Genomic DNA, 57,671 nt, shown 5'->3' on the forward strand with positions numbered 1-57,671 from the left:
GAGCAGTATGTAAGCCAAAGGGCAAGTTTATCTATTTGTCTGCTACACCACCGCATGCTTTACAGAAAGAGGCTGCACGCGGTTTACTGCCACACGCCAAGGTTCCCGTTCGTTTTCATCGTCATCCCCTACCTGTCCCATTTCGCCTGGGGACTGCTTCAGTGCAACATTGGCTGCAAAAAGGTCGGCTTCCCGCATCCTTTATTCAACGCCTACGCGTATCCATACAACGTGGAGCACAGGTTTTCCTGTTTGTGACACGAATCTCACATATTCAGGGACTTGTGGAGCTGCTGATTAAACAATTGCCTGATGTAACTATTGCTGGAACCTCCTCACAGGATGAAGAAAGGACCGCTAAAGTGCGCTTATTTCGAGCTACTGAAATACGAGTTCTGGTCACAACGACTATTTTGGAGCGAGGGGTGACTGTTCCACGGAGTGATGTGTATGTGTTAGACGCGGACAGCAGTCTTTTTGATGAAGCCTCTCTTGTCCAAATGGCTGGTCGCGCGGGAAGGTCCAAGGATGATCCGTGTGGAGGTGTTATTTTTACATCGCCCCAATGGACTCGAGGCCAAAAGAGAGCGATTAGACAAATTAAACGAATGAATGCACTGGCTCGGAAAAAAGGATACCTGAAGGAGTTGAAGCACTAAATGTATTAAATAAAAAAAGTTTTTTTGGAAATGTGAAACCTGAAACAATGTCAGTACGTAAACTACCAAGAAAGGTGCATTCTGGTATGGGGATGATTCCAAGAACCCGTCTATTTTTGAATTGGTTATTCCAACGTCAGTCCCAAACATGTATCGCTTGCGGCACTTTCACAGGACGTTTTTCTGAATTCTCTGGGATATGTACTTCTTGTTCGCTTCAAATTCCTTGGGTTTACAACATTCGTTGTGTTCATTGCGGACGTCCGACGTTTTGCCCGGATTGCGTAAAATTTGACCGATTAGAACGTTACTTTGTATGCAATCGGAGTGCAACCAGCTATACGCCGATGATGAGAGAATGGATTGGACAGTTCAAATATCGCGGGAATGAAAAGTATGGTTCCTTGCTGGGTGAGATCATGAATCGAGCCTATCAGGCGATGAGGTGTGAGTTTGCAAGTCTTAAACATTCTCGTTTCAAGCGATCTTTGTGGAGTGTGGATGTAGTGACCTGTGTCCCAGTAAGTGAGAAAAGGCTGACAGAGCGAGGCTTCAATCAGGCTCGGATATTGGCAGAAGAGATCGCTAGGCGGAATAAGCTCCCCTTCCTATCATTACTTTCTCGTCCACAAGATACAGGCAAACAAAGCTTTAAATCAAAAAAGGAACGCATGAACACAATGAATAATGCGTTTTCTGTCGACCCCAACATGACAAATTTGATGAAGTCTTTTATTTTAAAAGCTGAATCTCAATGTGTTACGAAGGGTAAGCTTTTCGTTACCGTTTTGCTTGTAGATGATATTTATACAACGGGGAGCACATTGCAGGCGTGTGCACGTGTATTGAGAGAAAAGGCATTAGAGCAAGGAATACATTTGACTATTTTTTGCCTGACTTTAGCCAGATCATAAGTCCAATCTCCAGTATTTCTCATGATTATTTTGCTTGAAACTATGAAAAAAGGGTATAATCCCCTTAATGGAAGAATTAGATGATAGAGCAGAAGCCATTTAAACCATACAATCAGCAGGATTTGACAACGAGCTAGAGAGAGGTATATAATAAAAATATAGAGACAAACAAAAAGTAAGGAAGTGAGGGATGAAAACAGAATATTTCAATTTAGAGGTTGATTTTTTTGGAAAATAGGAGTACAATTTCTATCTGTTGATAGCTAACATGATTGGTAATAAGTGATTAGCTAATGACTAAAGAGCGGACATTGGGAGTGTCTCGCTCAGTAGTAAAGCAGTTAATTAAAATTTAAAGCTAAAAAGAGGAGAGAAAAAATCATGAAAAACGTAATGAAAAAAGTAGCAGTATCTAGCATGTTGGCAGTTAGTTTAGGTGCAGTATCTTTGTTGAGTCCACTTGCAACAGGTCAAGTAATGGCAAAATCGAACACAGAAAGCAACAGAGACCAAGCTGAAGAACAACTGATCATTCAACAACAAGAAGCAGCACAAAAAGCATTTGAAGCAAAACTTTTTGGAACTGAAACTACTGAAAATGCAGCAACTACAACACCAGCTCAACCAGCTACTGAGAACAACAATCAAGCAACAACCACAAAACCAGCAACGACTACAACTGAAACACCAGCAACTGTAAATACAATCACTGTAAATGTTCAAGAGGGCGACACATTGGCTTCTATTGCTGAAAAATACGGTGTAACTGTTGAAGAACTGGTTAAAATCAACAACCTGGTTAAAGCAGGTCAAGAATTGCAAGTACCGCAAGCAAACACAAATAAATAATTATCATTATAAATGAATAATGAAGTGTGTTTTTTAAACCAAGCGTTTGACTATAGTATACGGGAAGGCCTCTATTAAAACAATGCTTTTTTGAATAATTATTTGTGAAATAGCTTGTTTTTTTGGGCTGCAAATTTCCGTTGGTGCATCTAGCTTGATTTCAGATAGGTTATAAGTTGAGATGATGTTAGGTCCATGAGATTTATGAATACCCACACTCCATGTGCGGAGCATTCGTATGGGCGCCGTTCCCCCGGATTTACAGGCTTTCTTGATGTCATTCGGGGCACAGGTGAACATGAATTCTTCTGAGGATTGTTTCGCCCGGTTTTTCCCTCATCTTGATATTTAATTTCTACATTTACTCATATTCATATATAGCTATTTTAATTATATAATGAAGCGCTATTCCCGAAAATAACTGGAATGGCGCTTATTTTATTTCTATTCTAAAGTATGGAGCAATGTTTGACGATAAATAGACACATGCAATAGGCTGAGCTATTAGCTTTCATAGGCTTTCTTTATTTTTATGTCATTGCATATTGATGTATATAGATGTAGAGAAACTTTTGCTGATGGATCATTCTCTCTTATTCTTTTACTATGATAACTTTTAAGATGTGCAATTGTGTAAAATCCGAAAATCTTTTTTGAAATATTTGCTAGACGAGGCTCTTCATTATAAGTTAATGTAAGGATAAAAGTAATTAAAGATCGGAAATTGGAAAGGGGCGCTACAGAGGATGAACTTGGATAACTGTCCTCGCTGTGGAAAGCTGTTTATTAAGAACGTCAGGGGAATCTGTCAGAACTGTATTAAAGAAATTGAATTTGAATACGAACGCTGTGTCAAACATATACGTGAAAATAAGGGCATTCATATGCATGAGCTTTCAGAGGCTACTGAGGTATCCGTAAAGCAAATCACGACATTTATACGTGAGGGACGTATTTCCATTGCTAATGCGCCCAATATGACGTATCCTTGCGAGGTATGCGGGATACCGATTCGTGAAGGGCATATGTGCGATTCTTGTCGAACACGTCTGACTAAAGACCTGCATCAGGCTGTACGCGAAAGTAGTAATCAGGATCAAAGTAATAATATGGGCTCAGGTACCTACAGCGCGATTGATAAACTTCGTGGAAAGTAGTACAGGGGAATTAAAAACGCATTCAGCTATTCAAAAAGTTTCAAATACCGCCGATAATCTTTATAGAGCTTATCGGTTTTTTTATTTTTAGCAACCATGCACAAAATAAAGAAGTAAGGCATAATACGAACCATGTTCGACGCTATGTCGTCTGATACATTCTGACCATATCAAATAACTAAGGAAGGTGGAAGTTATGAAAATTAACGAGACCAACCGCATCGGAGCTATTAATCCATATCAACGCAATATTGAAACAGGACGTCAAGAGGAGCTTAAGAAGTCCCGCCGTAAGGACGAGGTTTCGATTTCTCCAGAAGCAATGGAAATGCTGAACCGCAGCAGTGATGCAGACCGTGTTAAGAAAATTCAGGAGCTTAAGCAGCAAGTAGCTTCTGGTACCTATCGTGTGGATGCCGATAAAATTGCAGAGAAGCTGTTACCTTACTTCAAGCAGTCTTCTGAAAGCTAGGTGAAGGAATATGCCTTTAGATCGATTGATTGATGTGCTAGAGCAACTTAGAGAGGCTCACGAGCAGTTGATTGCATTAGGAAATCAAAAAAAAGAAGCACTGATATCAAATAAGGTAGATCAGCTCATTCTAGTCATGAACCAGGAATCGAAGATGTCCAGACACATTGAACAGCTGGATGAGCGACGCCTGCAGGCAGCATATGAATTTTTGCAGGAACGTGGTATTAAGTCCAAGTTGAATCTCAATATTACGGAGTTGTCTCGTCTTGTGTTTGATGTAGAAGACAAGCAGCGCCTCCTTCAAATTCAAAAAAATCTAGCGGATACGCTTGTAGAATTGAAAAAATTAAATGAGTTGAATCAACAGCTTATACAACAGGCGCTTTCCTATATTGATTTTTCTATTGAGAGTATGTCATATTATGCGGAATCTGAAGCGGTTTATCAGCGTCCAGCTGACAAAAGCACCTCTACTGTACGAGCGGGACTATTTGATACACGCGCCTAATTGAAGGAGGAAAACATGGTCTCAACATTTCATGGTATAGAAACTGCGAAAAGAAGCTTAAACACACAAACGGCGGCACTTAATACAACCGGACACAATATCTCAAATGCCAACACAGCGGGTTACTCCAGACAAGTGGTTAGTATGAAGGCCTCGGACTCTATGGAAGCCTACGGTTTGAATCGTTCCGTTGTACGAGGTCAAATGGGTACAGGGGTTGAATTCACTGCTATTGAGCGCGTCCGTCAGACGTTTCTGGACGATCAGTATCGTAATGAAAGTTCTTCTCAAGGTGGATGGGACATTCGCTATGACACACTGAACAAGCTGGAGACCATTATGAATGAACCTTCGGATACAGGTATCCGTAAGGTCATGGATAATTTCTGGGATGCATGGTCCGATCTGAGCCAAGATCCTCAGGATGTCACGAATCGCAAAATTGTAAAAGAGACTACACTTGCTCTGACAGATGCAATGAACCAGGCTAGCAAGCAATTGGATGCACTCAGTTCTGATTTGACTAATAACGTTACATTAAAAACAAGCGAGATGAATTCGTTATTGCAGTCTGTAGCGGACTTGAATGGTAATATTTACAAGTTAGAACAACTTGGGGATAATCCGAATGACTTGCGTGATCAGCGGGATTATGCAGTTGATAAGTTGTCCAAGCTTGCGAATGTGCAGGTAACTCAGCTGGATAACGGTTATCAGGTAACGGTGGCAGGACAGATAGCTGTAGCAGGCACAGAGGTAACTGCTATTACGGCGGCTGGCCTTGAGGCTGCATATCAAGGTGGAGCGTTAACTGGTGGCGAAGTGTACGGTATGATTTTATCTAGAGATAAATATGTAGCAGATTACAAAACCCAAATGGACCAGTTAGCTAATACTTTGGCAAATGGTGATATTGAAATTACTTTACCCGCAGGTACAGTTCTACCTGAGGGAACGGTACTGAATTCAGGTGTCAACAATGCAGCAGTGACTTACTCGAATGCGAATAACAACAGAACCTTGACCGCGGATTTGAAAGTAACCGTACAAGGAATTAATGGACTCCATCAATTGGGATACACACTCAGTGGCACAACTCCAGAAAAGGGAGGAGTGTTTTTCACCTCGAAAGATGGAGCTGCTATTACAGCCGGTAACATTACGCTGAATAAGGATATTCAAGATGATCCCAATAAAATTGCCAGTTCTTTGCGTGTAGATGGAACGGGAACAGCTAATGAAAAGGTAACTGTAGGTAACAATGCTTTGGCATTGTCTATGGCGAGCCTGAAAAATGTGAAGTTTGGTTTTAATACAACTCAAGCGCAAACTACCACTGTAGATGACTTCTTCAGTGCAATTGTTGGGCAATTAGGTGTCCAAACTCAGGAAGCAGAGCGACAATCGCAGAATGCGCAGCTGTTGACTGAGCAAGTGGACTTGAACCGCCAATCCGTCAGCGGGGTGTCACTGGATGAAGAAATGTCGAACATGATCAAGTTTCAACATGCTTACAGTGCAGCTTCCCGGTTCATGACAACTTTTGATCAACTGTTGGACAAACTGATTAATGGTACAGGCCGCGTAGGTCTCTAGTATAATGAGAAGGTGGAGTAAGCCATGCCAATTCGAGTGACTTCAGGGATGACCAGTATGCAACTGCTCAGTAACCTGAATCGAAATAATAATAATATGGGTAAAATGGAGAATCAGATTTCGACTGGTCGTAAGTTGAATAAACCTTCAGATGATCCAGTAGGGGTAACTTATGCGCTACGTTACAGAGCTGAGTTAGCTTCTAATGAACAATACAAGACAAACTCAGATGCGGCTGTTAGCTGGTTAGATTTCACTGATACAACCATGCAACAAGCCAGTGATGTAATGAAGCGTCTTAAAGAGCTGACAGTACAGGCTTCAAGTGAAACACTACCTCAATCCGGCTTGGATTCGATTAAGCTAGAAGTTGATCAGCTAAAAGAACAAATGATGAATATTGGTAACAGCCAGCTTCGTGGGAAGTATGTTTTTAATGGACAAAATTATGATCAGGCGCCGTATCAGCTTTCTGCTACAGTAACAAGTTATGATCAGATCAATCCGGATCAAGCCGCTGTCAGCTATGCAGTTGGAGACCAAGATGCATTTCGGGTAAATACATCCGGTAGCGATTTTTTTGGGAAATCGACAGATGCTGATAATGTTTTTAAGGTCATGGATGCTATATCTTCTGCACTAAGCAGCGGAAATAGTACAGCAATATCGAGTCAGCTTTCAAGTATTGAATCCCGCTTTACTAAAATGCAGACCAGTTTGTCTGAAGTGGGCGCACGTACGAATCGGGTTGAACTGATACAATCCCGTTTGGAAGAGCGGAATTTGAATTTGACGACACTTCAAGCTAAAACGGAAGATGCGGATGTTGCTAGTCTGATGATTCAAGCTACCTCTGCCCAAACCATTTATGAAGCCGCCCTGAAATCATCAGCTAAAATCATGCAGCCATCCCTGATGGACTTTATGAGCTGATTTTTATCTTTGACATTTATAATTTGAAGCTATGGACGAGTGGTCCGTAGCTTTTTTGTTACTATATATAGGAGGGATTACTTATGACCCCAGAACAGAAATTAGATGAAGAGAACCAAGATAAAAATACTAGTCTTTATGTGTTTCCGAAAGGAATACCAGGATTTGAACAACTTCGGGAATTTCAGCTACAGGAGCATAATGAATTATTTAGTCTTTTCAGTGCAGTAGAGCAGCCAGCTACTATTTTTATTACTGTAAATCCATTTGATTTCTTTAAAGATTATGAATTTGAGTTATCTGATGATGCTCTAGAGGATATTGGGATTACAAGTCAGGAACAGATATCAGTACGATGTATTTGTACATGGAACAGTGATCAATCCAAAACAACAGTTAATTTGCTTGCGCCTTTAATTTTTAACATTGAACAGCAGACGGGAAAACAAATTGTTTTGCAAAATACGAACTATACAATTAAGCATCCCTTGTGGAATGAAATAGAGTCCAGCAAAGGCGGTGAGTCCTAATGCTGGTATTAACACGTAAAAAGGGTGAATCCATTGTAATTCAGAATGATATCGTCATAACAGTTCTTTCTGTTGAAGGAGATACTGTGAAAATCGGTATTTCTGCCCCTAAGGATATCGATATTTACCGAAAAGAAGTCTTTGATGCTATTCAGCAAAATAATCAAATTGCTGTTATGGATTCGAATGCTATTCAAAATGCAATGTTGGAAATGGATAAGAGAAAGTCTGATTAAACAATAATAGTAGTACACTTTCATAAATAAAGGCCGACACGAGTAAAGTGTCGGCCTTTATTTATGTTTATTCATCTGGGTGATTGTTTGATGGCTCAAGTCAGGTGTGGACAGGTCGGATTTGGGCAAGGTCATCATTATAGAGATTTTGACTTTTAATCGAAATAACCGAGTCGTAGACTTCTAAGAAAATATTTTTTTAAAAAAATCTGGAATGCTATAAACAATTATAGCTTAAGGGTCGATATATAGTTTAGAGCGGTAATTCTTCAGGGCGGCCGACCTGTGAAGACGCTTATACCACAAGGATGTGGGAATCAAACCATTTCAGGGAGGAAATTTAAAATGATTATCAATCACAACTTACCTGCAGTAAATACACACCGTAACATGCAATTGAACAACACGGCAGCAAGCAAAAACATGGAAAAACTGTCTTCGGGTCTGCGCATCAACCGTGCTGCTGACGATGCTGCTGGTCTCTCCATCTCCGAGAAAATGCGCGGTCAAATCCGTGGTCTGGAACAAGCACAACGTAACGTTCAAGATGGTATCTCTTTCGCACAAACAGCTGAAGGTGCAATGAACGAAGTATCCTCTATGTTGACTCGTATGAAAGAACTGACTGTTCAAGGATCTAATGATACTTACAGTGCTGGCGATAAATCCAACATCAAAGCAGAGCTTGGTCAATTGGGTAGTCAAATTGACGCAATTCTGTCCAACACTAAATTCAACGGTATTGCAATTTCCGGCGGAGCAGGTGTGAAAATTCAAGCTGACGATGACAAATTTACCATTACTATTAAAGGTATTAGCTCCACTGGTTTCAGAGGTCTTACATCGGCCGTAACACTTAAAAGTGCAACTACAGCAATTGAAGCAGTTGCTAAGCAACGTGCGAACCTGGGTGCTATGCAAAACCGTCTGGAATACACTTCCAATAACTTGGGCACAACTGTAGAAAACCTGACAGCTTCCGAATCTCGTATTCGTGATACTGACATGGCAAAAGAAATGGTTGCTCTGTCCAAAAACAACATTTTGCTGCAAGCTTCGCAATCTATGTTGTCACAAGCGAACTCCGCGCCACAAGGCGTACTGTCGTTGCTTCGTTAATTTTAAACGACAGCCGTTACAAAAAAAAGATCCTGCTTCTCGCAGGATCTTTTTTTGTTTTTATTTTAGTTTTTTCATAAATATTTGCACTCATTTACCGATATATAATGTATTAGTATTTCAAATACAGAACGGTTTTATTGTGTCTAAGAACTATTAATGGAGGTTATTCTATGGACTCGATGATATCCCCTGGTAGTGGAAATCTGTTGCCGATTCAGCCATCAGCAGGAATAAAACGTGAAGCCCCTTCGGATGCCGAAACCAATTATGCTGATACACAAGATGGCGTCCAAACAACCAATAGAGTTGGTAATGCGCAGAAACAGCCGACACATGAGGAAGCAGTTTTGGAGCTTCAGAAAGTAATTGATGCTATTCAAGGCCCACAGAAGACATTCGAGATCTCTGTGCATGAAAAGACACATGCAATCATGATAAAAGTGATGAATAAGGAAACTGGCGATCTGATTCGTGAGGTACCTCCCGAGAAAATTCTGGATATAGCGGCTAGAATGATGGAAATTGCAGGAATCATTATCGATAAAAAAGTATAGGGGGATATACAATTATGGTAACTAGAATAAGTGGCCTAGCTTCAGGTATGGATATTGATTCAATGGTCAAAAAGCTGATGACAGCTGAGCGTGTACCGCTCGACAAAATGAATCAGCAAAAACAATTGATGGAATGGAAAAGGGAAAATTATCGCGAAAGCAGCACTAAGATAGTTTCATTTCAAGATAAAATGACTACATTAAGCCGCACCGCTGCAATAAATCCGCAGAAAGTTACAGTAACTGGTAATAGTGATGCGCTATCTGCAACGGCTTCTTCGTTGGCTAGTGGAGTGTTGGATATTTCGGTGACGAGCTTGGCCACTGCGGCAAGATCAGTCTCGAACAGTACATGGACTGAAAAGGCCAGTACTGAATTGGCATTCGCAGATGGGGCAGCTCGCACGGTCCAGGTTGGTAGTTCTACCATTAATGTGGATGCGAATGAAACCATTGAATCGTTTGTCAAAAAGATCAACGATAACAGTAAGACAGGAGTAACTGCCCTATATGATGCTAAATCCGGTTTGTCATTAACAAGTAAGACCACCGGTTCGCAAACATTCAATATTGATTCTCAAATTAGTAGTGAATTTAAACTATCTTCAACGAACGGAACCGATGCTGTATTAAAGGTAAATGGGTTAGACGTAACAAAGTCTTCCAATAACTTTACAATAAATGGTGTTGATATTACACTTAAGACAGCAGGCGGTGCTGCAACACGAATAGAAGCTACCAAAGATACGGATAAGATCGTCGAAAATATTCAAAGCTTTGTCGATGCGTATAATGATGTTCTTGCCACACTCAATAGCAAGGTTAGTGAGGAGAGATATAAAAAATACGCTCCGCTTACAACGGAACAAAAAGCGGATATGAGTGATGATGAAGTCAAGCTATGGACAACGAAAGCCAAGAGCGGCATGCTTAGAAACGATCCTATCCTGCAGGATACATTATCTGAAATGCGTAATGCTATGATCCAAGGTGTAGATATCGGTAGAGTTGACGCGGATGGTAAGAATAAGCCCTTAATGATGTCTGAGCTAGGAATCACTACGGGTACGTATGATACCAAGGGCAAGCTTATTCTAGATGCAGACAAATTGCGCGCAGCAGTAGAAAAAGACCCAGATGTTATCTCGAATTTTTTTGGGAAACAGGATCCAAGCACGGCGTTAACTAATAAATATACACAACAAGACGGTATTCTTGCTAAACTAAAGAAAATTTCGAATGCATCACTTCAAAGGATGGCGGATACTGCGGGTACATCCAAGGTTAGCTCTGATCTAACCGCTTCATTTCTTTCTACGAGCTCAATGGGAGAGCAATTATTGAGCCTAGACCGCCGGATCAGTGACATGACAAGTCGTCTAACGATGATTGAAACCAATTATTTTAAAAAATTTACCGCGATGGAAACATCCATTAACAGATATAATAGCACATCTTCCAGTCTTACAAGTATGTTGTCATAAAGGAGGTTTTATAATTGATCAATACACCCTATCAGAAATACCGGCAGACACAAGCGCAAACTGCATCCAAGCCTAAACTGCTGATTATGTTATACGATGGGGCTATTCGTTTCGTTCGTGCGGGGATTGAGGGAATAGAGAATAAGGATAACGAGAAAGCAAATAATAATTTGTGTAAAGCGCAAGCGATTGTACACGAGCTGATATCTGCGTTAAATTTTGAGTATCCAATATCCCATGACTTATTGCGAGTGTATGAATATATGCTGCATGAGCTGATCGAGGCGAATGTCCACAAAATAGCCTCTCCGGCACAAGAGGTGCTGGAACATTTGACTGACCTACGGGAAGCTTGGTTGGAAGCCATGAAAATGCCTGGTGTAGTTGGTAGTGTGTGATGGCAGATCCTAATATACAAGTACTCCTTGAAGAGTTGCAACATAGGACAGAAGCAGTATTATCTAACCTTCTAAATTTAAGTGAAGAAGAATTCGAACAGTTTGCTGATCAAAGACAGCGCATTGTAGAACAGATGCAGCCCTATCAGCCATCGTTAACGGAAAATGATAAACAGAAAATTCGTGGCATACTAAGTAATGATTCTGTAATTTTGCAGCGTATGCATGTACTAAAGGATGAGGCTGGCCACTGGATGGAGAAACGCGGAGCCATTCGTGTGCAGCAGCATGCATACCAGCAGGCTTATTCTGTAGACAGTTTGTTTATTGATCATCGCAAATAAAAAATGCTTTATGGAGCGTACCCCCTATTCGATTTGAATGGGGGTATTTTTGTAAAAAGGTTCATTCCATTAAGAGTAAATCCGATATACTAATTAACAAATATTAATGTGAAACGGTGGTATTACCTTGTCTCAACTACAAATAAACCATACAATTCTAGAGCAAAGGTTTCCTCATGTTGCAACCAAAATAAATAGTTTGCCGAATGATGACTTATCTATACCTTTGTTTACTGAGTCCTTTGAAAGGGATATCGCTTGGCTCAATGCTGTTGATGGAGCTATTGGAAATGGAAAGATCATTTTTGTATATGGGTTTGAAAGGGGGCTCAGTATTGCTGATCTCCTCGAATTGTATCCGAATCATTGGTTGTTTGTGTACGAGCCGGATGAGCAGCTGTTTCGAAAAGCTGTGACAGAGTATGATCTCAGTCTTTTGTTGGGACATCCCAATTTGTATTGGCTATCCGTTGGTGATTCTCAGCTCAATATGATGTTTCATATGTTAAGTAGTTATATGATAGAAGATTTGGTGTTTATCGCACTGCGTAAGTATTTATCAGACGATATGGATATGTTACGTGAAGTAAAAAAGAAATTTCAGGATTATCATCAGACCTTTTTGGTAGATAAATATACAGAGAATCGTTTTCGAGAAGAATGGACTCGGAATTTTCTATATCATCTATCTGATGTACTATACACTCCTTCCATTGAGCGGCTTTTTTATGCTCTTGAGGGTGCAACGGTGGTGGTTGTATCATCGGGACCATCGTTACAGGAGGATATCGAATGGCTGAAAAAATTGCGTCCTCATGTACTGATTATTTCAGCAGGCTCCAGCATTCAGGCTTTAGTAAAGCATGGAGTACGGCCTCACCTTGCTGTCATTATGGATGGACATCCAGTCAATAAGAAGATCTTTGCTTCTTCTGTAACAAGGGAACAACCTTTATTGTTTACCTCTTCATCTTATTATGAGATTTCCGATCAGAACTGCGCAGAAAAAATTCATAGTATTATGAAAAGTGATGATGTATCCCAGTATTTCTTTGGACTCAGTCAAGAGGAACTCTTTATCTCCCCTACAGAAACAGTTGCAGGAACGGCTATTCAAGCAGCAGCCTGTCTGGGGGCCAAACGGATCATCCTTGCAGGCCAGGATTTGTCGTTCCCTGATAACAAATTTTACGCAGATGGAATTGAACATTTTGCAACTGAAACTACAGATAAGAAAGTACAGGAGGCACCTAAAAAAGTGCTAAATGTAAAGGGGACGTACAACACTACAGACGGAAGTTTCTCCCTGATGAAGGATGGACTCGAAAATCTCATTACGGCACTTCCGAAAATCGAATTCGTCAATTCAAGCCGCAATGGTGCAGTGATTGAGGGTGCTCCTTTCAAGCCCATGGAAGAGATCTTTGAATGGTTGGCTTCAGAAACTGTTGCCCCTGATGCAATTGCCGATTTGATAAATGAAAAAAATATTGCTGTTGATATGAATAAGGTGCAGGATGTCAGAGACAAGCTGATAGCGACGCGTGAGGATCTTTCCAATGTACGCTCTGAGATTGCAGCTATTCACAAGCTTATGAATAAGCTACGCGAGTTTAGCCGGACTAAACCAGCAAAGGCTCAAAATATGATGGAATCCATAGAGCAGATGTGGGGGCTAATAGCTAACAGAACATGGTTCTCACCTATATTTGAGTCTATCATGCCTATCGAAGTTGCTCGTTTTGATCAGGTGCTTCCTGTCATTGTGACAGAACATCAGTTGACTCGTAAGTCTGATTTAATCTACGAGCACGTTAGTAAGATTTTAAAGGATATTACAACACAAATTCCGATACTCGAAGAAATGTTTTCGGAATCGGTTCGCCGTTTAGATAAAAAAATAGATAGCGATGCAGTGATCGATAAAGATATATAAATTAATCGTTTTACACTCCGGAGGTCATTATGTTTACCAACAAGATTGTACTGGTTACGGGCGGCACAGGTTCGATTGGAAGCGAAATTGTACGTAATATTTTATCGTATAACCCTAAAGCCTTACGGATTTTTAGCAGGGATGAGAGCAAGCAGTTTGATCTGCAGCAGGAATTAAAAGAATATACGAATATCCGTTATCTGATCGGTGATATCAGGGACAAGCAAAGATTGAGTTATGCTATGGAGGATGTGGATTATATTTTTCATGCTGCTGCTCTCAAACATGTGCCAGCATGCGAGTATAACCCTATGGAAGCAGTGAAAACGAATGTTATTGGTGTACAAAATCTGATAGAGACGGCTATTGAGCATAATGTAGAAAAAGTAGTAGCCATCAGCACAGATAAAGTGGTAAATCCAACGAATACGATGGGAGCTACGAAGCTGCTATCAGAACGTTTAATTTCTGCCGCCAACTTGTATAAAGGGAGCAAACGTACCATCTTTTCTTGTGTCCGCTTTGGAAATGTTATGGGATCCAGGGGCTCTGTTATTCCTTTATTCCGTGATCAGATTGCTAAAGGGACACCGGTGACGGTTACACATGCAGAGATGACTCGGTTTATGATGTCTATTCCTCAAGCCGCTCAATTGGTCATAGATGCGGCGCACTATTCGCAAGGCGGAGAAGTATTTGTACTGAAAATGCCGATTCTCAAGATTACGGACTTGGCCCAATGCTTGGTTGATTCGTATGAAGAGGCAGTTGGTAAGCCCTATCGTGGAGAAATCATTGAGACCGGAATCAGGCCGGGTGAGAAGCTATATGAGGAATTAATGACGCTTGAGGAATCGGAAAGAGCGTTGGAGAATGGACAAATGTATATCATTCCTTCGTTATTTCATACAGCAGAGCAAGAATATGAAGGTTTTCAAAGGGCAATTCGTCAAGAATATTCTTCGATGACTGCACCACAGATTTTCCCGAAAGCCATTCGGGAGCTTATTGAACAGAACGGATTGGGCTTCACAAAAGGTATTGTATGATGAGCAATCACCAATGTTTGGCTATTATTCCTGCGCGGGGTGGATCAAAAGGTTTACCCGGTAAAAACATAAGATTGTTACATGATAAACCGCTCATTCAATATAGCATTGAAGCTGCACTAAATAGTGGTTGTGTGGACGAAGTTATAGTTTCAACGGATTGTAAAGAGATTGCTCGTGTGTCGGGCCAAGCCGGAGCGGCTGTTCCGTTTATAAGGCCCGATGAACTAGCTACCGATGAGGCCAAAAGCATTGATGTATTGAAGCATGCAGTTGAATTTTATGAGCAGACGCAAAATCAATTTTTTGATGTTATTATGCTGCTGCAGCCCACATCTCCACTGCGAAATGCTATGGACATTAAAGAAGCATATAAAATATTTTTAGATCATCAGGCTGATTCACTTCAAAGTGTCACTTTGTCTGGAGTGCAACCCTATCTACTAAGGGAAATGGATAACGGTCGGCTTACGCCCTACCTGAAAGGTGAACGGGAGCATTTGAGGAGACAAGACCTGAAAGAACTACATGCTCTAAACGGAGCCATCTATATCGTAAAAAGAGATCTGTTGATGAATAGTGACACTCTGGTTGGTCCTAATAATTGTGGCTACATTATGCCTAAAGAACGATCTATTGACATAGATGACGAGTTTGATTTAAAAATGGCAGAGTATTTTTGGAGAGAATCCAATCACAAGGAATCCTTGCAGTAGGAGTGAGGAATATAACATGCAAAACTTCTTATCAAATAATGAAAACCACCCTATCTATATTATCGCGGAGGTAGGAGTCAATCATAACGGATCATTGGAGCTTGCATTCGAGTGTATTGATCAAGCGATTTTAAGTGGTGCCGATGCAGTGAAATTCCAAACCTTTAAAAGCGAAAAGCTGGTAACCAAGTACGCCCAGAAGGCTAATTATCAGACAGAAAATACCAATTCAGCTGAAAGCCAATTAGATATGTTAAAACAGTTGGAATTGAGCTTTGAGGATTTTGTTCTTTTGAAAAGGTACTGTGAGGATAAAGGGATAGGGTTCCTTTCCACACCCTTTGATGAAGAAAGTGCTGAGTTTCTGAATTCAATTCATATTGACGCATTCAAGGTTGGGTCAGGAGATATGAACAATATCCCCTTTCTTCAGAAACTTGATAGCTATGGGCGTCCGATTATTCTATCAACCGGGATGTCTAATTTAGATGAAATTGGAGAATCGTTACAAGCATTTAAAAAGAGTGAAGTACTATTACTACACTGTACTTCTGACTATCCGGCGCCTTTAGAAGATGTGAATCTGCTAGCTATGAAGACAATATCTACAGCCTTTAATAAGGTCACAGGTTACTCAGATCATACGGCTGGAATTGAGATCGCTGTAGCTGCTTCAGCACTGGGAGCTAGAATTATTGAAAAGCATTTTACATTGGATCGAAATCTTCCAGGTCCTGACCATAAGGCTTCACTGGAGCCTGCTGATTTCTCAAAAATGGTTCTCGCGATTCGTAATGTGGAGCAGGCCCTAGGGGATGGTGTTAAAAGGTGTATGCCTTCCGAGGAAAGTACCAGAGCCGTTGCAAGAAAAAGTATTGTGATGGCAACACCTAAAAAAACAGGCCAGTTGCTAACACTAGAAGATCTAGTTATCAAGCGTCCGGGTACTGGAATAGAGCCTAAATATATTGATGACTTGGTTGGTAAGCAGCTTTTAAAGAATGTACATGAAGATTATTTGTTATCATGGGATGATGTGCAATGAAAAAAGTATTGGTGATTACCGGAACACGAGCTGATTATGGGATATATTACCCGGTTTTGCGGGCTCTTGAGGAAGAACATGCTCTGGAGCTCCACCTGTTGGTTACAGGAATGCATTTATCTCCACAGCATGGGTATACATTGGACGCTATCCAAAAGGACGGATTTCGTGTATCTGCTAAGGTAGACTGTCTGCTGCAAGGATCTACTCATGCTAATATGTCTCGCTCTATTGGAATAGCAATCATGGGCATGACACAAGCCGTAGAGGCTTTGGAACCAGATTTCGTTGTTGTATTAGGAGATCGGGGAGAAATGCTTGCAGCTGCGATTGTGTCCTCTCACATGAACATTCCGCTTGTTCATTTGCATGGTGGAGAAGTCTCCGGCACGATTGATGAGTCTGTACGGCATGCGATTAGTAAGTTGGCCCACATTCACTTTGTGGCTACAAATGGAAGCAGAGAGCGCCTAATTAGGCTTGGCGAAGAACCTTGGAGAATTCATGTAGTCGGTGCTCCGAGAATTGAAACCATGATGAACACTTCCCTGCCTGAGCTAGAGAGGACGAAACGTAAATACGATCTGAATATAGATAACGATTATGTGCTGTTTGCTTATCATCCTGTCACCACGGAAGAAGCGGATATGCACATCCTTGGTAAGATGATGGAAGTTCTCTTGGCTGGTGAGAATGAGGTAATTTGTGTGATGCCCAATTCGGATGCTGGAGCTGATGCGATCGTTGATGTATATAATCGTTTTGCTGCAAGAAAAGGGATGCACCTTGTAACTAGTTTTGAGCAACTTGATTATCTGACGATGTTGAAAAATGCAAAGATTTTAATTGGAAATTCTTCATCGGGGATTATTGAGGCTGCTTCCTTTCATGTTCCAGTCATTAATATCGGAACTCGCCAGACAGGCAGAGAGCGTTCTGTGAACACAATAGATATTGCAGATGACGAGCTCGAATTGACTTCTGCAATGGAGTACGCAATGTCTGAGCCTTTCCAACAAATTGTTAAAGCAGCCGACAATATTTACAGTAGAGATAACACAAGCTCTCGTATCGTAGATATATTGAACCGAACATCCAAGTCAGAGCAGCTTATTCAAAAGACCATTACCTATTAAGGAGGATCGGCCTTGAGCTATATTGTTTTTGGAGCAGGAGGACATGCCAAGGTTATTGTGGATATTTTACGGTCCTGTGGTGAAGAAATCATTGGTATTCTGGATGACCATTGTAAAGAAATAGCATGGAACGGATTGCCGATCTTGGGGGGCCGTAATCAGATTGCTCAACTATTATCTCTGTATCCAGAGGCGCTGTTCGTTGTGGCAATCGGAGATAATACAACCAGAAGGAAGATTGTAAGTCAATTAAAAGTTGCTTCAGTCCAATTTGGTACTGCTGTTCACCCAAGCGCTGTAGTCGCACCCAGCGCATTCATTAGCGAGGGGACGGTTGTCATGGCTAATGCTGTAATTAACGCTGACGCGTACGTTGGAGAGCATGTCATTGTTAATACGGCGGCTACTATAGATCATGATTGCCGAATAGAAGACTTCGTGCATATTTCCCCAGGTGTACATATGGCAGGTGGAGTTCAGATCGGGTGTTGTGCTCATATCGGAATAGGTGCAAGTCTTATACCTGGTGTTCGTGTAGGGTGCGATACCATCGTTGGTGCTGCTTCTTGTGTCATCCGCGATTTGCCAGAGAACGTCATAGCTGTGGGTTGTCCGGCCAAAGTAATAAAAAACCTATAAGGATAAGGGATGAAACAAAATGTCCAATCGAGATAGAATTTATTTATCTTCACCGCATATGGGCGGGCTTGAACAACAATATATCGCAGAGGCCTTTGAAACGAATTGGATTGCTCCACTAGGTAAAAATGTAGACGCTTTTGAATCAGAGGTGGCAAATTACTTAGGATGTGGAGGCGCAGTTGCCCTAAGTTCTGGAACAGCAGCGATTCACTTGTCTTTAATATTGCTTGGTGTGGAGAAGGATGATATTGTTTTTTGTTCTTCTCTTACCTTTGTTGCCAGTGCTAATCCGATCTTATATCAAGGTGCAATTCCTGTCTTTATCGATTCGGAACCAGACAGTTGGAATATGTCCCCTGAGGCACTAGAGCGAGCATTCAAGACTTATGCAGATAAGGGGAAGAAACCTAAAGCTGTAGTTATAGTCAATTTGTACGGGCAGAGTGCAGACTACGATCGCTTGAAGAAAATATGTGATGATTACGAGGTACCAATTGTAGAAGATGCTGCGGAATCACTCGGAGCAACTTACGGCAAGCAAATGAGTGGAACGCTTGGGAAATTCGGCATTCTTTCATTTAATGGAAATAAAATTATTACTACTTCAGGTGGGGGCATGCTGGTTTCAGATGATTTAGAAGCACTAAGTAGAGCGCGACATTACGCAACTCAGGCGAGGGAAAAGGCGATACATTATCAGCATGAGGATGTAGGCTTCAATTATCGTCTTAGTAATGTTCTGGCTGGTATAGGAAGAGGGCAGCTTCGTGTGTTGGACGAACGCATTCAACAGAAACGAGAAATTTTTGAAAAGTATAGCTATGAGCTATCAGGAATTGATGGAATACAATTTATGCCAGAAAAGAGTTTTGGTAAGTCTACTCGATGGTTGACAACAATGATAATAGACCCTGAGATTATTGGTACAAGCGTTAGTGATTTAATAGGTTATTTAGGAAAAGATAATATTGAATCTCGACCAGTATGGAAGCCGCTTCATCTGCAACCACTCTTTAAAGATGCCGTATATTTTGCTCATGAAGGTGGCTTGGATATTAGCAAAATATTATTTGAAAAAGGAGTTTGCTTGCCCTCTGGAACAAATATGTCGGTGGATGAGCAGAGCTTTGTTATTAATCAAATGAAGGCTTTTTTTCGATGAATATAATATTGAACTCAATTAGCACAGCTATGTTTTGCATAAAAAGAGCATTTATTCAGTCATTATGTTTATGATGCTTATTTCGGGAGAGGTGTAGAATTTGATTGATAAAGCAAAGGTAGTTATTTTTGGTGCAGGTGACGGAGGACTTCGTGTTCATTATCTATTAAGTGATGAATTCGAGGTTATCGCATTTGCAGACAATGATGTATCTAAACAAGGCTCGAAATTTTTGTCCAAACCGGTCGTTGCTCCTAATGAAATTTGTAAGCTTGTATTCGATTATGTAATTATAGCGAATATTCATGGAGAATCAGTGTACAAGCAGCTCACTGAAGAGTTGTCGATTGAAAAGGAAAAAATTATTGACTATTTTATGAGTTTAAAATTTGATACTAGGCTGGCTCTATTACGGCAAATTGCTGATGAAATAAATGAGTGCGAAGTAAAGGGAAGTGTAGCAGAGCTCGGTGTGTTTAAGGGGGAATTTTCTAAGTATATTAACCGGGTTTTTCCTGATCGTCAATTATATTTATTTGATACCTTTAGCGGTTTTGATCAAAAGGATATTGATAACGAGAATAAAGGGGATTTTTCAAACTCGGTTGCAGGAGAATTTTGCAATTCGGATGTGGACTTAGTACTGAATAAAATGATGTATAAAGAAAATTGTATTGTGAAAAAAGGGTATTTTCCAGAATCAGCAAGTGACGTGAATGAAACTTTTGCATTTGTTAGTTTGGATGTTGATTTGTATCAGCCTATTCTCGAAGGATTAAAATTTTTCTATCCTAAGATGTCAGATGGGGGATATATTATAATCCATGACTACAACAGTACTCGATTTCATGGTGTAAAACAGGCGGTTAGAGAGTATTGTAGAGAACATGGTGTTAAGTACACGCCTATAAGTGACTTATGTGGTAGTGTCGCCATTATGAAGTAAGTTGAACCTTGATTTATGGGGGAGAAAATAAATGAGAAAAAATAAACTATTAATCCTCTCTGATTCTAATCTAAATCCGATGGTTCGTTTTCTAGAGGGATCTTTTCAAGATTTGACTTTAGAAGTGACAGAAGCTCCTTATAATCAAGTAAATCAGGTTCTTATGAATTCTGATCACTCCGTATGGTCGGAAAAAAAGGATATGTTGCTTTTATGGACAAGTCCTGAGAAAGTAATTCCTTCTTTTAATAAACTGCTGGAATATAAGGAAGTTAATATCGGTGATGTTCTTAATGAAGTCGATCAATTTTGTGAGCTTATTATCAGAGCTGAGGGAAAAGCAAAACATATTTTTGTTGTGTCTTGGTCCCTCCCACCTCATTACCGTTGGATACAATCGATGACATTAAAGCACAATGTAGGATTAAGCAATGTACTTATGCAAATGAATCTACGTCTTTCAGAACGACTACAAGAGCACGAGCATGTTATCATTCTTGATTCTAGCTATTGGTATGCAGCAATCCAGCAAAAAAGCTACGATGCTAAAATGTATGCACTTGGGAAAATTCAGTTCTCTCGCGATTTTTTTCTCTTTGTATCCAATGAGCTAAAATCAATCATTAGTGGTCTATACGGACAAAGTAAAAAGTTAATTATCTGTGATCTGGATAATACACTCTGGGGTGGCGTGATTGGTGACGATGGCATTGACAACATCAAACTGGGGGGGATTGATCCCGTCGGTGAGAGTTTCAAGCTTTTTCAGCAAGAATTGTACAGCTTGAGTAACCGAGGTGTCATTCTGGCTATTTGCAGTAAAAACAGCGAACCGATAGCACTAGAAATGATAGAACAGCATCCAGAAATGATTCTGAGAAAAAAGGACTTTTCTTCAATTCGAATCAACTGGAACGACAAGGCAGCCAATGTAGTTGAAATTGTAAAAGAACTCAATCTAGGTCTGCAATCTGTTGTGTTTTTGGATGATAATCCATCTGAAAGAGATCGTATCAAGCAAGCTCTTCCTGAAATATATGTACCTGATCTACCTGTAGATGTAACCCAATATCCTGTTTTTATTAGCCAACTGGATTGTTTTGAGACTCCTGCTATAACGTTGGAGGATCGTAAACGAACAGACTGGTTCAAACAGGAGCAAGAACGGGAGTCGATAAAGTTAAACGTAGGGTCATTGGAAGAGTGGCTTCACTCACTTGAAATTAAGCTGACTCCACATAAATTGAATAAAATATTGCTAACACGTGCTGTCCAGTTAATGAATAAAACGAATCAGTTTAACATGGCGACCCGCAGGTTTACGATTGAAGAGTATTGGTCCTGGAGTGAACTACCGAATAATCATGCAATCTTATTTGAGGTGGAAGACAAGTTTGGAAATGCAGGTTATACAGGACTGATTTCGGTTTCATGTGATGATGAAGGTCAGGCTGAAATCCATGATTTTGTTATGAGTTGTCGTGTCATGGGCAAAGGGATTGAGGAAGCAATGCTTTATTTAGTTATCAAGCATTTTTCCCCCCATAATATTAAGGCTACGTATATAAAAACAGAAAAGAATAACCCTTTTTACGACTTTATTTCAAAGAAGTATAGGGATGTATCTAAAAACAATGAATTAGATCTAGGAGAGATATTCTTACCTCATCATATCTTACTTAAGGAGTGCTCTTTTTGAATAAATTTGAGTTGGTTCAATCAATAATATCTAAAATTATGAATGTGTCTGTCGAAAAAGTGACGTTGGAATCGGTAAAAAGTGACTTTGAAAATTGGGATTCGCTCAATCAATTGAATTTAGTGATGGAACTTGAAGCTAATTTTAATGTGTCTATTCCCATTGATGAAATAGCTAATATAGATTCAGTGCAAAGCATTTTGCATATTTTGAATAATATTCATAATTGATATTTCCTTCGAAATGTTATGTAGAAAAAGATAACGCGTGAAAAGGAGGGAAAGCTATTGGAAATTGTAAAATATAAAGATTCTGATTATGAGTCGCTGGTTGCGTTTATGAGAATTAATTGGTCTCCAGAGCATGCTATCTATAATAAAGAATTATTTGATTGGCAGTATCGGATTGACGAGAATGGTTTATCGGAAAGTTTACTGCTGATCGACAATGGCTGTATTGAGGGATTCCTTGGGGTCATTCCTGGGGAGTATAGTTCTAACGGAGAACAATATAAAGGTATCAGTTTCGCCATGTGGATTGTATCAGAGAAGTACAGAAACAGTGGCTTGGGCATTATGCTTATGAAAGAAGCTGAAAAGTACAATTCGGTGTGCTTGACCTTAGGTTGTAATCTTCAAGTGGTACCTATGTATGAACGTATGCGGTATTCTTACTCAGATCATTTGAACCGTTACATCATTCCGCTTGACGCCAATGGTTATGTTAACCTACTAAATGATCCATTTGATCATTCGGATATTGGACAATGGATGTCAGGTGTTGAGGAAAGATTGATACATTCATACAGCCCAATACTCAATATTACGGGTGATGAGTTAGAGCAATTATACATTAAAAGTATTCAACATCGGTTCTCACTTTCACAATACCGTAGCGCCTCTTTTTGGGAATGGAGATATATAAATAGTGCGGGCTATAAGTATTTATTTTTCGGTGATTCTACTGCTGAAGGGATTGTAGTTGCACGTCTAGATCGAGTATATGCTCCAGAAGAGAGTATCCACGGCACAAAAGTGTTAAGGATTATAGAAATCATCCCAGCTAATGCGGATGTTTGGGAAGGAATAGCAGATCATCGCTTGATTGAGATGGTATCTGGGGTTTTGTCATGGGCTCGAGACCAAGGGTGTGTTGCGGCGGATTTTCAGTTAAGTTCAAATCGTTTAGAGCATGTTCTGGAATCCATCGGTTTTAAAAAACAAAATATAGACTACACGCCAAAGGAATGTGGATTGGCAGGCCTGTTCCAGCCTTTTCGTTATCGTGTTAATCCCATTAATTTTGTATGGAAAATTAAAAAAAATGAAGGTTACTTTCAAAATACGGAAGTGAATGACATATATCTTGTTAAAACTGACGGAGATATGGATCGTCCCAACATTTGGCCACTTCCTAAAGGGTGGAATTGATAATGGGTAATATTGCTGCGATGTACCACTATGTACGTGAGAAGAAGGGATGGGGTGGGATTGTTCCCATGCATCCCCATGACTTTGAAGAACAGCTAGATTTAATTAGCAAGACACATCGAATTATCTCGTTAGACGAGATTGATAAGTCCAACTCGGAACCATGGTGTGTACTAACGTTTGATGATGGTACAAAAGACCAATATACGTTTGCTTTTGACATCTTAAAAAGAAAAGGAATTCCTGCATATTTTACAATCATGTCTGGTCCACACCTCACAGGTAACGTTCCATTAGTTCATTTGGTACACACGGTGCTCTCCTTCAAATCCGATGAAGAGTTATGGGAATTATTGAGTGGGACATATGATACGAGCGGTGTGGAAGAGGAGAGCCAAATCTATAAGTATGAACAGAAAAAGCTCCGCAGATACAATAAATTTATGCTTAATTTTAAATTATCTGTTACGGAAGCAACTATCTTTCTCGAGTCTATTTTTCAGTCCTTGTTTCCCGATAAGCAAAAATTTATAAATGATTTTTATATAAGTACAGAAGAAATAGTTGAAATGAGCCAGGCAGGAATGACTATAGGTGTGCATGCTCATAATCATATTCCTTACAATGGCGATCCACAGGAATTTTATGATATTGAAATCGGCCCTTGTAAAGATTGGATGAAGAGTGTTTTAGGTATAAACCCGATCTGGTATACGCCTGCTTTTGGTGGTGGAGTTAACCAAAAGTTAATGTTGGACAAACTAACTCCTGTTCTAGTACAGAATGGATTTGTTGGTGCTTTCAGTACAAGAGAAGGGGGGATTTCTGACAACAGAGAGTTTTGGATGGATAGAATAGACTGTATACGTCTACCTCCTCTAGGGACATCATCGTATTTGTGAGTGATGTGAATAGGAACGAACTACTGTGTTTGTCCCTTGTTTTTTTATATCCTAATAAGAGTTGATATTGCATTTAAGCCGCTCTTTGTTTTGTCCATCTAAGGCTCAAATCTAAGCTCCGACCTAATTCTTTTTTAACAGAACTAGACGATCTATTGAAATGTAATGACCATACCCCGTGTGACGCTTATTTAAACACAGTTCGATCTGGAGGCGGTACTTCTGCTGCCATTGCTTTACGGCAAGGTCTACCCGTTTTTACATATGCTTTCGGAGATGTTGCTCACACGGCAGGAGAGTACTATCATATTAACAGTTTTGAATGTAAAGACATTTATAAAAAAATGGGGAAATCCTGTATTTAGGGGACGCGGAAAGATCTTTAGCAATAAACAGGACGGATGAAATTTTTTACAGTGAAAGTTATGAGACAGATTATAGAGACTGTGACTAAATCACCACACTTTTATTAAGCTACATAGGCATAGATTTTACCATATAATTTGCTGAAATGAGAGATGATAATGATAAATTTCAATGTACCGGCAATCGTAGGTAAAGAAGGAGAGTATGTTGAAAAGTCATTTTCTAGTGGACATCTTTCGGGAGATGGAGAATTTACGAGTTTATGTGCAAACTAGTTTGAAAGAACTTTTGATGTAAAAAACGTTAATAATGAATTCTTGCACACATGCTCTGGAGATGGCTGCTATTCTCTCGGATATCCAACAAGGTGATGAAGTTATCATGCCTTCTTATACATTCGTATCTACTGCCAATGCCTTTGTTTTAAGAGGAGCTAAGATTGTATCGTGGATATTCGACCTGATACCATGAATATTAATGAAGATCTTATAGAAAACGCGATCACAGATAAAACAAAAGCAATTGTCCCGGTGCATTATGCTGGACTAGCTTGTGACATGGATAAAATTTTAGATTTGGCGAATAGATACAATTTGGCAGTCGTAGAGGATGCAGCACAAGAAATTCTTAGGGATACAAAGGAAGGGGATTGTAGACTGCGGAGGAGTAGTTGAGAAAATAACGCCGGAATCTATTAGATTAATGGATCTTATTCTTCCGTAAGCAGTTTGAATTTAGAGTAGATGTGAAAAAGGACTCCGCTGGTATGTAACCCAGTACGGAGTCCTTTGTTGTTTATTATTTAGTTGAATACTCACTTACTTCAAACGTAAGGATTTTGTTGAAGATTACGTAGTCTTTACGGTTGCTGAATGGACCTTTGTTGTTATTGTGCTTATCAATGGCAAAGAATGAAGCACCTCTACCAGCATCTTTAGCGTCATACCAAGCGATGAAGGCATTCAATTCTTTTTTACTAAGATCGAATTCTTTATCAAATCCATTGTCCATGGTTACAGTCAGAATAGCTCGGTCGCCAGTTGGTTGTGCTGGTTCGGTTGGTTCAGTAGGTTCAGTAGGTTCAGACGGATCAGGATTAGGACTTGGTGTTGGTGTTGGATCAGGATTAGGCGTTGGATCTACAGGCACGGGGTCCACAGGAGTCGGGTTTATTAGATTGAATGGTTTTAAAGTTCCTTCAATGTCCACACCATAGAAGAAAATATAGTTGGTACCATTATTTTTCAATTCGAATGAGTGTTCACCTGGACTTAAATCCGTTTTTTCAAACATCATTTTCTTCTGATACACTTCAGGACCAGCAAAGTTAATTTTACCAACAACTTGACCGTCGATTATAACATCATTACTAGATGATCCAGATGACCATGTAGTGGATATATATCGGATTTTAGAACCAGTAAAATTAAATTTAATGCCTGTATCCTTATTGCCAATTGTAGAATTATAAGATTTTGAATATGAATCCAGCGTCCATTTTCCACCTAAATAGGTTATCTCACTTGAGTCGTGATTATATCTTGTCCAACCTTGTTCGGGTTGCTCTAATACTGACCCAATACTTGTAGCAGCAAAAGTGGGTGAAACGATAAATAATGCAAAAAACATGGAAAGTAAGAGTGGGATAAAAATCTTTTTCATTTATATTCTCCTTTGAGTTAATTTACTTACCAAGAATACAAAAGAACAAAAGGGATGTCTAAACATTAATGTCTATATATTCAAAATAAAGTTTAATAGTGGATTTAATTTTAGGACGTAATAAGGTCTGTCTTTGAATAACTGGCAGTTATTTATTATGTTGCGACAACATACGAAATACTTCGACATTTCTATCAATATAGTATAAAAGGGCTTAACTACTAATGGAGGTGTCGTATGGTAAGAGGATTTGTATAGTGGATACTAAAGTAACATTTGAGACTAGAATAGAAACTAATGCACAAAATAAAAGTTCTCTTGTATTAGCGACGGAACATGACTTTCCTGTTATACAAAATATGATGACTGGATTATTTGAAAATAGTAGATATTCTTGTTATCCACATATTTGATATAGAAAAAGTGGATGAGTTATATAAACTAAAGTAGGCCGATTGAACAACTAGTAGTTTCAACACAAGGTCGAAATTACGATGCATTGAATTTATATATAAAGTGCAGTTATAGAATTCAAAAAATGGAAAGTTGGTATTATTGGACGGGGAGAGAAGAGATGCAAGTGAAACTTCCTAGCTCCCCCAGATGACAGTGCTCTCTTTATATGATAAGAGTGCTGATCAGTGCTCGTTCATAGATTCAACGTAAGATCGTCTAAGACGAAATCTTAGAATAAAGAATAATTAAGTATGTTATAGAATTAGCACATCATCCATAGGAATTATTTTCAATCTATGAATAATTTTAAATATTCTGAGAAGGGATGATGTTTATGAAGTGGGGGAAATATGTTTCTGGAATTTTATTAGCCATTTTAGTTTTAAGCAGTATGTCAATAGCTCCAGCCTCAGTTGAGGCCAGCTCATCAAGTGCAACGGCGCATTTTGGCTCAGATCAAATCCAGTAATCCCAATTATAGATTTGACTTGTACTCGGTTGATTGGAGCACGGGAACAGCAAGTTTGACTGGTTTTGGAGGCAAGGCCTCTGAAGTGAAGTTTGCTACAGACTTAAAAGCAGGGGACTGGGGACTTCGTGTTACCTCCACAGGAACGGTAGGTGAAAGCTATAGTATCCACATGAATGCGGCCTCGCCAGCGGATACACCGATAAATGGTAAGGCGGCCAAGCTAACATCCTACTCCAACAATTTGTTATATACGGTCATTGAGTATCCAAATGGAGATATTAAGGTGAATGGGACCCAAATTGCCAATACAACGGTGGCGAACCCGAATTTGGAATGGTCAAGAGAATTTAACTTCTCTAGTGGTGGCAGTTATTCTTCAAGGAGCCATGATGTATCAGATGTTCGGGTTAAAAGCATCACTACGCCTGTGAAGTATACCTCAAATTATGCAAGCTCGGATAATGCTGTTCTGATTGTTCTAAATGCAGATACGCTTTTTACCTATTTTGAATCTGCATATAGTTCTGGCAATCCACCGTATCACAGTTCCTCTTTTGTTGACACCAGTGGCAGAACTACACCGAGACGCCTGGATTTTATTGATATGGCTGGAGATCCAGACATTCTTGTGTATGATCTCGATACAAAGAAAGTAATTGATTTTGTAAGTAACTTGAATTACTACTATGCAAAAGGAATTGAGCCCCAGCCAACGGTAGTTTACTATAATTAAGTAAAAAAGAAATAACAAAAAATTTCAAAGTTTTTTTCCTAGGAGTTTCAAACATTCACAAAGAGTTTACTATACTTGTATAGTAAACTCTTCGCTTAATATACCATTTCAATCTATAGAAATAGATTACTTTGTAAAATTGGAATAACTATGAATGAAAACATTATCAATTCCAATTGACAATGGATAACTTTGGGTGGTATAGTCGGAAATGTGGGCGAGAGCTTCACTTCATTTGATGACGAAGGGAATGTTAGTGCATGCAAGGTAAAGTAAAATGGTTTAACGCAGAAAAAGGTTATGGTTTCATTGAAACGTCTGACGGCGGCGACGTATTTGTACATTTTTCCGCAATTCAAACAGAAGGCTTCAAAACACTTGAAGAAGGACAAGACGTGGAGTTCGACATTGTCGAAGGCGCACGTGGACCACAAGCCGCTAACGTAACCAAATTATAATCATCCCCGGCATAGCCGACCTACATAATTGGTAAGATGGTTAGCAATGGATAACGCGCTAGCAACTGCCCTGGAAAATATTCCAGGGCTTTTTTATGTTTTCTAATTACATAAAAAAGCCCCTTACCCGATGGTAAGGAGCTCGACACAATAGAACTTTTACTCTAGAGAACCATCAAAGTCAGCCATCTCCACAAAAATGGTATTGGAAGAGGCAGATTGTTTCTCTATGCTTCCGTTTGGATAGCGGAATTGATAGCGCAGGATGACCTGGGCGATCAGATACGCGCGGAGCGCAGATTCGATGTCGAAAGAAAAGACGATGACGGCTTTGTGGTCTGGGTCAAGCCGACCTAACGGAATACCTTGGAGCAGGTTAGGATGCGGAAGCGGCACAGAATTCACGGTGACGGTTCTCAGTACAAGGAAATCTTCGGCTGCGAATGGTGCAGTGAGCAAGAGCTCTTCCAGCGGAGTATTGCCGATGTTTTCCACATGGACGGTGAAGGACAGGGTATCTTCTTGCCCGACACGCAGAGCGCTGGAGCTAAGTGTAAGTTTAGGGATGGCTGCAATAACGGTCACGCCGACGGTGTTGGTTTGGGTTGTTTCCTGGATGGTCTCTCCTCCACTACGACGTGAGGTATATTCGATGGTGGCTTGGTTGCTGAATGTTCCCTCTGCTGGTGCTTCACGAATTTGCGCCTGGAGCGTAAGGGTGAGCGTCTCTCCTGGTGCAATATCCGGGAGCGTGATACCTGCAGCGGGATTAGCGCCTGGCTGTGCTTTTTCTTGGATAGTAAGGCTGTTGGGTACATAAATGAGTCCATGCGGCAACGGGTCTGTGAACAGCGGATACTGCGCTGGGATTCCTCCTTTGTTTGTAATCTGTATGGTGAAGGTGAGTGTGTCACCTATAGAGGCATCCGTGGTATTCACCTTTTTAACTAATTCGAGCAGTGGGAATACAACTGGGATGGTAACGGTATTCGTAGTCACTGTCCCTGATACGACTCTTCCTCCAGGTAACGTAAACGAGTAGGCAAAGGCAGCTTGATTTACGATGTAGCCAGATGGAGGCGTCTCCGATACGGTTACTTGATAAGTCAGTGTCAATGACTGTCCAGGTTCCACAGACCCCAGGCTAACACCAACAGCAGGATCGGCTCCCGACAGTGATTGACCGTTCAACTGTATGCTGTCAGGAATCAATAGAGTCCCGGCAGGAATGAAATTTTGCAGTGTAACTTCGGATGTTACGTTGCCAAAGTTGTTGAGCAGTACCGTATAAGTAAGGCTTTCTCCTGCGATGGCCTCCGTATTTTCCGTAGAGATACTTGCGGCAAGCTGTGGATCGAAAACGGCTACAGTCACGGTGTTGCTGGTGACATCGCTCGCACCGTCACTGCCAGCATATTGAAGCCGTACACTATTGTTTAGACGTCCTCCGAGAGGCAGAGACTGAACGTTCACGCTGTAGGATACATCAATTGTCTGTCCCGCCTGTAAGCTGCCGATAAATAATGGTTCACCTGGCTTGCTAGAAGCAGGTGGAGAACCGTTAATTTTCAAGCTGTCCGGGTTTATGATGGTTCCAATCGGTACGTAATCGGCTAACACTACATCAGTAATGACTGAGCCTCCATCGTTAAAAAGGGTCAGCTGATAAGGCACAGCATCGCCTAATGCGACAGTAGATACTGTTGTGCGTAGCACAGCTGACAAGGCTCCTTTAGCAGTAGGGGCTACTTTAACCGAGACAGAAGGTGAAGCAGTTACCAGATTCGTGCTTCGTCCGTCCGGCAGCTGGTAGGAGTAAGCTAGCGCAGCTTGATTCACCAGTGTGCCAGACTCGGAGGCACGAACGACAAGCGCGGAGAAGACGGTAGTCGTTTTTTCTCCTGGTGCGATGCTACCTAGGGCAATGCCTTGCCCTGGACTGACCCCATATTGAGGGATTCCATTAACCGAAACAGAGCCAGCAACAAAAGAAAGCTCCGATGGCAATGAGTCCGTCAACAAGCTAAAGGCACCGATATTTCCCGTATTTTCTGCGACGATGGAATAGGTGATGCTTTGGCCTGGCTGTACGCTCTCCGTGCTGGCTATTTTCGTCAGTTTCACCACAGGCTGAAGTAAGGCAATGGTGACAGCGTTGGACAAAACGGCACTCGCTTCTTCACCATTTGAGAGTAACAAGCGCGCCTGATTCGTACGTGGTCCTGGCTGTTCTGTCGCTGTGATACGGACATCAAAGGATATGACAGTCTTGGTATTCGCTTCTAACGGTGGCAAAGATATGCCAGTGCCGGGATCGCTTTCTGCCACCGTAGATCCATTAATCTGAACTGAGCCTGTAATAAACTCGATGTCCTCTGGCAGAGTATCCAGCAAACGGGCATCTTGCACGGTATTCGTATCCTCGTTGAGGATCACGAGTTCATACGTCAAGGTATCGCCAGTAGTGGCGAAAGGTGAGCTTACGCTTTTACTTAATGTGATGTCTAGCGGTGACACGGCAACCTCAACAATGTTGGATAAATGGAAACCGCCCGCCTCTCGCCCATCTGGTGCATTAAAGCGATAGCCTACCTCAGCCTGATCCACCAGCAGTACGGTTACAGGGATGGAAGATACCAGCACTTGGAAAGTGACGGTTGCCGATTGTCCTGGTGGTATGGCGGGAGTCGGGATGCCGGGAACTGGGCTTGCACCGGGAGCAGCAATACCGTTAATCGAGACTGTGTTCGGAAGGAATACAGAGCCGTCCGGAATATTGTCACTTACAGTAGTCGAGGCTGCAATGTTACCCGTGTTGGATACGACAATCGTGTAAGTGATGATGTCTCCGATTGTGGCATTATTGGTACTGCTTGTTTTGACTGCTGTCAGGATCGGCTGGAAGACTGGAATGGTTACTACATTAGATGTTGAGCTGCCAGTAAATACTCCGCTGGTAAAGCTAACGGATGCCTGATTAGTTAATTGTGCTGGTGTTGGCAAGAAGTCGACTCGAACCTGGAACGTAACGGTAGTAACAGCTCCTGGAGCGAGCGTACCGATGGCAATACCAAAGCCAGGGTTTCCATCAGGGAAGGAAGTGCCGTTTATGGTAACACTGCCATTCACAAAGGAGCTTCCCGCCGCAATCATATCTGAAACCACTATATTATTGGCTGTACTGATCCCATTGTTGGAGACGGCCAGTGTGTAGGTGATGATATCGCCAATAATGGCGTCGGTAGCCGCCGTTCCTTTGACAATGCTAACGTCTGGTGAGGATACAGAGATACTAACTGAATTGGATACCGCAGATCCGGATACAGTTCTGCCATCTGGTGTTTGGAAAGTGAATGAGCCTGATGCCTGATCGACCAGTACCTGTGGATTAGGCAGTGTATTGATAATGGTTTGGAACGTTACGGATACCGTTCCGCCTGGCAACACGGATCCAACTGGAACGCCAGTTTCGATGGACAACCCAGGTTGCGGACTGCCAGCAATGCTGACACTGTTGGCAAGGAAAGTCGATCCGGCCGGGATGTTATCGCTGATGGTAAGCGCTGCTGCAATATTGCCGCTATTCATGGCTGTAATCGTGTAGGTCAGTGTATCGCCGACGGAGGCGTTAAGAGTGCTGGATGCTTTAGTAATTGCAATTAACGGTTGGAACACAGGTACGATGAGTGGATCGGAAAAGGCAGTGCCAGTGAACGTTCCGCTAGTAAACGTGACGGCTGCAATATCTGTGAGCAGTGGTGGCTGCGGCAAAGACTGGACAGTTGTCTGGAAACTGACGACGAATGTATTTCCAGGTGCGACGTTTCCGATGGCAATTCCAGCAACCGGAGAGGCATTAGGGAAGGCTACTCCGTCGATTAGGACACTGCCCGGAACGAAGGAGGTACCTGCAGGAATTGTATCGGTTACAACAGTATCTGTGACTGAATCCACGCCACTATTCGTGATGCTCAGTGTATATCTGATCGTATCTCCGACTACAGCGGCTGCCAGGCTGGATGTTTTAATCACCTGAATATTAGGTGCAGATACAGCAATGTTGACTGTATTCGATGTGACAGAACCGCTCAGTACTCTACCGTCAGGTGGTGAGTAGGTAAAGTCCGCTTGCCCTTGGTCGGTCAATATAGGCGGAGTTGGCAGAGACGAGACGATGGTTTGGAAACTCACTGTAATACTGCCTGAAGGGGCCAGTGATCCGAGCGTTATGCCTGTAACTGGCGAAGCCCCCGGGACAAGGATGCCGTTAACGACTACGCTGTTAGGCAGTAGTTCAGAACCTGCGGGGATGTTATCCGACAGCACAGGTATAACGGCAATATTTCCGGTATTAGTTAGCGTCAGGGTATAGACCAATGTTGATCCGATCTGTGTGTTAACGGTATTGACGGTTTTAGTCAGGCCGATGATCGGCTGATAAACGGGCAAGGTAACCGGATCGGATTGCGAAGACGAGGTCAACGCGCCTGAAGTAAAGCTGACGGTCGCTTGATTGGTTATTTGCGGCGGTTGCGGCAGACTAACGACGGAGACCTGGAATGTAACTGCTGCCGAACCACCTACAGCAATGGTGCCCACAGGGATACCGGAGCTTGGCGACGCAGCAGGTACCGAAGTTCCATTCACGGTTACGCTACCCGGAACAAAGCTGGTGCCAGGCGGCAGTTGATCAGATACAACGGCATTGACGACTTGACTGATTCCGTTATTCGTAGCAATCACAGTATACGTAATGGTATCTCCGACTACGGCATCTGTAGCGGAGGCTGTTTTGATAACGTCCACGTCTGGTGAAGAGACCGAGACGGTCACGGACGGAGATACTGCACTTCCAGTCAGGACACGACCATCTGGAGGTTGATAGCTGTAAGCTGCAGTCGCCTGATTGACCAATGTACCTGATGCGGGCAGTGAGGTAATGACTGCCTGAAAGGTCAGAGTGACGGTCGTAGCTGCACCTATGATACCTAATGGAATCCCAACACTTGGATCTGAGCCAGGTGCGGCGGTGCCATTGATCACTACACTATTAGGGATAAAGGCAGCCCCTGCCGGGATGGGATCACTAAGGACGGTATCTGCACCGATGTTTCCAGAGTTTGTAACGGAGAATGTATAGGTTACCGTATCTCCAACCGTAGCTCTTCCCGTTCCCGCGCTTTTAGTTACAGTGACAATCGGTTGATACACAGGGATGGTAACGGGAGTGGAGACCGAAAATCCATTAAAGGCACCTGAAGTAAAGCTGACGGTCGCTTCATTGGTAATGGACGCTGGTGACGGCAGTGATTGTACGTTAAGCAAAAAGCGAATGGTCGCACCGCCACCAGCTCCAAGCGTTCCGACAGGAATGCCGTTTTGTGGGTTGGCTGTAATAGCAGGAGTACCATTGATGGTAACGCTGCCCGGGACAAAGGCGGTTCCAGAAGGAATGGTATCCGTGACGATAACGCTAGTAACAGGATCGAGTCCGTTATTGAACGCAGTTATGACATATGGAACAGAATCACCCACGACAGCGTCAGCGACATCAGCCGCCTTCGTGACTGTTACATTCGGTGAAGAGATCGGGATGGATACAGGCTGTGCTGATCCGCTTCCGCTCAACGTTCGTCCGTCTGGTAGTTGGAACGTATAGTTCACATTAGCCTGGTTGGTCAGTATAGAGCCAGGCGGTACAGATATGACCACGGCGCTGAACGTGACAGTTACCGTAGTACCAGGTGCAACTGAACCGATATTAATTCCCGAAATCGGGTCCGCTCCGGGAATAGGCGCTCCATTGACCAGTACGCTATTTTGATTCAGGCTAAGCGAGCTGGACAACAGATCAAGCACGACCGTTTGTGCAGGCGCGTTGCCGGTATTGGTTACAGTAATGAAAAAACCAAGTGTATTCCCTACGGTAGCACGATCCGCACTGAGGGTATTGGTCACATTCAAAATCGGCTGCAATACAGGCAGGCTGACCGTATTAGAGGCGGATTGACCTGCGAAAGCCCCCGAGTTAAAGGAGACAGTCGCCTGATCTGTTGACAAACCTGATGCCGGCAAGGATGTTACCGTGGCCTGGAAGGTGACCGTTACCGAGCTGGCAGCAGGGATAGAGCCGACAGAAACGCCTGTAGCGATGTTGGCTCCCGGTATAGTGACACCATTGACTTGTACGGAGTTAGGTACAAAGGTAGTGCCGTCAGCAATCGGGTCGATAAAGACCGTTCCTGTTACAGGTTCAATGCCATTGTTCGCTGCGGTAATGGTGTACGTAATGGTATCTCCAAAGGCGACGGAGGTTTGGTTGACCGTTTTGGTTACGGTGACATTCGGATTGGATACGGGAATGAACACCGGATTCGATTGTGTGTTTCCATTTAATATGCGGCCGTCAGGTGGCTGGAAGGTGAATGTGGCCGAACCTTGATTTAATAGACCCAGCCCAGCAGGGACAGCGTTAATGACCACTTGAAAGGTAAGGGCGATAGAAGCCCCCGCTGCAATGTTTCCGACCAATACCCCCGACTGGGGATTGGCTCCAGCAACAGGCAGACCGTTTACGGTGACACTATTCGGTATAAAGGAGGACCCGGATGGAATGGCATCGGTGAATGTGGCGGTCGCTGCTAGATTACCTGTATTTTGGGCGGTGAGTGTATAGACTACGGTGTCGCCTACGGTTGCTTGACTCGTATTTGCGGTTTTAACAAGACTGATAATAGGCTGGTATACAGGCACGACAATCGTGTTGGAGAGTGATGTGAAGTTCAGTGTGCCGCTGGTAAAAGAAACGGAAGCCTGATCGCTCAGTTGCGGCGGCTGAGGCAGGCTGTTGACCAATACGGAAAAAGTGACAGTTGTTGACGCTCCAGCAGCGATGGAGCCGATTGGAATCCCCGTTAAGGGGCTGGCTGACGGCAATGTCGTTCCATTTACAATAACCGAACCAGGAACAAAAGTGGAGCCCGACGGGATCGTATCGTTTACCCGAACATCCGTCACGGTTTCGATGCCACTATTGGTAGCTGTAATGGTATAGGTTATCGTATCACCGGGAACTGCGTCAGTGGCCGAAGCGCTTTTGGTAACCAGCACATTCGGTGACGATACAGGAATTGTGACAATATTGGACGAAGCATTGCCGTTAACAATCCGGCCATCCGGCGGTTGAAAGGAAAAGCTGATATTCGCCTGGTCGGTGAGTTGGGGAGGTAAAGGCACGGAAGTAATCACCACCTGAAAAGTTGTTTGAGTTACGGCTCCAGGTGCAATGGAGCCAATAGACAGACCTGTTGCTGGACTGGCGCCCGGAACAGGAGTACCGTTAACGACCACACTGTTCGGCACAAGTGCCGAGCCTGTAGGGACATTGTCTGTCAAGGTTGCAGCAGCAGCAATGTTACCATTGTTGGTTACCGCCACGGAATACGTTACGATATCGCCAACCGTTGCCTGTATGGGATCTACAGTTTTACTGACAGTTAGCACTGGGGCATTGACGGCTACCGTCACCGGGTTAGATACTGATACGCCTGTAAAAGCACCGCTGGTGTAGCTGGCACGCGATTGATTGGTGAGCTGCGGCGGACTTGGTAATGGAGAGGATACTGTTACCCTGAAAGTGATTGTAGCTCCCCCTCCAGCGGCAATGCTCCCAATTACGATACCTAAAGAAGGATCTCCACTGGCTATTGTGGAGCCATTCAGCGTTACGCTACCGGCAGTGAATTGAGAGCCAGCCGGGATAGGATCGGAAACGACCACATTGCTCACGGTCTGAATTCCGTTGTTGAGTACGGTCAGGGTGTATAACACCGAATCACCCGGAATGGCGGTGGAACGGTCTGCAGTCTTCGAAATGGACACATTCGGCGCTGACACAGGAATGGATAACACGTTGGACGATGTGCTATCTGTTCGCACTCGCCCATCGGGCAACGTAAAGGAAATGGCGGCGGTGGCCTGGTCTGTCAGTTGGGATGGTGTTGGAAGAGAAGCCACTACAGTTTGGAATGTCAGTGTGATAGGGCTTTGCGGCGACACGGTTCCGATGAAAATACCTGCTGCTGGACTGGCTCCGGGCTGACTAACGCCATTGATTACCACGCTGTTCTCCATAAACGTGGACCCGGCAGGAATAGCATCTGTCAGCGTTACAGAAGCATTATAGTTGCCGCTGTTCGTGACCAGCAAAGTGTACAGAATCGTGTCGCCTATCGTAGCTGCTGTTGTATTTGCAGATTTGGTCACACTGATGCGAGGCTGATAAACCGGCACAGAGACGGTATTTGTCTGGGATGTTCCGGTAAAAGCACCGCTGGTGAAGCTGACACTGGCTGTGTTTTGCAGCGGCTGCACGGATGGAACGGCATTGACCAGCACAGCATAGGACACCTGCACGGATGCGCCTGCGCCAATGGTGCCGACTGGAATGCCACTTCTTGGGTCGGCTGTGCTCACAGGTGAACCACCGACGGTTACGCTTCCGGGTACAAATGACACGCTGCCGGGGAGTGGATCGGTAATCACGGTGTTTGTGATGGGGTCAATTCCGTTATTAACGGCGTTCACACTGTAGGTTAGCGTTTCGCCAACACTAACGGATGTGAACCCCGCAGACTTGGTTACTGCTACGTTGGGAAGCGAAATCGATACGGAAACAATATTGGAGAGAAGCGAGCCCGACAGGGTTCTTCCGTCTTGCAACTGATATGAATATTGGAGTAGGCCCTGATCGTTTAATCCACCCCCAGGTGGTAGCGAATCCACTGTCGTCCGGAACGAGACTGTAATTTGTGCACCAGGGTTGACGGTGCCTACTGAAATTCCCGTATTAGGATTGGCACCTGTCACTGAGGACCCGCCGACAATGACGCTTCCGGGAATAAAGGTGGAGCCTGTCGGTACAGTTTCCGTCAAGGTCGTGTTTAATACGGCAGTTCCGGTATTAGCGATGAGAAATGAATAAGTAATCGTCCCGCCAACGCTGGCACGGTTGGAGCTGGCGCTTTTGGTAATCGTCGGCGCTGCAATAACGATAGGTATGGTTACAAGATTGGACAAAGATGATCCGGTAAAGGCTCCGGAAGTGAAGCTGACAGTTGCACGATTGTTGATCTGTGCAGGAGAAGGCAGAGAATTAATGGCTGCCCGAAATACAACCGTAACCGATGCGCCTGGAGCTAAAATGCCGATCGGAATACCGTTCACAGGTGTAGAAGTCGCAGAAGCAGTTCCGTTCACGGTGACGCTGCCAGGTACAAAGGCAACTCCGCTTGGCAGCGGATCGGTAATGATTACATTGGTCACATTGGCGATTCCGTTGTTTGTGGCGGTTATGGTAAATTGAACAGTCTCTCCGACCGCGGCTGCCGCCAGGGAAGAGGCTTTTGTCACGGTCACATTTGGTGAGGATACGGGAATGGTGAGCGTGTTGGACGTCCCGCTTCCGTTCAATACACGTCCGTCAGGCGGTGTGAAGGTATACGTGTAAGCCGCCTGATCGGTCAAATTACCAGAGGCGGGAACCGCGTTGACGAGGGTCTGGAAGGTCACAGGTATAGTAGCACCTGTATTAATCGTTCCTACTGAAAAACCAGTAGCGGGATTGGCAGCAGGCACGGAAGAACCACCAATGGTCACACTGCCCGGTATAAAGGATGATCCGGCGGGAATGCTCTCCGAAAAGCTGAGATTTGCAGCAATGCTGCCCGTGTTGGATATCTGAAACGTGTACGTAATCGTATCTCCAACTGTAGCAGCCGTTGTATTGGCACTTTTAACAATCCCAATAACAGGTTGGTAGATTGGTGTACTGGCAGTGTTGGACGGAACGTTGCCAGAAATGACAGGTCCTCCCGGTACGGTTTGGAAGGAAAAGGATGCCGATGCTTGGTTGCCTAGCTGGGTGTTTGCTGGCAATGAAGTGACGGTTGCACGGAATGTAATGGTCACCGTGGAAGCAGGAGCAACACTACCCACTGTGATACCTGTAGCGGGATTGGCTGTTGGCTGGGCTGTGCCCGAGACAACAACACTGCCGGGTACGAAGGTAGCCCCGGCTGGTATGGTATCGGTAAGTACTGTGTTGGAAGCACTGACGAGCCCCGTATTCGAAATGTTAACCGTATAGGTCACTGTATCGCCAATAACCAAGCCTGTAGAGCTGGCAGTTTTGGTCAGGGTCACCAGCGGAGCATTGATATCAATTTGAATGGCATTGGCATTTACAGTGTAAATGTCGCCATTTGTTGTCAGCTGGAGGACACCTGTGGTTTGGCTGTTGAGCAGCGTGGAGGAAATATCGACATTGGTAATGTCCCAACCTTGCCGTCCGCCCGTCACCTGTGTGCCAGGTGCCCCATTCACGGCATTAGTTGTACCGAAGGTCCCGGTCGTGACCAATGTACCGTCGTCTCCGTTTATTTGGGAAGCGAAAAAATTAGTCGAAAAATTATTGGGCCCAGACAGCGCAGTCAAACTGGATGTGGTAGGTCCAAACAACGCACGGTCACCCGTAATGTCAACATCACCCTCTTGCGCGCTAATCAGCGCCCTACCGCGCAAAGTCCCCTGTACGGGCGTGGCAAAGCCGCTCACCACCACATTGACCGAGCCTGTAGCGGTACTGACCCCTTCACCACCAACACGTAGCGACAGGTTGCGGAAGGGCAGAGACGGGTTATTGTACACCACAGCCAGCGTCCATCCGGCATGGTTGGTGTTGGTGGAATCGGGAACCGTGATGGTGCCCGTCACATTTCCGACCGTGTATGCCCCTGCACCGCCTTGAATGACCAGATTTGTGACATTCGCTGTTCTCACATAGGTACTGAGACTGGTGACGTTGACTGATGTTGCCGATTCAGGGCTGACTGTAGTAGATAAAGCAGGTGTCTGAAATGTGACCGGGTTGCTGGCGCTGGACAATACATTGGTACTGCCGTTGGCATAACTTCCTCCCCAAATAAGCTCAGCATACAGCACCGTACTGCCCGCAGGGAGCACAAGGAATGCTGTCGATGAGTTACTGGTAAAGGTAGAAGTCGTGCCAAATGGATACGTACCGAAGCGAGAGGCTGTATTAGTTGTGATGAACGCGCCAATGCTGGTCGCTGTTCCCGGCACTCCTACCGAATTAGAGCGTGCCAGCCCAAGTGTATTCCCTATAAAGGTGACAGCCCCCGTCTGGTTCGTTACGTAACGCTGAATAAAAGCCATGGATTAGCTTCCTACTTTCCATCTCTTCCAAATCCGTTATCTTAGGATCTCCGTATAGGAAGAGCCAGCTAGGCTGGGTGTAATAATCCTTTCGTATAAATTGCCTGCGTTATAACCAGGCCTTGCATACCGCACAAGCCCATGTACCTAATCCAGCGGGAAAAGGTCACCCCCTTTTTCGATAAAATCGCTTAGCATGAAGCCCAAAATAGTTGTTTGGCATGACTTCAGCGGGGCAATATCTATATGCAGTCATTATTCACATATGTATGCAAGTCAATTTTAAACATACCTGTTTTCAAAGAATGACGTTATAGGAAGCGTTTTAGCGAAAAAAGAAGAAATTTGTAAAATAGCTTCGAAATGTTGGTCTCTTTTTTTACTTGGCGTTAACATATGTGCTATACTGAAGGAGCAAAGGAGGCGTGCCCTATGAACTTAACAGTACGAGGTCAACAGATCGAGGTTACCGACGCTTTGAAGGACTACGTTGATAAGAAATTCAGCAGACTTGAAAAGTATTTCGATGCACCCCCGACGTCTGATGGAAGTGTAACGTTAAGCACAACCAGAGATTTGCACACTGTAGAAGTAACCATTCCTTTGCCGGGGCTTGTACTCCGTGCCGAAGACGAGAGCGATGACATGTATTCATCCATTGATGCCGTGGTAGACAAGCTTGAACGGCAAATTCGCAAGCACAAAACCAAGCTAAACCGTAAATTCCGTCAGGAAGGCAGCTTGAAAACCCTTTTTGTGGAAGATCCAGCAGGTGGCGTGGCTGTTGCTGAAGATGAGGATGTAGAACTGGATGAGCTGGAAGTTGTCCGCACCAAGCGTTTCTTATTGAAACCTATGGATGTGGAAGAAGCTATTCTTCAAATGAACATGGTTGGACATAATTTCTTTGTGTTTTCCAATATTGACAACGAAGAAGTTAACGTAGTTTACAAGCGCAATGATGGTAAATACGGTCTGATCGAACGGGAATAGCCTGTGAAGTAGGAACTTTTCACATTTTAAAATGAATAGAACGATTTTGATTGAAGCATGCTTCATGGATATTAGGAAAATGAAAACAACACGAGCCTTATCCTTGCGAACCTGGCGGGATAGGGCTCTTTTATATGTTTTTTTTGTAAATGTAAGGAAATTTAAACTTGGATAAGTATAACCAAGTTGTGTATTTCGTGCGTCAATTGTTTTGGTATCTTTAACCGGATGCAAATCTGGAGGCTGCTTGTGTTGCGGCATGTCCTACAAACTGTTACAATTTATGCAAAGAACATCGCACGATGGGCTGGTACAGCCGGGCCTGTCAAACATATCGGGAATCAATTTCATCATGGACCCTTTCTTATTGTGAAATTGATTCTATTAATTGTTTTGCGCGAAAGGGGTAAACCATGCTAGGAATTGTTAAGAAAATCTTCGGAGATACCAATGAACGTGACGTCAAGCGTTTAATGAAGACGGTTGAACTGATCAATAAGATAGAGCCGGATTTCGAAAAGCTCTCGGATGAGGAGTTGCAAGCGAAGACGGCAGAATTTAAAGCTCGGGTCGAACAAGGGACTACGGCTGAAGAAATTTTGCCGGAAGCTTTTGCAACGGTTCGCGAAGCGTCCAAGCGGGTGCTGGGTAAACGTCATTATGACGTACAGATGCTCGGCGGTATTGCGCTGCATGAAGGTAAAATTGCCGAGATGAAAACCGGTGAAGGTAAAACACTGGTAGGAACACTGCCGGTTTATTTGAATGCTCTGTTGGGCAAAGGCGTGCACGTGGTTACGGTCAATGACTATTTGGCGCAACGTGACAGCGGAGAAATGGGACAGATTTATAACTTCCTGGGAATGTCCGTAGGGCTGAATTTGGCCAATATGGATCATGGCGCCAAGCAGGCAGCCTATGCTTGTGACATCACGTACGGTACAAACAACGAGTTCGGGTTCGATTATTTGCGCGATAATATGGTGCTTTACAAAGAGCAGATGGTACAACGTCCGTTGTACTTCTGTATCATTGATGAAGTGGATTCCATTCTCGTCGATGAAGCTCGTACACCATTGATTATTTCAGGACAAGCTCAGAAATCGACAGAGCTGTATTTTGCGGCTGATCGTTTTGTGAAGAGCCTGAGTGTTGAAGAAGATTACACGCTGGATATTAAGGTGAAGTCGGTTGCTTTGACCGAAAACGGCGTATCCAAAGCTGAAAATTTCTTTGGTCTCGAAAACTTGTACGATCAGGAAAGTGTTACAATCAATCACCACATTGTACAGGCATTGAAGGCTAACGCTATTATGCGTTTGGATGTGGACTATGTCGTAGCTGATGGTGAGGTCCTGATTGTCGATGAGTTTACAGGTCGTCTGATGGCTGGACGTCGTTATAGTGATGGTCTGCATCAAGCCATTGAAGCGAAGGAAAACATCATTGTACAAAATGAAAGCATGACGCTGGCGACGATTACATTCCAAAACTATTTCCGTATGTACCGCAAATTGGCGGGTATGACGGGTACGGCTAAAACAGAAGAAGAAGAATTCAAGAAAATATATGGTCTGGAAGTACTTCAAATTCCAACGAATCGGCCTAACCAGCGTGTAGATATGCCTGACGTAGTGTATAAGAGCGTGAAAGGAAAATTCCATGCAGTGGTGGATGAAATCCTGGAGCGCAACAAAAAGAACCAGCCGATATTAGTAGGTACGGTTTCTATTGAAAACTCGGAGCTTCTTTCTGAAATGTTGAAACGCAAAGGCGTTCGTCACAAAGTGCTTAACGCCAAGTATCATGCTGAGGAAGCTGAGATTATTTCCCGTGCAGGTGAGGCTGGCGCAGTAACCATCGCTACCAACATGGCTGGACGTGGTACTGACATCGTACTGGGCGAAGGCGTATCAGAACTCGGTGGTTTGCATATCATCGGTACAGAACGTCATGAATCCCGTCGTATTGATAATCAGCTTCGCGGACGTGCAGGACGTCAGGGTGATCCGGGCTCCACACAGTTTTACTTATCGTTGGGCGATGAGTTAATGAAGCGTTTTGGTGCGGACAACGTACTGAATATGATGGAGCGTTTGGGCTTCGAGGAAGACCAACCTATTGAGAGCCGTATGATTACACGTGCTATCGAATCAGCTCAAAAACGCGTCGAAGGCAACAACTTTGATCAGCGTAAAGTCGTTCTCCAGTATGATGATGTAATGAACCAGCAGCGTGCTATTATTTACAAACAACGCCGTGAGGTGCTGGAATCAGAGAACATCAAGGAAATTGTGTTCGACATGATCAAGCCTGTCATTGAGCGCGTAGTGGAAGCTCATTGCGGCGATGACATTCCTGAAAACTGGGAACTTGAAGAAGTAGCAGAGTATGTGAACAACAACCTGCTTGAGGAAAATACACTTACGCGTGACGACATGTGGGGCAAGGAAACAGAGGAGATCGTGGATATGATCTTCGAAAAAGTTACCAACAGATACCACAGCCGTGAAGAAATGATTGGCGAAGATATGGTACGCGAGTTCGAGAAGGTTATCGTATTGCGTGCAGTCGATAGCAAATGGATGGACCATATTGATGCTATGGATCAATTGCGTCAAGGTATTCACTTGCGTGCTTACGGCGGTACCGATCCGTTGCGCGAATATCAATTTGAAGGCTTCGAAATGTTCCATGCTATGATTGCTAGCATCCAAGAGGAAGTAGCGACATACATCATGAAAGCACAAATTGAATCCAATCAAGAGCGTCAGGCTGTCATCGACGAAGACAAAATCTCGACGAGTGGTGAACCTGCGGCTCCTAAAAAGAAATCCGCTCCTTCGCGTCCGCGTAGAAAATAACGGATTGAAATTAAGGGAGAGATCTTGAGATACACTATTCCCTGCAGTGCATATAATGGCAGGCGGCAGTTCACCACTGACCGTCGGCCATTTTGTGCCATACAGGGGTGAGACTGATGTTTTCAACTTATAGGTCTCTGTTGGAGGATCGGTTTGAATATTTTTTTCTTGAGAAGATTGTCCCTATTTCTATAATTATGACAAGCAAGCAGGTATCTGCTTGTTTGTCAGTTAATTCAGCAGTTAATCTGACTCACATAACCAGAGCCAGTTATTTAAAAGCAGTTTAACTTTACGGCGGTCGGCAGCGAAGCGGAGGATTTGGATCTGGAGAAGCGTCAGCGTACGCCTTTGCAGTGAGATGCCCACCTTTGAATGTGTTAATCCAATCAAGGGCATCTCGCTGCAACAGCGATCGTAAGATCGAATCATTCGCGCAGCGTCTCTTCACCCAGTCCGTAACTCACAACGCTTTTACTCCCCCTAACCCTATATTAAAAGGAGAATGTCATCATGATAGATCCAAATGTAAAACATGATTTAAGAGAAATAGGCAAGAAACTAACAAACCTTAGGGGGTCTCTTTGACTTAGATCTCAAACAGGAAATGATCTCAAACTTTGAGGAAAAGATGGCTGCGCCTGATTTTTGGGATGATAACGATAAAGCTCAAGCCGTGATCGCGGAAATGAATGCGGTTAAGTCTTCTGTAGACAGCTATGAACAGCTCCGTCAGGAATATGAGGATGCGGGGATGATGGCTGAGCTAGCTGATGAGGAAGGCGACGAAACACTGGCTGGAGAAATTGAAAACAGTATCAGATCCTTGCTGAGCAAGCTTCAAGAGTTTGAACTCCAATTGCTTTTGAATCAGCCATATGACAAGCTTAATGCCATTTTGGAGCTGCATCCGGGGGCAGGTGGAACCGAGTCGCAGGACTGGGGTCAAATGCTGCTACGGATGTATACACGCTGGGCAGAAAAACGCGGTTTTAAGGTAGAAACGCTGGATTACCTTGCGGGTGATGAAGCAGGGATTAAGAGCGTAACCCTATTGATTAAAGGTTATAATGCCTACGGCTACCTGAAAGCGGAAAAAGGCGTACATCGGCTTGTTCGTATCTCACCATTTGATTCCTCCGGCCGTCGGCACACATCGTTCGTATCCTGTGATGTGGTGCCGGAAATTGCCGATGATGTGGACGTTGAGATCCGCACAGAGGATCTTAAAATTGATACGTACCGGGCCAGCGGGGCAGGTGGTCAGCATATTAATACGACCGACTCAGCCGTCCGAATTACGCATCTTCCTTCCGGCATTGTTGTAACTTGTCAAAATGAGCGCTCCCAGATCAAGAACCGTGAGCAGGCAATGACGATGCTCCGTTCCAAGCTCTACGAGCGTAAGATCGAAGAGCAGCGTCAGCAATTGGACGAAATCCGCGGAGAACAGTCCGATATTGCATGGGGCAGTCAAATTCGCTCCTACGTGTTCCATCCATACAGCATGGTTAAGGATCATCGTACTAGCGTGGAAACTGGCAACGTAGGAGCTGTCATGGATGGCGATCTCGATCCGTTCATCGATGGTTACCTGCGCAGCCAAATTAAGCTGGACGCAGAATAATAGCCTGTACGTTTTCCTACAGTCTGCAGACCATGTGCCTGCGGACTGTAGGAATTTTTGTGTAATGGTATTTTAACTAAAGGAGAACACGAATGATGTCTCAATTGAATCCCCCCGCTACCCGCCGAAGACGCCGCAAGCCTCTGATTGCCGCCAGCGGACCCGCACGCAACGTGACCGACATTTTGCTGATTATAATCGGCTCTTTCATTACAGCGCTGACCTTTAACATGTTCTTGCTTCCAAACCGGATTGCATCCGGGGGGGTATCGGGCTTGTCTATCTTGGGTGAGGACCTGTTTGGCCTGGAACCAGCCTATACGCAGTGGGGAATGAATATTCCGTTATTTATAGCAGGAGTACTGCTGTTAGGGAAAAAATACGGGTTGCGTTCCCTGCTGGGAAGTATTATGCTGCCGCTATTCGTTTATGTGACGAAGGACTGGGCAGTTCCGACAACAAATCCGTTGCTGGCTTCGCTATATGGTGGAATCGGAGTAGGGTTGGGTTTGGGCACCGTATTTCGGGGCAGGGGCTCGACGGGTGGACTGGCTATTTTGGCGCAGATTATTCAAAAGTATACGGGTTTTAGTCTTTCTCTCTGTGTCATGTTGATGGATGGAACGGTGATTACACTGGCTGGTTTTACCCTCTCGCCGGAACGTGCGCTGTATGCGTTGATTGGCTTGTTTGTAACTGGCAAAGTCATTGATGCTGTGGAAATGGGACTGAGTTACTCCAAAGTAGCTTACATCATATCCAATCAGAAAGAAACGATCACGCAGGCTATTTTGCAGGATTTGGACCGAGGATTGACAGAGCTGGCAGGACGGGGCGGTTACACGAACGAAGAACGTCCTGTACTTATGGTTGTAGTCGGACAAAACGAGGTAACTCGCCTCAAGACGCTCGTCCGCTTGGTAGACCCTGAAGCTTTTGTGATTATTAGTAATACTCGTGAGGTATTGGGTGAAGGGTTTAAGAAGGAAAGCTAAAACAAAGTGGCATGTCTGGAGACTTGCTCTTAACTGAATTAATGTAGGAGAGCAGGAGAGCCCACTAATGTAGTAGGCTCCTCTCTTCAGAATAGCTTTACTAGATTCTTTTTACTAATCGTTCAAGCCAATTTGCCGGTTGTCCTTGATTGAAATACGAGGTTGGCGTTCCTTTTACCCCTGTTTTGACCATAAATAGACCGCCTGCTAATGGTTGATCGGCACTATCATTATCTTGAGCAGTCGTAATATATAACTCATCCAGATGTTCACCGCCAAAAGCACACGAAGTCACACAATTGACGGGGAGTGACACCTCAGCAATTACTTCTCCATGAGTAGGATGGATACGGGAGACACGTTTACCACCCCATCGCGCGACCCACAACATGCCCTCTGCATCGATTGTCATGCCATCTGGATACCCTTCACTTTCATCCAATCTAGCCACCAGTTGCTTATTCCTAATCGTGCCTTGTGCCACATCGTAATCGAAGGAGACGACCTCCAATGTTGGAGTATCAATGTAATACATTGTACGATGATCTGCGCTCCAGGCTAATCCATTAGATATGGAAGCTTTATCAACCAGTAAGGAGACATTGCCTTTTGTGCTCAGACTATACAATGCTCCTTGCGCGTGTTCGCCATTTAGGCTCATTGTTCCTGCTAAAAAACGTCCTGTAGGATCGCATTTTCCATCATTAAAACGATTACCTAGTTTACCTTCCTCAGGATCATGGATCAATACTTTGGCCCCTGTCTCAATATCCAAACAATATAGACCGCTAATCAGCGCTACGATCACTTTATTTTTGAGATAAGGTACAACTGCACCAATATGTTCACCAACCTCTATTGTACGATCTGTGCACGTAGAAGGATCATAGATATGCAATTGAAAACCTTCAATATCGACCCAAAATAAACGTTGAAACTGCTGATCCCAGCTGGGACCTTCGCCTAACTTTGCTTTTGCATCTATAACGATATTCGCTGTATATGTTTCGATGTGTAGCACCCCTAACGTTTAAGTTTATTTTTCGACCCCAATTATCCGCTCCACCGGTGCTCCACCGGCTCCTCTGCGCAGATTCACTAGATGCAGCCCATGTGATTTTCTCTTGTGTGTACTGCTATGTGTACTCCATTCATGTTCAACAAGTTCATAAAGTGCAGCAAACGGCCAATCGAGATGAATACCAATATATGAGATAATTTAAAGGGAATATCCCCCCTTTTCTTTATGCAAAACGGCAGATTGTATTCAAGAGACTCTCTGTCTATTTTTTATTTCCTTTATTATAGCTCGTACAGCTTGTCCGTCAAAAGAATAGACAAGAGCGCATATTTTAAATTTGGAGGAATAACATGACATGAGGTGTTGTATTTATATGAACAGAGTCGTATAATAATACATATTTCATAGGAACGGAATGGAGGAAGGTCTGTGAGCAGCAAGTTAAAAGTGGCAATTGTCGGTTCCACCGGGTATGGCGGGGTGGAGCTGATTCGTTTTTTGGTTCATCATCCGCAAGTAGAGATTGTATCTGTTATTTCTTCATCCAGCGCGGGTGTCCCAATCAGTGACGGGTTTCCACATCTGACGGACATTGTGGTGCAGGATTTGGACGGTGTCGAAGTCCACGAAATTGCTGCCAAGGCCGATCTGGTTTTCACTGCTACGCCATCGGGCGTTAGTACCAAGTTAGTACCGCAGCTTCTTGATGCCGGACTGAAAGTCATTGACCTTTCCGGGGACTTCAGGCTTCGAAGCGGGGAAACGTATGAAGCATGGTATAAAAAGCCTGCGGCTTCACCCGAGTATCTCAAGCAAGCGGTATACGGACTCAGCGAGGTGTATGCAGAAAAGCTGGCGGGCGTTTCTTTTATATCAAATCCAGGCTGTTATCCGACCGCAACATTGCTGGGCATTATTCCTGCGCTGAAAGCGGATTGGATTGACCATCGGTCGCTGATTGTGGATGCCAAATCCGGTGTATCCGGCTCGGGTAGGGGAACAAGCCTCGTTTCGCATTATGCGGAAATGAACGAGAATTTTAAGGCTTATAAGGTAAATAAGCACCAGCATATCCCTGAGATCGAACAGGTACTGGGTGATATTGCGGGCGAGGATGTTACGATTACGTTTACGACACAACTTGTTCCCATGACCCGAGGAATTATGAGTACAATTTATGTCACGCTAAAGGGTGACCATACAGATCAGGATCTTATCGGGTTATACCGGGATTATTATAAAGGGCATCCTTTTGTCCGGGTACGTGGCGAAGGTATATGGCCGGCAACGAAGGAAGTATTGGGTTCGAATTACTGCGACATCGGTTTTGCAGCAGATGCCCGGACCGGGCGTCTTACGATTATTTCTGTCATTGATAATGTTGTGAAGGGTGCCGCTGGACAGGCGATTCAGAATTTAAATTTGATGATGGGATGGGAGGAGAACCTCGGGCTGGGCTTCATACCGGTATATCCGTAAGTAGCAAGTAACCGCAACAAGATGCAGGAAACGTCAGCGAGCGGAATTTCGAATACAGGCAGCTGTCATTCATTGAATATGTTGCGAACGAGGGCACATAATTATGGGCAAAGTAGTGTTTACAGTAGTAAACGGGGGCAACATCGTAACTCCGCGTGGCTTTACAGCCGGGGGATTACACTGCGGACTAAAAAATACGAACCGCAACGATATGGGCGCGATTCGTTGCGAGGTAGAGGCGACAGCTGCTGGGGTGTACACCACCAATGCGTTTCAGGCTGCACCACTGAAGGTGACCCGCGAGAGCTTGACAGATGGTCGATTGCAGGCAGTAGTGGTGAACAGCGGGAACGCCAATGCCTGCACGGGACAACAAGGAGAGCAGGATGCCTACGCTATGCGTTCGGCTGCGGCTCGTGAACTGGGTGTTGCTGAGAGCAATGTAGCCGTCGCCTCGACGGGCGTGATCGGCGAGCATTTGAAAATGGATCGTGTGCTTGGCGGAATATCCTCCTTACCTGACCGTATGAACGGGGCAAACGATGGAGCGGAGCAATTTACCCAAGCCATTCTGACAACGGATTTGGTCAAAAAGGAAGCGTGTGTGGCGGTTGAGGTGGACGGTGTGACCGTACACATCGCCGGGGCGGCCAAGGGCTCGGGCATGATACATCCGAATATGGCAACGATGCTCGCTTTTATGACCTGTGATGCAGTGATCGGACAGACGGCGCTTCATCAACTATTAAAGCAGGCAACGGATACCAGCTTTAATATGATTACGGTGGATGGGGATACGAGCACGAACGATATGCTAATCGCCATGGCGAGCGGACTGGCTGGCAACCGTGAACTGCACGTAGGGCATCCCGATTGGGACGCTTTTGCCGAGGCGTTCACCTATATCTGCCGAGAGCTGGCGAAGGCAATTGCTCGCGATGGAGAGGGTGCTACGAAGCTGGTAGAGGTGTCTGTAAGCGGAGCGGTAAGCGATGCGTCCGCTCAAGCGATAGCCAAGACAGTGGTGGGGTCCAGTCTGGTCAAGTCGGCCGTTTTCGGAGCAGATGCGAATTGGGGACGGATTATTGCGGCCGTAGGGCGTGCTGGAGAGCCAGTTAATCCAGATACGGTAGATATTCGCTTGGGTGATATTGTTGTGCTAAGCCAATCGAGTCCGGTCGCTTTTGACGAAGAAGAGGCGCTAGCCTATTTGCGGGGAGATACGGTGCAAATTATTGTTGATTTGCATCACGGGAACGGAACCGCTACAGCATGGGGCTGTGACCTAACCTATGATTATGTGCGGATTAACGCAGCTTATCGGACATAGATACCAGAATAAAATACGGATTGAATTAGGATAGTAGTTGATAGAAGCAACGAGCGGATGTAAGCCCAGCATCATTTAAAAATGGCACGGATATGCAGATAAGAAAAGGAGAGATGATATGCAATCGGCAGTGGAACACGCGGATCAAGCGAATCATGCGGGAGTGGCACGTCGTAATTTTGTGATGAAATGCGGAGGAAGTACGCTGGCTGCGTTACCTGATTCCTTTTTTGAAGATTTGGCGCGTTTGCAGTCGGAAGGTCTTCAACCTGTCGTTGTACATGGCGGTGGCCCTGCGATCTCCGACAACTTGGCGAAGCTGGGGATCGAAACAGAGTTCATTCATGGATTACGCAAAACGACTGAACCCGTGCTAGATGTCGTGGAAATGGTACTGGCTGGCAGCATTAACAAGCAGATTGTACGTAGAATAGGGATGCATGGGGGCCGAGCGTTGGGGTTGTCAGGCAGTGATGGCTATTTAATCGAAGCCAAGCCTGTGTCGAATGCCGCAGAGGTCGGTTGGGTCGGAGAGGTAACATCCGTTCAAGCCTCGATTATTACAGGTGTACTGGATATGGACTATATGCCTGTTATTGCACCTATCGGGATTGATCGATCGGGTCAGCGTTACAATATTAATGCGGATACAGCGGCGGGTGCGGTAGCCTCTCATCTGGGGGTCAGTCGGATGATCGTCGTTACAGATGTACCAGGCATATTGAAGAAGTATGGCGGAGAAAAGAGAGTGCTGGATTCTATCACCGTACAGGAGATTGAGGATATGATCAGCACAGGTGAAATATACGGTGGTATGATCCCGAAAGTGAGAGCGGCTATTGCCTGTATCCACGGCAAAGTGAAGGAAGTCGTCATTGTGAACGGTAGCGAACCGCAGGTACTAAGCCGTGTGCTGGGCGGAGAATCGATTGGAACACGCATCGTGCGTATGCAGTAATTACAATATATAGCTCGACCTATATAACCAAACGATAAAGGAGCGTGAACATAATGAGTAAGGAACCGAATACGCTGGTGAGCGAGGAAATGCCAAGTACGGATGGAAGCGGAGTGCAAACGGATAAGGTGTCGGCAAAAGCGCAGACAGAAAGCTCCCTTTTTCCAACCTACGCAAGATACCCGCTTACACTGGTAAAAGGACAAGGAAGCTGGCTGTGGGATGATCAGGGCAAGCGTTATCTGGATTTCATGTCGGGCATTGCCGTTACCAATCTCGGCCATGCGCCTCAAGCAGTAGCTGAGCGATTGAAAAAACAGATCGATGAATTGTGGCATGTATCCAATCTGTTTCATATTCCGGGGCAAGAACGAGCCGCTGCCTTGCTGACAGCCAATAGCAGCGCGGATGCTGTGTTTTTCTGCAACAGCGGGGCCGAAGCGAACGAAGCTGCAATTAAGCTGGCGCGTCGTTACCACCAGAAGGTAAAGCAGACTGGTCGCTACGAAATCATTACGTTCACGCAATCCTTTCACGGACGGACGCTGGCAACCTTGACCGCTACGGGTCAGGATAAAGTTAAAGAGGGCTTTTTACCGCTTCCCGCCGGGTTCAAAAGTGTTCCGCTTCATGATCAGACGGCGCTTGAAGCAGCCATCAGTGAGCATACGGCGGCAATTATGCTGGAAATGGTGCAGGCCGAAGGCGGCATGTATCCGGTAGACCCTGCTTTCGTAGATGTGATCACAAAGCTGTGCCGCGAGCATGGTTTGCTGCTGATCATTGACGAGGTACAAACAGGTATGGGACGGACGGGCAAGCTGTTTTCCTTTGAGCATTATGGTATAGAGCCGGATATCTTTACATTGGCGAAAGGACTGGGCAGTGGTTTCTCTGTGGGTGCGATGCTAGGCAAAGGGTATTTGCGTGAAGCGTTCACAGCGGGCAGTCATGGATCTACCTTTGGGGGTACGCCACTTGCTATGGCAGCGGTTCAAGCTACTATTGAAACGATTATTGATGACAAGCTACCAGAACGTGCAGCTGAGATGGGAGATTACCTTTTCCATAGTCTGCAAAAGCAGCTTGGAGATAGTCCTTTTGTAAAGGATATCCGTGGAAAAGGTCTGATGGTCGGTATTGAGTGTGCCGAACCGGTAGCGGAGCTTGTTTTGGCAGGACAGAAGAAGGGCATTCTGTTCATTACAGCAGGACCGAACGTGATTCGTCTGTTGCCTAACTTGTATGTAACGAAAGACGAAATAGATCAAGCTGTAACCTTGATTGCTGAGTTGATTCGGGAGCATGTGGCCTAGTATAAAGGTCAAATCATCCTAGACTAGAGTGTAAAAGGAGACGATAGCATGAGCCAGGGCGGCGCACTGCAGCAGATGAATTTGAAGGGGCGGGACTTCCTGGAGCTGGATAATTACTCTCCAGAGGAAATCCATTATTTAATTGATCTCGCCATTGAAATTAAGCGTAAGCACAAAAACGGGGAAACCTATCAGCCGCTAAAAGGGAAAACGCTTGGACTGATTTTCGAAAAATCCTCTACACGTACACGGGTATCTTTCGAAGTCGGTATGTATCAATTGGGTGGGCATGCTCTTTTCCTCAGCAAAAATGACATTCAACTGGGACGCGGCGAACCGATTAGCGATATGGCTCAAGTCATGTCACGTTATCTGGATGGCATTATGATTCGTACCTTTGGGCACGATAATGTTGTAGAGTTGGCACGTTATGCGTCCGTTCCTGTGATCAATGGATTGAGTGATTTAGCTCATCCGTGCCAAGTGCTAGCTGATTATCAAACCTTGTATGAGCAAAAGGGTAAGCTAAAAGGGCTCAAATTGGCTTACATCGGAGACGGTAACAATATGGCTCATTCTCTCTTGATTGGGGGAGCGAAGCTTGGAGTGCATGTGTCCATCGCAAGTCCAGCTGGATACGAGCCTGACCCGAGTGTGGTCGCAGCTTCCCGTGAAATTGCCAAACAGACAGGTAGTGAGATCGTTATAACCCAAAGTCCGCAGGAAGCAGTACAAGATGCGGATGCGATCTACACAGATGTGTGGGCGAGCATGGGGTTTGAGGAAGAGCAGAAGGAGCGGGAGCTTGCTTTTGCCGACTTCCAGGTGAATGAGGAGCTGGTCAAGCTGGCGAAGCCGGATTATTTATTCCTACACTGTCTCCCTGCGCATCGTGGGGAAGAAGTGAGCGCAGGCGTAATCGATGGTCCGAATTCGGTCATTTTTGATGAAGCGGAGAATCGTCTGCATGCGCAAAAAGCGCTGTTAGTTGCTTTAATGGCATAAGATTGATAGGTATTGATAGGTAAAGAAGATAAAGGTAAGCAATCGGGGAGGACTTCAACAATGGCAAAAGAAAAAATCGTACTCGCATATTCCGGCGGTCTGGATACGTCGGTCATTCTGAAATGGCTCAAAGAAACTTATGATGCTGAAATCATCGCATTCACCGCAGATATCGGTCAAAAGGAAGAACTGGACGGTTTGGAGGAAAAAGCACTTGCTACGGGGGCTTCCAAAGTGTACATTGATGATCTGCGTGATGAATTCGCCAAGGATTTTATCTATCCGATGTTTCAGGCGGGTGCTTTATATGAAGGACAATATTTGCTCGGAACGAGTATTGCACGTCCATTGATCGCTAAGCGGATGGTCGATATTGCGATTGCCGAGGGAGCAACAGCCATTGCTCACGGGGCAACAGGCAAAGGTAACGATCAGGTCCGCTTCGAGCTGAACGCGGCGGCGTTGACGCCGGATATCAAGGTGATCGCACCTTGGCGGCTGGAAGAGTTCCGCAATCAGTTCCCGGGCCGTGCAGAAATGATTGCCTATGCGGAAAAACACGACATTCCGGTAACTGCTTCTGCAGCCAAGCCATACTCCATGGACCGTAATCTGCTGCATATCAGCTATGAAAGCGGCGTGCTGGAGGACCCTTGGTTTGATCCAAGTGCCCCTGAAAATAAAGAAATGTTCTTGCTCAGCAGCGCGCCTGAGGACGCTCCTGATGAAGCAGAATATTTGGAGTTGGAATTTGAAGCAGGTAACTGCGTCGCTTTGAACGGAGAACAGCTAAATCCACTGCAAGTGATGGAAAAACTGAATGAACTGGGCGGCAAGCATGGTATCGGACGTGTGGATATGGTGGAGAACCGTTTTGTTGGTATGAAGAGTCGGGGAGTCTATGAGACGCCGGGCGGTACGATCCTGTTCACAGCTCACCGTAAAATGGAATCTATCACGATGGATCGCGAGGTTATGAATCTGCGTGATAGTCTGATTACCCGTTATGCTACCTTGGTTTACAACGGTTTCTGGTTCGCACCGGAACGTGTCGCTTTGCAGGCTTTGGTTCATGAGAGTCAGAAAAATGTCAGTGGTACCGTGCGCGTGAAGCTGTACAAAGGTAACATTATCGGCGCAGGCGTTAAAAGTCCGGTTAGCTTGTACAATCCGGACATTGCGACCATGGAAGCTGATCCGACACAAGCCTACGATCAAGGCGATGCAACAGGCTTTATCCGCTTGAATGCTCTGCGTTTGAAGGTCAACGCGGGCGTAACACAAAATCATAAATAATGATGTAACCTAAAAAATGTACGGGATACGGGCCGTTCTTGTCCAAACGACGAGGGCGGCTTGTATTGCAGAGAGGGGATTATACAATGAGTAAGCTATGGGGCGGACGGTTTACGAAGCAAACGAACAAGCTGGTAGAGGAATATACGGCTTCTATCGGGTTTGATCAGGCGTTGGCGGAAGAAGATATTCAAGGCAGTTTGGCTCATGTGGCCATGCTGGGGAAATGTGGAATTATTCCGCAGGAGGATGCAGACACGATCAAGGAAGGACTGCACACGGTCCTGGAGCGTATCCGCCGTGGGGAAATTGAATTTTCTGTTTCGGATGAGGATATTCACATGAATATCGAAAAAAATCTAATCGAGGCCATTGGTCCGGTCGGGGGTAAGCTGCACACTGGGCGTAGCCGTAACGATCAGGTAGCAACGGATATGCACTTGTATTTGCGCGGACGTGTGGTATCTCTGGTGGGTATGCTGCATGATGTACAAGCTGCATTAATCGGCCAGGCAAAGGATAATCTGGATACGATTGTACCTGGATACACACACTTGCAGCGTGCGCAGCCTATTTTATTTGCACATCATTTGCTGGCGTATGTGTCTATGCTGGAGCGTGATATTGACCGACTCAAAGACAGCTACAAGCGGATTAACGTGTTGCCGCTCGGTGCTGGCGCTTTGGCCGGGACCACTTTTCCGATCGACCGTCATTTTGTAGCCGAGCAACTGGGATTTGATGGCGTATATGAAAATAGCCTCGATGCCGTCAGCGACCGGGATTTTATTGTAGAGTTCCTGGCTGGCGCCTCGCTGATTATGACGCATTTGTCTCGTCTGAGCGAAGAATTAGTGCTATGGAGCAGCACGGAGTTTGGTTTTATCGAGCTGGATGATGCTTTTTGCACAGGCAGCAGCATTATGCCGCAGAAGAAAAACCCGGACGTACCGGAGTTGGTACGTGGTAAAACCGGACGTGTCTATGGAAACCTCGTAGGCTTGTTGACTGTACTGAAATCCTTGCCGCTGGCGTACAACAAGGATATGCAGGAGGACAAGGAAGGGATGTTCGATACCGTTGCCACGCTGGAAGGAGCCTTGCAACTGTTCGCACCGATGATCGCCACGATGAAGGTGAACAAGGAACGTATGCGTCAAGCGGTCAATCAGGATTTTTCCAACGCAACTGATATTGCGGACTTCTTGGTCGGCAAAGGGCTTCCGTTCCGTCAGGCGCATGAGGTCATTGGCAAAACCGTGCTGTATTGCATCCAGCATGGAAAATATTTGCTTGATCTGACGCTGGACGAATTTCAGCAGTTTTCGGATCTGTTCGACGGGCGCATCTATGAGGTGCTTCAACCAGAAGCGGTAGTTAATGCACGGAATGTATATGGTGGAACCGCTACCGGGCAGGTACAGGCAGCCATTGGGCGCAGTGAACAGCTCTTGGCGAATACATCAACATGGTTTGAAGGGCACAAGCCGAAAAATTAATCAGTAAAGAAAGATATTATTGTCTTGCACAGTAGCGGGATGCTGTGTAAAATCAGATTTTAAGGAATTAGCAATCTAGGTTTCGAAGGCACCGTTCGCGGTGTCTTTTGTGCTTTTTGAGGTATTTGTTTTATTCATGATCCCAATGATCATGAAATGCATAGATTTCCTGGAAGGGTATTTTTCATAGTGTTCAATTTATAGTTCTAAATACCTATTAATACGCTAGTGTGAAAGTTTCTAGAATTTACATTTTTGTATACTACGCCTACGATGATTATGGTAGAATAGCACTAAGTTTTTCATTGAATTACCAATTCAATAGGGCAAGAACTATATTCAATAAATAAATGTCAAGTTACTAGAGGCACTTTTGATTAGGTCAATTTCATAAATGTGTAAATGAAGGGCTTGAATGAGAACATAGGTATGTCCTGGTTTCGGGAGAACGGCAAGTAAAAGCTCTAAAGTAGCGACGTAGCTGAAGGCGGAGTCGGGATGATCCAGGGAGGTATTATGAGAACTAAAAGGACGGCGCGTCAGTTAAAGAGCGCTTGGTTCGGTTATCGCGCTTCTGAAGCCGATCAACTGATATCTTCATTGCATGAGGAACGGGTGCAAGCGGAGGAGTTACTGCGTGAGGAGCGGGAACTTTTCCACGCGGCGCTGGAACGGAAAAAGCAGCGGGATGCGGAGTTAAAGCAGCTGCTTGCGGATGCGCTTGCGGAAGAGCGGCGCTGGATTGAAAGGGCGGGAATTCATGGGTGACAAGCTTAGGTGGCAGGTTGGAGGAGTTTCAATTCGCCAAACCAAGAGAAGAATAAAAGAAGAGCGTCAGCGAATCGAACAACTGCAACAACAGCTAGAGGCCCAGCGGTTAGAGCAGGCCCCGGTGCTGTACAAGCTTGATTTTCATATTGAAGAGTTAGAACGGCGACTTCAGGATACAGAACTTCGTATCCAGGCGATACAGAACGCCCATGATACAGCAGCAGCTGTGGAACAATTGCTGGATGAAGGGATACAGGATGGACAGGTGCAGGAGGCTCAAGTCCAATATGCCTCTGGGCAGGAACAGATAGCAGCAGGAGCTGCTATGGGCGCTGCTTCCAGTATTCCTGGTGCGGAAGGCGAAGAGGCCGCAACAGGAACGCAGAGTGGACGAAACGGCAAGGCCCGTCTAGGGGATCAACTGGTGGAGAACGGGATGATTACCCGCGATCAGCTGACAGATGCCATCCGCAACCAGAAGCGTTACGGTGGCAGGCTGGGCGATATTCTTGTAGAGATGGGCTTCATTACAGCCGAGCAGCTCCAGGAGCAGGTTGACGGCGACGAGTCCAAGGAGCGTCTAGGCGATATGCTGGTTCGTTCCGGCTACATATTACCGGAACAACTGGAGCGCGCACTGGAGTTCCAGGCGAAGAGCGGCGGGCTGCTGGGCGACATCTTGCTGTCATTGCAAATGCTGGAACCTGCCGATT

At 44.5% G+C, this 57,671-nt stretch carries 46 protein-coding genes and 1 pseudogene (2 of these 47 cut by a window edge); 44 read left to right on the forward strand and 3 right to left on the reverse strand.

Annotation, left to right across the window (positions count from 1 at the left end; all coding sequences use genetic code 11):
- From ACQW03_RS13815 to ACQW03_RS13950, 28 genes and pseudogenes are all read left to right on the forward strand, one after another.
- Window positions 1-659, forward strand: the 3' portion of a protein-coding gene (locus ACQW03_RS13815) for a helicase-related protein (protein WP_441950192.1). It extends 1,456 nt beyond the left edge of the window; 659 of the gene's 2,115 nt are visible here — the last part of the coding sequence; the start codon falls outside the window, past its left edge; the stop codon is at window positions 657-659.
- A gap of 47 nt (window positions 660-706) precedes the next feature.
- Window positions 707-1,573, forward strand: coding sequence for a ComF family protein (locus ACQW03_RS13820; RefSeq protein ID WP_441950194.1), 867 nt, complete (start codon window positions 707-709; stop codon window positions 1,571-1,573).
- 381 nt (window positions 1,574-1,954) lie between these two features.
- Window positions 1,955-2,422, forward strand: a complete 468-nt coding sequence (locus tag ACQW03_RS13825; RefSeq protein WP_220026231.1) for a LysM peptidoglycan-binding domain-containing protein — start codon at window positions 1,955-1,957, stop codon at window positions 2,420-2,422.
- Window positions 2,423-3,168: 746 nt separating this feature from the next.
- Entirely contained in the window at window positions 3,169-3,579 is a 411-nt protein-coding gene (locus ACQW03_RS13830) for a TIGR03826 family flagellar region protein (RefSeq protein WP_023990675.1), read from the forward strand.
- A gap of 196 nt (window positions 3,580-3,775) precedes the next feature.
- The gene (gene flgM / locus ACQW03_RS13835; RefSeq protein ID WP_039271505.1) at window positions 3,776-4,051 is read left to right on the forward strand and encodes a flagellar biosynthesis anti-sigma factor FlgM; all 276 of its coding nucleotides are present in this window, start codon (window positions 3,776-3,778) and stop codon (window positions 4,049-4,051) included.
- Window positions 4,052-4,061: 10 nt separating this feature from the next.
- A complete protein-coding gene (locus tag ACQW03_RS13840) occupies window positions 4,062-4,562 on the forward strand; it encodes a flagellar protein FlgN (RefSeq protein ID WP_441950197.1) in 501 nt (166 codons plus the stop codon).
- 15 nt (window positions 4,563-4,577) lie between these two features.
- Window positions 4,578-6,158, forward strand: coding sequence for a flagellar hook-associated protein FlgK (gene flgK, locus ACQW03_RS13845; protein WP_441950199.1), 1,581 nt, complete (start codon window positions 4,578-4,580; stop codon window positions 6,156-6,158).
- A gap of 24 nt (window positions 6,159-6,182) precedes the next feature.
- Window positions 6,183-7,091 carry a flagellar hook-associated protein FlgL gene (flgL, locus tag ACQW03_RS13850; RefSeq protein ID WP_076294043.1) on the forward strand — a complete coding sequence of 303 codons (909 nt, stop codon included), beginning with the start codon at window positions 6,183-6,185 and terminating at the stop codon, window positions 7,089-7,091.
- A gap of 83 nt (window positions 7,092-7,174) precedes the next feature.
- Window positions 7,175-7,621: a flagellar assembly protein FliW gene (locus tag ACQW03_RS13855; RefSeq protein WP_441950201.1), complete on the forward strand. Its 447-nt coding sequence runs from the start codon at window positions 7,175-7,177 to the stop codon at window positions 7,619-7,621.
- Window positions 7,621-7,857: a carbon storage regulator CsrA gene (gene csrA / locus ACQW03_RS13860; protein WP_025719131.1), complete on the forward strand. Its 237-nt coding sequence runs from the start codon at window positions 7,621-7,623 to the stop codon at window positions 7,855-7,857. Before ACQW03_RS13855 ends, csrA begins: the two co-directional genes overlap by 1 nt.
- A gap of 345 nt (window positions 7,858-8,202) precedes the next feature.
- Entirely contained in the window at window positions 8,203-8,976 is a 774-nt protein-coding gene (locus ACQW03_RS13865) for a flagellin N-terminal helical domain-containing protein (RefSeq protein WP_104497781.1), read from the forward strand.
- Between the two features lie 173 nt (window positions 8,977-9,149).
- Complete coding sequence (locus tag ACQW03_RS13870; RefSeq protein ID WP_441950204.1) at window positions 9,150-9,533, forward strand: flagellar protein FlaG; 384 nt, start codon at window positions 9,150-9,152, stop codon at window positions 9,531-9,533.
- Between the two features lie 14 nt (window positions 9,534-9,547).
- Window positions 9,548-11,017, forward strand: coding sequence for a flagellar filament capping protein FliD (gene fliD, locus ACQW03_RS13875; RefSeq protein WP_441950206.1), 1,470 nt, complete (start codon window positions 9,548-9,550; stop codon window positions 11,015-11,017).
- 14 nt (window positions 11,018-11,031) lie between these two features.
- Window positions 11,032-11,415: a flagellar export chaperone FliS gene (gene fliS / locus ACQW03_RS13880; protein WP_028542149.1), complete on the forward strand. Its 384-nt coding sequence runs from the start codon at window positions 11,032-11,034 to the stop codon at window positions 11,413-11,415.
- A complete protein-coding gene (locus ACQW03_RS13885) occupies window positions 11,415-11,759 on the forward strand; it encodes a hypothetical protein (RefSeq protein WP_104497784.1) in 345 nt (114 codons plus the stop codon). Before fliS ends, ACQW03_RS13885 begins: the two co-directional genes overlap by 1 nt.
- 454 nt (window positions 11,760-12,213) lie before the next feature.
- Window positions 12,214-13,695: a motility associated factor glycosyltransferase family protein gene (locus tag ACQW03_RS13890; RefSeq protein ID WP_441950208.1), complete on the forward strand. Its 1,482-nt coding sequence runs from the start codon at window positions 12,214-12,216 to the stop codon at window positions 13,693-13,695.
- Between the two features lie 29 nt (window positions 13,696-13,724).
- On the forward strand, window positions 13,725-14,744 hold the full coding sequence (locus tag ACQW03_RS13895) for a UDP-N-acetylglucosamine 4,6-dehydratase family protein (protein ID WP_104497786.1): 1,020 nt from the start codon (window positions 13,725-13,727) through the stop codon (window positions 14,742-14,744).
- Window positions 14,741-15,460: an acylneuraminate cytidylyltransferase family protein gene (locus ACQW03_RS13900; protein ID WP_252508941.1), complete on the forward strand. Its 720-nt coding sequence runs from the start codon at window positions 14,741-14,743 to the stop codon at window positions 15,458-15,460. The genes ACQW03_RS13895 and ACQW03_RS13900 overlap by 4 nt, the downstream gene beginning before the upstream one ends.
- Window positions 15,461-15,476: 16 nt before the next feature.
- On the forward strand, window positions 15,477-16,505 hold the full coding sequence (gene neuB / locus ACQW03_RS13905; protein ID WP_104497787.1) for an N-acetylneuraminate synthase: 1,029 nt from the start codon (window positions 15,477-15,479) through the stop codon (window positions 16,503-16,505).
- The gene (gene neuC / locus ACQW03_RS13910; protein ID WP_025722101.1) at window positions 16,502-17,641 is read left to right on the forward strand and encodes a UDP-N-acetylglucosamine 2-epimerase; all 1,140 of its coding nucleotides are present in this window, start codon (window positions 16,502-16,504) and stop codon (window positions 17,639-17,641) included. The genes neuB and neuC overlap by 4 nt, the downstream gene beginning before the upstream one ends.
- 12 nt (window positions 17,642-17,653) lie before the next feature.
- Window positions 17,654-18,280 (forward strand): acetyltransferase, encoded by a 627-nt coding sequence (locus ACQW03_RS13915; protein WP_441950212.1) that lies wholly within the window; start codon window positions 17,654-17,656, stop codon window positions 18,278-18,280.
- A 19-nt stretch (window positions 18,281-18,299) separates the two neighbouring features.
- Complete coding sequence (locus ACQW03_RS13920; protein ID WP_104497789.1) at window positions 18,300-19,445, forward strand: DegT/DnrJ/EryC1/StrS family aminotransferase; 1,146 nt, start codon at window positions 18,300-18,302, stop codon at window positions 19,443-19,445.
- A gap of 100 nt (window positions 19,446-19,545) precedes the next feature.
- The gene (locus ACQW03_RS13925; protein WP_104497790.1) at window positions 19,546-20,391 is read left to right on the forward strand and encodes a TylF/MycF/NovP-related O-methyltransferase; all 846 of its coding nucleotides are present in this window, start codon (window positions 19,546-19,548) and stop codon (window positions 20,389-20,391) included.
- A 31-nt stretch (window positions 20,392-20,422) separates the two neighbouring features.
- Complete coding sequence (locus tag ACQW03_RS13930) at window positions 20,423-22,090, forward strand: HAD-IIIC family phosphatase (RefSeq protein WP_104497791.1); 1,668 nt, start codon at window positions 20,423-20,425, stop codon at window positions 22,088-22,090.
- Window positions 22,078-22,320: an acyl carrier protein gene (locus ACQW03_RS13935; protein WP_252508942.1), complete on the forward strand. Its 243-nt coding sequence runs from the start codon at window positions 22,078-22,080 to the stop codon at window positions 22,318-22,320. Before ACQW03_RS13930 ends, ACQW03_RS13935 begins: the two co-directional genes overlap by 13 nt.
- Window positions 22,321-22,377: 57 nt before the next feature.
- The gene (locus ACQW03_RS13940) at window positions 22,378-23,520 is read left to right on the forward strand and encodes a GNAT family N-acetyltransferase (protein WP_104497793.1); all 1,143 of its coding nucleotides are present in this window, start codon (window positions 22,378-22,380) and stop codon (window positions 23,518-23,520) included.
- A 2-nt stretch (window positions 23,521-23,522) separates the two neighbouring features.
- Window positions 23,523-24,422 carry a polysaccharide deacetylase family protein gene (locus tag ACQW03_RS13945; RefSeq protein ID WP_104497794.1) on the forward strand — a complete coding sequence of 300 codons (900 nt, stop codon included), beginning with the start codon at window positions 23,523-23,525 and terminating at the stop codon, window positions 24,420-24,422.
- A gap of 702 nt (window positions 24,423-25,124) precedes the next feature.
- Window positions 25,125-25,462 (forward strand): annotated as a pseudogene (locus ACQW03_RS13950) (aminotransferase class I/II-fold pyridoxal phosphate-dependent enzyme).
- A 124-nt stretch (window positions 25,463-25,586) separates the two neighbouring features.
- On the opposite strand, the gene ACQW03_RS13955 reads toward ACQW03_RS13950, so the two are convergent.
- Complete coding sequence (locus ACQW03_RS13955) at window positions 25,587-26,450, reverse strand: hypothetical protein (RefSeq protein WP_220030311.1); 864 nt, start codon at window positions 26,448-26,450, stop codon at window positions 25,587-25,589.
- Between the two features lie 257 nt (window positions 26,451-26,707).
- On the opposite strand from ACQW03_RS13955, the gene ACQW03_RS13960 reads away from it, so the two are divergent.
- The 3 genes from ACQW03_RS13960 to ACQW03_RS13970 all read left to right on the forward strand — a co-directional run bounded on the left by ACQW03_RS13960 (window position 26,708) and on the right by ACQW03_RS13970 (window position 28,569).
- Window positions 26,708-26,863, forward strand: coding sequence for a hypothetical protein (locus ACQW03_RS13960; RefSeq protein WP_181127318.1), 156 nt, complete (start codon window positions 26,708-26,710; stop codon window positions 26,861-26,863).
- A 474-nt stretch (window positions 26,864-27,337) separates the two neighbouring features.
- Entirely contained in the window at window positions 27,338-28,111 is a 774-nt protein-coding gene (locus tag ACQW03_RS13965) for a hypothetical protein (RefSeq protein WP_441950217.1), read from the forward strand.
- 260 nt (window positions 28,112-28,371) lie between these two features.
- Window positions 28,372-28,569, forward strand: a complete 198-nt coding sequence (locus ACQW03_RS13970) for a cold shock domain-containing protein (RefSeq protein ID WP_013312263.1) — start codon at window positions 28,372-28,374, stop codon at window positions 28,567-28,569.
- Window positions 28,570-28,728: 159 nt separating this feature from the next.
- Here the strand turns inward: ACQW03_RS13970 and ACQW03_RS13975 are convergent, their stop codons facing one another.
- The gene (locus tag ACQW03_RS13975; protein WP_441950219.1) at window positions 28,729-39,804 is read right to left on the reverse strand and encodes a beta strand repeat-containing protein; all 11,076 of its coding nucleotides are present in this window, start codon (window positions 39,802-39,804) and stop codon (window positions 28,729-28,731) included.
- Window positions 39,805-40,236: 432 nt separating this feature from the next.
- On the opposite strand from ACQW03_RS13975, the gene hpf reads away from it, so the two are divergent.
- From hpf to ACQW03_RS13995, 4 genes are all read left to right on the forward strand, one after another.
- Window positions 40,237-40,797, forward strand: a complete 561-nt coding sequence (gene hpf / locus ACQW03_RS13980; RefSeq protein ID WP_023990642.1) for a ribosome hibernation-promoting factor, HPF/YfiA family — start codon at window positions 40,237-40,239, stop codon at window positions 40,795-40,797.
- A gap of 413 nt (window positions 40,798-41,210) precedes the next feature.
- Window positions 41,211-43,661 (forward strand): preprotein translocase subunit SecA, encoded by a 2,451-nt coding sequence (gene secA / locus ACQW03_RS13985; RefSeq protein WP_441950222.1) that lies wholly within the window; start codon window positions 41,211-41,213, stop codon window positions 43,659-43,661.
- 513 nt (window positions 43,662-44,174) lie between these two features.
- A protein-coding gene (prfB, locus tag ACQW03_RS13990) for a peptide chain release factor 2 (RefSeq protein WP_103744773.1) occupies window positions 44,175-45,288 on the forward strand; the annotation gives its coding sequence in 2 pieces (ribosomal slippage) (window positions 44,175-44,246 and window positions 44,248-45,288; 1,113 coding nt in all).
- A gap of 95 nt (window positions 45,289-45,383) precedes the next feature.
- Window positions 45,384-46,283 carry a YitT family protein gene (locus tag ACQW03_RS13995; protein ID WP_441952399.1) on the forward strand — a complete coding sequence of 300 codons (900 nt, stop codon included), beginning with the start codon at window positions 45,384-45,386 and terminating at the stop codon, window positions 46,281-46,283.
- 100 nt (window positions 46,284-46,383) lie between these two features.
- Here the strand turns inward: ACQW03_RS13995 and ACQW03_RS14000 are convergent, their stop codons facing one another.
- Window positions 46,384-47,304 carry an SMP-30/gluconolactonase/LRE family protein gene (locus tag ACQW03_RS14000; protein WP_441950224.1) on the reverse strand — a complete coding sequence of 307 codons (921 nt, stop codon included), beginning with the start codon at window positions 47,302-47,304 and terminating at the stop codon, window positions 46,384-46,386.
- Between the two features lie 429 nt (window positions 47,305-47,733).
- Here ACQW03_RS14000 and argC point away from each other — a divergent pair, with 429 nt between their 5' ends.
- From argC to ACQW03_RS14045, 9 genes are all read left to right on the forward strand, one after another.
- Window positions 47,734-48,783, forward strand: a complete 1,050-nt coding sequence (argC, locus tag ACQW03_RS14005; protein WP_069290524.1) for an N-acetyl-gamma-glutamyl-phosphate reductase — start codon at window positions 47,734-47,736, stop codon at window positions 48,781-48,783.
- 103 nt (window positions 48,784-48,886) lie between these two features.
- Window positions 48,887-50,113, forward strand: a complete 1,227-nt coding sequence (argJ, locus tag ACQW03_RS14010) for a bifunctional glutamate N-acetyltransferase/amino-acid acetyltransferase ArgJ (protein WP_220030308.1) — start codon at window positions 48,887-48,889, stop codon at window positions 50,111-50,113.
- A 118-nt stretch (window positions 50,114-50,231) separates the two neighbouring features.
- Window positions 50,232-51,071: an acetylglutamate kinase gene (gene argB, locus ACQW03_RS14015; protein WP_441950227.1), complete on the forward strand. Its 840-nt coding sequence runs from the start codon at window positions 50,232-50,234 to the stop codon at window positions 51,069-51,071.
- A 53-nt stretch (window positions 51,072-51,124) separates the two neighbouring features.
- Window positions 51,125-52,387 carry an acetylornithine transaminase gene (locus ACQW03_RS14020; RefSeq protein WP_071643269.1) on the forward strand — a complete coding sequence of 421 codons (1,263 nt, stop codon included), beginning with the start codon at window positions 51,125-51,127 and terminating at the stop codon, window positions 52,385-52,387.
- Between the two features lie 48 nt (window positions 52,388-52,435).
- Window positions 52,436-53,392 (forward strand): ornithine carbamoyltransferase, encoded by a 957-nt coding sequence (gene argF, locus ACQW03_RS14025; protein ID WP_220030306.1) that lies wholly within the window; start codon window positions 52,436-52,438, stop codon window positions 53,390-53,392.
- Window positions 53,393-53,452: 60 nt separating this feature from the next.
- Window positions 53,453-54,688 carry an argininosuccinate synthase gene (locus ACQW03_RS14030; protein WP_071643267.1) on the forward strand — a complete coding sequence of 412 codons (1,236 nt, stop codon included), beginning with the start codon at window positions 53,453-53,455 and terminating at the stop codon, window positions 54,686-54,688.
- 86 nt (window positions 54,689-54,774) lie between these two features.
- On the forward strand, window positions 54,775-56,187 hold the full coding sequence (gene argH / locus ACQW03_RS14035; RefSeq protein ID WP_071643265.1) for an argininosuccinate lyase: 1,413 nt from the start codon (window positions 54,775-54,777) through the stop codon (window positions 56,185-56,187).
- 516 nt (window positions 56,188-56,703) lie between these two features.
- Window positions 56,704-56,955: a hypothetical protein gene (locus ACQW03_RS14040; protein WP_023990629.1), complete on the forward strand. Its 252-nt coding sequence runs from the start codon at window positions 56,704-56,706 to the stop codon at window positions 56,953-56,955.
- A protein-coding gene (locus ACQW03_RS14045; protein ID WP_441950231.1) for a glycosyltransferase family 2 protein crosses the window boundary here: on the forward strand, window positions 56,948-57,671 show its start. 1,736 nt of this gene lie beyond the right edge of the window; only the first 724 of its 2,460 coding nucleotides appear in the window; its start codon is at window positions 56,948-56,950; its stop codon lies off the right edge, out of view. Before ACQW03_RS14040 ends, ACQW03_RS14045 begins: the two co-directional genes overlap by 8 nt.

Source organism: Paenibacillus sp. DRB1-1 (assembly GCF_052119485.1).
Classification (GTDB): domain Bacteria; phylum Bacillota; class Bacilli; order Paenibacillales; family Paenibacillaceae; genus Paenibacillus; species Paenibacillus polymyxa_B.

Excerpts from the sequence above, each read along its gene's own strand:
- argH (WP_071643265.1), top strand. The coding sequence starts at position 54,775 with ATGAGTAAGCTATGGGGCGGACGGTTTACGAAGCAAACGAACAAGCTG.
- ACQW03_RS13895 (WP_104497786.1), top strand. The coding sequence starts at position 13,725 with ATGTTTACCAACAAGATTGTACTGGTTACGGGCGGCACAGGTTCGATT.
- flgK (WP_441950199.1), top strand. The coding sequence starts at position 4,578 with ATGGTCTCAACATTTCATGGTATAGAAACTGCGAAAAGAAGCTTAAAC.
- fliD (WP_441950206.1), top strand. The coding sequence starts at position 9,548 with ATGGTAACTAGAATAAGTGGCCTAGCTTCAGGTATGGATATTGATTCA.
- ACQW03_RS13930 (WP_104497791.1), top strand. The coding sequence starts at position 20,423 with ATGAGAAAAAATAAACTATTAATCCTCTCTGATTCTAATCTAAATCCG.
- ACQW03_RS14030 (WP_071643267.1), top strand. The coding sequence starts at position 53,453 with ATGGCAAAAGAAAAAATCGTACTCGCATATTCCGGCGGTCTGGATACG.
- neuC (WP_025722101.1), top strand. The coding sequence starts at position 16,502 with ATGAAAAAAGTATTGGTGATTACCGGAACACGAGCTGATTATGGGATA.
- ACQW03_RS13885 (WP_104497784.1), top strand. The coding sequence starts at position 11,415 with ATGGCAGATCCTAATATACAAGTACTCCTTGAAGAGTTGCAACATAGG.
- ACQW03_RS14040 (WP_023990629.1), top strand. The coding sequence starts at position 56,704 with ATGAGAACTAAAAGGACGGCGCGTCAGTTAAAGAGCGCTTGGTTCGGT.
- neuB (WP_104497787.1), top strand. The coding sequence starts at position 15,477 with ATGCAAAACTTCTTATCAAATAATGAAAACCACCCTATCTATATTATC.
- ACQW03_RS13955 (WP_220030311.1), bottom strand. The coding sequence starts at position 26,450 with ATGAAAAAGATTTTTATCCCACTCTTACTTTCCATGTTTTTTGCATTA.
- csrA (WP_025719131.1), top strand. The coding sequence starts at position 7,621 with ATGCTGGTATTAACACGTAAAAAGGGTGAATCCATTGTAATTCAGAAT.
- ACQW03_RS13820 (WP_441950194.1), top strand. The coding sequence starts at position 707 with ATGTCAGTACGTAAACTACCAAGAAAGGTGCATTCTGGTATGGGGATG.
- flgL (WP_076294043.1), top strand. The coding sequence starts at position 6,183 with ATGCCAATTCGAGTGACTTCAGGGATGACCAGTATGCAACTGCTCAGT.
- ACQW03_RS13865 (WP_104497781.1), top strand. The coding sequence starts at position 8,203 with ATGATTATCAATCACAACTTACCTGCAGTAAATACACACCGTAACATG.
- argB (WP_441950227.1), top strand. The coding sequence starts at position 50,232 with ATGCAATCGGCAGTGGAACACGCGGATCAAGCGAATCATGCGGGAGTG.
- ACQW03_RS14020 (WP_071643269.1), top strand. The coding sequence starts at position 51,125 with ATGAGTAAGGAACCGAATACGCTGGTGAGCGAGGAAATGCCAAGTACG.
- ACQW03_RS13830 (WP_023990675.1), top strand. The coding sequence starts at position 3,169 with ATGAACTTGGATAACTGTCCTCGCTGTGGAAAGCTGTTTATTAAGAAC.
- ACQW03_RS13920 (WP_104497789.1), top strand. The coding sequence starts at position 18,300 with ATGTCCAATCGAGATAGAATTTATTTATCTTCACCGCATATGGGCGGG.
- ACQW03_RS13900 (WP_252508941.1), top strand. The coding sequence starts at position 14,741 with ATGATGAGCAATCACCAATGTTTGGCTATTATTCCTGCGCGGGGTGGA.
- secA (WP_441950222.1), top strand. The coding sequence starts at position 41,211 with ATGCTAGGAATTGTTAAGAAAATCTTCGGAGATACCAATGAACGTGAC.
- ACQW03_RS13970 (WP_013312263.1), top strand. The coding sequence starts at position 28,372 with ATGCAAGGTAAAGTAAAATGGTTTAACGCAGAAAAAGGTTATGGTTTC.
- ACQW03_RS13975 (WP_441950219.1), bottom strand. The coding sequence starts at position 39,804 with ATGGCTTTTATTCAGCGTTACGTAACGAACCAGACGGGGGCTGTCACC.
- ACQW03_RS13995 (WP_441952399.1), top strand. The coding sequence starts at position 45,384 with ATGTCTCAATTGAATCCCCCCGCTACCCGCCGAAGACGCCGCAAGCCT.
- ACQW03_RS13855 (WP_441950201.1), top strand. The coding sequence starts at position 7,175 with ATGACCCCAGAACAGAAATTAGATGAAGAGAACCAAGATAAAAATACT.
- flgM (WP_039271505.1), top strand. The coding sequence starts at position 3,776 with ATGAAAATTAACGAGACCAACCGCATCGGAGCTATTAATCCATATCAA.
- argJ (WP_220030308.1), top strand. The coding sequence starts at position 48,887 with ATGGGCAAAGTAGTGTTTACAGTAGTAAACGGGGGCAACATCGTAACT.
- ACQW03_RS13945 (WP_104497794.1), top strand. The coding sequence starts at position 23,523 with ATGGGTAATATTGCTGCGATGTACCACTATGTACGTGAGAAGAAGGGA.
- ACQW03_RS13870 (WP_441950204.1), top strand. The coding sequence starts at position 9,150 with ATGGACTCGATGATATCCCCTGGTAGTGGAAATCTGTTGCCGATTCAG.
- hpf (WP_023990642.1), top strand. The coding sequence starts at position 40,237 with ATGAACTTAACAGTACGAGGTCAACAGATCGAGGTTACCGACGCTTTG.
- ACQW03_RS13840 (WP_441950197.1), top strand. The coding sequence starts at position 4,062 with ATGCCTTTAGATCGATTGATTGATGTGCTAGAGCAACTTAGAGAGGCT.
- argF (WP_220030306.1), top strand. The coding sequence starts at position 52,436 with ATGAGCCAGGGCGGCGCACTGCAGCAGATGAATTTGAAGGGGCGGGAC.
- ACQW03_RS13825 (WP_220026231.1), top strand. The coding sequence starts at position 1,955 with ATGAAAAACGTAATGAAAAAAGTAGCAGTATCTAGCATGTTGGCAGTT.